Source organism: Streptomonospora halophila (genome assembly GCF_039542725.1).
Lineage (GTDB): Bacteria > Actinomycetota > Actinomycetes > Streptosporangiales > Streptosporangiaceae > Streptomonospora > Streptomonospora halophila.
The window spans coordinates 1-56,939 of the sequence record NZ_BAABIK010000002.1 but is presented as its reverse complement, the minus strand read 5'-3'; the positions used below and the strand labels follow the sequence as shown (position 1 = coordinate 56,939).

General features: G+C 73.3%; 49 protein-coding genes. 35 read left to right on the top strand and 14 right to left on the bottom strand.

Annotation, left to right across the window (positions count from 1 at the left end):
• Positions 1-109 precede the first annotated feature (109 nt).
• Together ABEA15_RS02250 and ABEA15_RS02245 are read left to right on the top strand one after the other, a co-directional pair.
• On the top strand, positions 110-1,354 hold the full coding sequence (locus ABEA15_RS02250) for a tetratricopeptide repeat protein (protein ID WP_345555243.1): 1,245 nt from the start codon (positions 110-112) through the stop codon (positions 1,352-1,354).
• Positions 1,355-1,684: 330 nt separating this feature from the next.
• On the top strand, positions 1,685-2,293 hold the full coding sequence (locus ABEA15_RS02245; RefSeq protein ID WP_345555242.1) for an alpha/beta hydrolase family protein: 609 nt from the start codon (positions 1,685-1,687) through the stop codon (positions 2,291-2,293).
• A gap of 102 nt (positions 2,294-2,395) precedes the next feature.
• On the opposite strand, the gene ABEA15_RS02240 is transcribed toward ABEA15_RS02245, so the two are convergent.
• Both ABEA15_RS02240 and ABEA15_RS02235 read right to left on the bottom strand, forming a co-directional pair.
• Positions 2,396-2,593, bottom strand: a complete 198-nt coding sequence (locus ABEA15_RS02240) for a DUF5999 family protein (protein ID WP_345555241.1) — start codon at positions 2,591-2,593, stop codon at positions 2,396-2,398.
• A gap of 232 nt (positions 2,594-2,825) precedes the next feature.
• Positions 2,826-3,563: an endonuclease V gene (locus tag ABEA15_RS02235; RefSeq protein ID WP_344144992.1), complete on the bottom strand. Its 738-nt coding sequence runs from the start codon at positions 3,561-3,563 to the stop codon at positions 2,826-2,828.
• Between the two features lie 203 nt (positions 3,564-3,766).
• Between ABEA15_RS02235 and ABEA15_RS02230 the strand changes: the two genes are divergently transcribed.
• Together ABEA15_RS02230 and ABEA15_RS02225 are read left to right on the top strand one after the other, a co-directional pair.
• Entirely contained in the window at positions 3,767-5,089 is a 1,323-nt protein-coding gene (locus ABEA15_RS02230) for an AAA family ATPase (protein WP_345555240.1), read from the top strand.
• Positions 5,034-5,657, top strand: coding sequence for an RloB family protein (locus ABEA15_RS02225; RefSeq protein WP_344144988.1), 624 nt, complete (start codon positions 5,034-5,036; stop codon positions 5,655-5,657). The genes ABEA15_RS02230 and ABEA15_RS02225 overlap by 56 nt, the downstream gene beginning before the upstream one ends.
• Positions 5,658-5,710: 53 nt before the next feature.
• Here ABEA15_RS02225 and ABEA15_RS02220 read toward each other — a convergent pair whose 3' ends face one another.
• From ABEA15_RS02220 to ABEA15_RS02205, 4 genes are all read right to left on the bottom strand, one after another.
• On the bottom strand, positions 5,711-7,135 hold the full coding sequence (locus ABEA15_RS02220) for a threonine/serine exporter family protein (protein WP_345555239.1): 1,425 nt from the start codon (positions 7,133-7,135) through the stop codon (positions 5,711-5,713).
• Between the two features lie 429 nt (positions 7,136-7,564).
• Positions 7,565-8,248 carry a response regulator gene (locus ABEA15_RS02215; protein ID WP_344144984.1) on the bottom strand — a complete coding sequence of 228 codons (684 nt, stop codon included), beginning with the start codon at positions 8,246-8,248 and terminating at the stop codon, positions 7,565-7,567.
• Between the two features lie 122 nt (positions 8,249-8,370).
• Entirely contained in the window at positions 8,371-9,654 is a 1,284-nt protein-coding gene (locus tag ABEA15_RS02210; RefSeq protein WP_345555238.1) for a sensor histidine kinase, read from the bottom strand.
• Between the two features lie 100 nt (positions 9,655-9,754).
• The gene (locus tag ABEA15_RS02205; RefSeq protein ID WP_345555237.1) at positions 9,755-10,579 is read right to left on the bottom strand and encodes a RecB family exonuclease; all 825 of its coding nucleotides are present in this window, start codon (positions 10,577-10,579) and stop codon (positions 9,755-9,757) included.
• Positions 10,580-10,728: 149 nt separating this feature from the next.
• Here ABEA15_RS02205 and ABEA15_RS02200 point away from each other — a divergent pair, with 149 nt between their 5' ends.
• On the top strand, positions 10,729-11,892 hold the full coding sequence (locus ABEA15_RS02200; RefSeq protein ID WP_345555236.1) for a site-2 protease family protein: 1,164 nt from the start codon (positions 10,729-10,731) through the stop codon (positions 11,890-11,892).
• A 36-nt stretch (positions 11,893-11,928) separates the two neighbouring features.
• Here the strand turns inward: ABEA15_RS02200 and ABEA15_RS02195 are convergent, their stop codons facing one another.
• Together ABEA15_RS02195 and ABEA15_RS02190 are read right to left on the bottom strand one after the other, a co-directional pair.
• Entirely contained in the window at positions 11,929-12,402 is a 474-nt protein-coding gene (locus tag ABEA15_RS02195) for a hypothetical protein (protein WP_345555235.1), read from the bottom strand.
• Between the two features lie 70 nt (positions 12,403-12,472).
• Positions 12,473-13,738 (bottom strand): NsdA family TPR-like regulatory protein, encoded by a 1,266-nt coding sequence (locus ABEA15_RS02190; protein WP_345555234.1) that lies wholly within the window; start codon positions 13,736-13,738, stop codon positions 12,473-12,475.
• A 163-nt stretch (positions 13,739-13,901) separates the two neighbouring features.
• Between ABEA15_RS02190 and ABEA15_RS02185 the strand changes: the two genes are divergently transcribed.
• Positions 13,902-14,279, top strand: coding sequence for a hypothetical protein (locus tag ABEA15_RS02185; RefSeq protein ID WP_344144972.1), 378 nt, complete (start codon positions 13,902-13,904; stop codon positions 14,277-14,279).
• Between the two features lie 19 nt (positions 14,280-14,298).
• Here the strand turns inward: ABEA15_RS02185 and ppgK are convergent, their stop codons facing one another.
• Positions 14,299-15,117, bottom strand: a complete 819-nt coding sequence (gene ppgK / locus ABEA15_RS02180; RefSeq protein ID WP_345555233.1) for a polyphosphate--glucose phosphotransferase — start codon at positions 15,115-15,117, stop codon at positions 14,299-14,301.
• Positions 15,118-15,321: 204 nt separating this feature from the next.
• Between ppgK and ABEA15_RS02175 the strand changes: the two genes are divergently transcribed.
• The 20 genes from ABEA15_RS02175 to ABEA15_RS02080 all read left to right on the top strand — a co-directional run bounded on the left by ABEA15_RS02175 (position 15,322) and on the right by ABEA15_RS02080 (position 40,641).
• Positions 15,322-16,281, top strand: coding sequence for a tRNA (adenine-N1)-methyltransferase (locus tag ABEA15_RS02175; protein WP_345555232.1), 960 nt, complete (start codon positions 15,322-15,324; stop codon positions 16,279-16,281).
• A 155-nt stretch (positions 16,282-16,436) separates the two neighbouring features.
• Complete coding sequence (gene arc / locus ABEA15_RS02170) at positions 16,437-18,206, top strand: proteasome ATPase (RefSeq protein WP_344144965.1); 1,770 nt, start codon at positions 16,437-16,439, stop codon at positions 18,204-18,206.
• Between the two features lie 291 nt (positions 18,207-18,497).
• Complete coding sequence (dop, locus tag ABEA15_RS02165) at positions 18,498-20,018, top strand: depupylase/deamidase Dop (RefSeq protein ID WP_345555231.1); 1,521 nt, start codon at positions 18,498-18,500, stop codon at positions 20,016-20,018.
• A gap of 198 nt (positions 20,019-20,216) precedes the next feature.
• Entirely contained in the window at positions 20,217-20,420 is a 204-nt protein-coding gene (locus tag ABEA15_RS02160) for a ubiquitin-like protein Pup (RefSeq protein WP_344144961.1), read from the top strand.
• Positions 20,421-20,668: 248 nt separating this feature from the next.
• Positions 20,669-21,517 (top strand): proteasome subunit beta, encoded by an 849-nt coding sequence (prcB, locus tag ABEA15_RS02155; RefSeq protein ID WP_345555230.1) that lies wholly within the window; start codon positions 20,669-20,671, stop codon positions 21,515-21,517.
• A gap of 46 nt (positions 21,518-21,563) precedes the next feature.
• Positions 21,564-22,334, top strand: coding sequence for a proteasome subunit alpha (gene prcA, locus ABEA15_RS02150; RefSeq protein ID WP_344145172.1), 771 nt, complete (start codon positions 21,564-21,566; stop codon positions 22,332-22,334).
• A 183-nt stretch (positions 22,335-22,517) separates the two neighbouring features.
• Positions 22,518-23,876: a Pup--protein ligase gene (gene pafA, locus ABEA15_RS02145; RefSeq protein ID WP_345555229.1), complete on the top strand. Its 1,359-nt coding sequence runs from the start codon at positions 22,518-22,520 to the stop codon at positions 23,874-23,876.
• A 134-nt stretch (positions 23,877-24,010) separates the two neighbouring features.
• On the top strand, positions 24,011-25,072 hold the full coding sequence (locus tag ABEA15_RS02140; protein ID WP_345555228.1) for an FKBP-type peptidyl-prolyl cis-trans isomerase: 1,062 nt from the start codon (positions 24,011-24,013) through the stop codon (positions 25,070-25,072).
• Between the two features lie 215 nt (positions 25,073-25,287).
• Positions 25,288-27,369: a helix-turn-helix transcriptional regulator gene (locus ABEA15_RS02135; RefSeq protein WP_345555227.1), complete on the top strand. Its 2,082-nt coding sequence runs from the start codon at positions 25,288-25,290 to the stop codon at positions 27,367-27,369.
• A gap of 222 nt (positions 27,370-27,591) precedes the next feature.
• Positions 27,592-27,780, top strand: coding sequence for a hypothetical protein (locus ABEA15_RS02130; protein ID WP_344144951.1), 189 nt, complete (start codon positions 27,592-27,594; stop codon positions 27,778-27,780).
• Positions 27,781-27,842: 62 nt separating this feature from the next.
• Positions 27,843-28,178 carry a Sec-independent protein translocase subunit TatA gene (gene tatA / locus ABEA15_RS02125; protein ID WP_345555226.1) on the top strand — a complete coding sequence of 112 codons (336 nt, stop codon included), beginning with the start codon at positions 27,843-27,845 and terminating at the stop codon, positions 28,176-28,178.
• 157 nt (positions 28,179-28,335) lie between these two features.
• The gene (gene tatC, locus ABEA15_RS02120; RefSeq protein WP_345555225.1) at positions 28,336-29,145 is read left to right on the top strand and encodes a twin-arginine translocase subunit TatC; all 810 of its coding nucleotides are present in this window, start codon (positions 28,336-28,338) and stop codon (positions 29,143-29,145) included.
• A 60-nt stretch (positions 29,146-29,205) separates the two neighbouring features.
• A complete protein-coding gene (locus tag ABEA15_RS02115) occupies positions 29,206-29,619 on the top strand; it encodes a DUF397 domain-containing protein (protein ID WP_344144944.1) in 414 nt (137 codons plus the stop codon).
• Between the two features lie 135 nt (positions 29,620-29,754).
• Positions 29,755-32,604 (top strand): DEAD/DEAH box helicase, encoded by a 2,850-nt coding sequence (locus tag ABEA15_RS02110; RefSeq protein ID WP_345555224.1) that lies wholly within the window; start codon positions 29,755-29,757, stop codon positions 32,602-32,604.
• Between the two features lie 302 nt (positions 32,605-32,906).
• Positions 32,907-34,040 (top strand): glycosyltransferase family 4 protein, encoded by a 1,134-nt coding sequence (locus ABEA15_RS02105; protein ID WP_344144940.1) that lies wholly within the window; start codon positions 32,907-32,909, stop codon positions 34,038-34,040.
• A 354-nt stretch (positions 34,041-34,394) separates the two neighbouring features.
• Complete coding sequence (locus ABEA15_RS02100; protein ID WP_345555223.1) at positions 34,395-35,567, top strand: acyl-CoA dehydrogenase family protein; 1,173 nt, start codon at positions 34,395-34,397, stop codon at positions 35,565-35,567.
• Positions 35,568-35,748: 181 nt separating this feature from the next.
• Positions 35,749-36,981, top strand: a complete 1,233-nt coding sequence (locus tag ABEA15_RS02095) for an ABC transporter ATP-binding protein (RefSeq protein ID WP_344144936.1) — start codon at positions 35,749-35,751, stop codon at positions 36,979-36,981.
• A complete protein-coding gene (locus ABEA15_RS02090; protein ID WP_345555222.1) occupies positions 36,974-38,281 on the top strand; it encodes an ABC transporter substrate-binding protein in 1,308 nt (435 codons plus the stop codon). The genes ABEA15_RS02095 and ABEA15_RS02090 overlap by 8 nt, the downstream gene beginning before the upstream one ends.
• 81 nt (positions 38,282-38,362) lie before the next feature.
• Positions 38,363-39,718, top strand: a complete 1,356-nt coding sequence (locus tag ABEA15_RS02085) for a carbohydrate ABC transporter permease (RefSeq protein ID WP_344144932.1) — start codon at positions 38,363-38,365, stop codon at positions 39,716-39,718.
• Positions 39,715-40,641, top strand: coding sequence for a carbohydrate ABC transporter permease (locus ABEA15_RS02080; protein WP_344144930.1), 927 nt, complete (start codon positions 39,715-39,717; stop codon positions 40,639-40,641). Before ABEA15_RS02085 ends, ABEA15_RS02080 begins: the two co-directional genes overlap by 4 nt.
• Positions 40,642-40,791: 150 nt before the next feature.
• Here ABEA15_RS02080 and ABEA15_RS02075 read toward each other — a convergent pair whose 3' ends face one another.
• Complete coding sequence (locus ABEA15_RS02075; protein ID WP_344148485.1) at positions 40,792-42,003, bottom strand: ABC transporter ATP-binding protein; 1,212 nt, start codon at positions 42,001-42,003, stop codon at positions 40,792-40,794.
• A gap of 834 nt (positions 42,004-42,837) precedes the next feature.
• Here ABEA15_RS02075 and lnt point away from each other — a divergent pair.
• From lnt to ABEA15_RS02055, 4 genes are all read left to right on the top strand, one after another.
• Positions 42,838-44,460: an apolipoprotein N-acyltransferase gene (lnt, locus tag ABEA15_RS02070; RefSeq protein WP_386699703.1), complete on the top strand. Its 1,623-nt coding sequence runs from the start codon at positions 42,838-42,840 to the stop codon at positions 44,458-44,460.
• A gap of 107 nt (positions 44,461-44,567) precedes the next feature.
• Positions 44,568-45,062 (top strand): FxsA family protein, encoded by a 495-nt coding sequence (locus tag ABEA15_RS02065; RefSeq protein WP_344148488.1) that lies wholly within the window; start codon positions 44,568-44,570, stop codon positions 45,060-45,062.
• A complete protein-coding gene (locus tag ABEA15_RS02060; RefSeq protein ID WP_345555221.1) occupies positions 45,059-45,550 on the top strand; it encodes a hypothetical protein in 492 nt (163 codons plus the stop codon). Before ABEA15_RS02065 ends, ABEA15_RS02060 begins: the two co-directional genes overlap by 4 nt.
• A gap of 104 nt (positions 45,551-45,654) precedes the next feature.
• The gene (locus ABEA15_RS02055; protein WP_344148596.1) at positions 45,655-46,446 is read left to right on the top strand and encodes an HAD-IIA family hydrolase; all 792 of its coding nucleotides are present in this window, start codon (positions 45,655-45,657) and stop codon (positions 46,444-46,446) included.
• Positions 46,447-46,519: 73 nt separating this feature from the next.
• On the opposite strand, the gene ABEA15_RS02050 is transcribed toward ABEA15_RS02055, so the two are convergent.
• Both ABEA15_RS02050 and ABEA15_RS02045 read right to left on the bottom strand, forming a co-directional pair.
• On the bottom strand, positions 46,520-46,903 hold the full coding sequence (locus ABEA15_RS02050) for an RNA polymerase-binding protein RbpA (protein ID WP_344148494.1): 384 nt from the start codon (positions 46,901-46,903) through the stop codon (positions 46,520-46,522).
• A 646-nt stretch (positions 46,904-47,549) separates the two neighbouring features.
• Positions 47,550-47,954 carry a nitroreductase family deazaflavin-dependent oxidoreductase gene (locus ABEA15_RS02045; protein ID WP_345555220.1) on the bottom strand — a complete coding sequence of 135 codons (405 nt, stop codon included), beginning with the start codon at positions 47,952-47,954 and terminating at the stop codon, positions 47,550-47,552.
• 289 nt (positions 47,955-48,243) lie between these two features.
• Here ABEA15_RS02045 and ABEA15_RS02040 point away from each other — a divergent pair, with 289 nt between their 5' ends.
• The gene (locus ABEA15_RS02040; protein ID WP_345555219.1) at positions 48,244-49,680 is read left to right on the top strand and encodes a S28 family serine protease; all 1,437 of its coding nucleotides are present in this window, start codon (positions 48,244-48,246) and stop codon (positions 49,678-49,680) included.
• Between the two features lie 85 nt (positions 49,681-49,765).
• Here ABEA15_RS02040 and ABEA15_RS02035 read toward each other — a convergent pair whose 3' ends face one another.
• Positions 49,766-51,172: an MFS transporter gene (locus ABEA15_RS02035; protein WP_345555218.1), complete on the bottom strand. Its 1,407-nt coding sequence runs from the start codon at positions 51,170-51,172 to the stop codon at positions 49,766-49,768.
• Positions 51,173-51,208: 36 nt separating this feature from the next.
• A complete protein-coding gene (locus ABEA15_RS02030; RefSeq protein WP_345555217.1) occupies positions 51,209-52,024 on the bottom strand; it encodes a glycerophosphodiester phosphodiesterase family protein in 816 nt (271 codons plus the stop codon).
• A 228-nt stretch (positions 52,025-52,252) separates the two neighbouring features.
• Here ABEA15_RS02030 and ABEA15_RS02025 point away from each other — a divergent pair, with 228 nt between their 5' ends.
• The 4 genes from ABEA15_RS02025 (at position 52,253) to ABEA15_RS02010 (ending at position 56,252) form a co-directional block, all read left to right on the top strand.
• Complete coding sequence (locus tag ABEA15_RS02025) at positions 52,253-52,780, top strand: Rv3235 family protein (RefSeq protein ID WP_345555216.1); 528 nt, start codon at positions 52,253-52,255, stop codon at positions 52,778-52,780.
• Between the two features lie 246 nt (positions 52,781-53,026).
• The gene (locus tag ABEA15_RS02020) at positions 53,027-54,184 is read left to right on the top strand and encodes a Gfo/Idh/MocA family protein (protein WP_344148512.1); all 1,158 of its coding nucleotides are present in this window, start codon (positions 53,027-53,029) and stop codon (positions 54,182-54,184) included.
• The gene (locus ABEA15_RS02015) at positions 54,181-55,347 is read left to right on the top strand and encodes a dihydrodipicolinate synthase family protein (RefSeq protein ID WP_345555215.1); all 1,167 of its coding nucleotides are present in this window, start codon (positions 54,181-54,183) and stop codon (positions 55,345-55,347) included. The genes ABEA15_RS02020 and ABEA15_RS02015 overlap by 4 nt, the downstream gene beginning before the upstream one ends.
• On the top strand, positions 55,347-56,252 hold the full coding sequence (locus ABEA15_RS02010; protein WP_345555214.1) for a sugar phosphate isomerase/epimerase family protein: 906 nt from the start codon (positions 55,347-55,349) through the stop codon (positions 56,250-56,252). Before ABEA15_RS02015 ends, ABEA15_RS02010 begins: the two co-directional genes overlap by 1 nt.
• Positions 56,253-56,939 lie beyond the last annotated feature (687 nt).

Sequence of the window (56,939 nt, the reverse complement as noted above, 5' to 3'; positions counted from 1 at the left end):
GCGGCCACGCCTCGTCATCGTGTCCGCGCCGACGGGCTAACCTCCCAGTGGAACCGCCGGGTCGGCCCCGCGCCGCCCGAACCGCCCCCCGTGTGGAAAGCAGCGCCAGATGACAGCGTCCGCCGGATCCTCCACCCACGACGCCGCCGGAGACGAGTCCGAGTCCAAGAGCCTGTGCGACCAGGCGCGCGACCTCGCCGAGAACGGACACCTCAACCGCGCCGCCCAGGTCTACGAACGCGTGGTCGAGGGCGGTGCGCAGCGCTATCTGCCGCTGGCCGCCCTCGGGCTGGCCGTCGTCCGCCACGACATGGGCGAGGTGGCGGCGTCGCGGTCGGCCGCGCGCACCGCCATCGGCACCGGCCACCCCGAGTTCGCCCCGCGCGCCGCCTACCACCTGGCCCTGTCCTTCGAGGCCGAGGGCGACGCCGAACAGGCGCGCGCCGCCTGGCGCGACGTCCTCGACTCGGGCAACAACCGCTACCGCCCGGCCGCCCACTACGGACTCGCGCGCCTGGCCGAGGACCGCGGCGACACCGAAACCGCCGAGGCGCACTGGGACCAGGTGCTGAGCAGCGACTCAGTCGAGATCGTGCCCGAGGCGGCGCACGACTACGCGGCGCGGCTGCTGGCCCGGGGCCTGACCGACGCCGCCGCCGACGTCGTCCACCGGGGCCTGGAGCTGGGCGAGCACACCGGACTGCGGCTGCTGCTGGGCGCCGTGCACGTGGAGTACGCGATCGGCGCGTTCGCGGCCGTCGTAACCGAGGCCGGCGCGCGCGGCGGAGAACCGCGCGAGGGCGCGGGCCCCGCGCCGGAGGCGCCGGGCGCGGCGCCCGAGGGGGCGGTGGCCCCCGAGGTCGCGGGCGGCGCCGTCGAACTGCTGGCCCGGCTGCTCGCGGTGCGCGGCGACGGCGAGGCCGCCGAGCGCGTGTGGGCCGACGGCCTGGCCCACCGCGATCCCGCCACCGCCGACGAGGTCCGCGCCCGCCTGCGCCGCGGCTTCCTGGCGCCCGACCCGGAGACCGCCGAGCAGGAGGACGGGCAGGCCCGTGAGGACGAGGTCTGGTGGGACCCCTACGTCGAGGCGGCCGCGGCCCAGCACAGCGCGCCGATGCTGACCGGCGAGCTGTTCGTCGCGCTGAACCGGATGTACACCCACCTCGCCCTGCCGCTGGCCCAGGGCGAGAACAACGCCGCCGCGCTGCGCCGCGCGCTGGAGGAGGCGGTGCGCACACCCGGCCAGTACGTCTGGGGCCGGGCCCTGCACGACGACTTCCGCGAGCGCCTCCGGCTCGCCGCGGGCTCCCGTGAGCCGGTGCTGCCGGAGGATTGGCCTGATGCGGCGGAGTGACGTGCGGCCGTCGCGGGTGGTCGGGGTCGGAGTCGGGCGGCTGTGGCGGGGGTGCATCGGTGGTGGGGGTGCGGGGGGTCTCCGGGCGCGGCCCGTGCCGCTCCCGCTGGGCGGGTGCAGCGCGCGGCGCCGCGCGGGCTCCGCGGGTCCGGTGGGGCGCACACAACGGGCGCGGGGCGGGCGTCGGCGCCGCCCGCCTGACGAGCGGCCACCCCGCCTGCCGCCCGGGTGTCGGGAGAACGCGGCGGGAGCGGGCGGCCCGCCCGGCGCCGGGGTCCGGCGGGCGCGCGGTAGAACGGTGATCGGGCGAACACGCCTAAGCTTGGAGCCATGGAGCTCGACACGCCCCGTGGGCCTGCGCTCGCCGACATCGATGTGCCGGCCGGCGGGCCGCCGCGCTATCTGCTGGCCATCACGCACGGCGCGGGAGGCGGTGTCGACGCGCCCGACATCACCGCGGTGTGCGACGCGGTGCTGAAGGCGGGCGGAGCCGTGGCGCGCATCACGCAGCCCTACCGGGTGGCCGGTCGCACGATGCCCGGCTCGGCCACCGGTCCCCAGGACGAGGCGTGGATCTCCGCGGTCCGGGCGGTGTGCGCGGACGCGCGGCTGGCCGGGCTTCCGCTCGTGCCGGCCGGGCGCAGCAACGGCGCCCGGGTCGCGTGCCGCACCGCCGCGGAGCTGGGCGCGGCGGCGGTGGTAGCGCTGGCGTTCCCCCTGCATCCGCCGGGCAAGCCGGAGCGCTCGCGCGCCCCGGAGCTGCGCGGGGCGGGGGCGCCGACCCTGGTGGTCAACGGGGACCGCGACCCCTTCGGCGTTCCCGACGCGGCCGACGCCGCGTCGCTGGTGGTGCGTGCCGGCGAGCGCCACGATCTGGCCAAGGACACCGGTGCGGTGGCCACTGCCGTCGTCGACTGGCTCGCTGAACGGCTGGGCTGAGCGTCCGGACCGGCGGCCTGCGCCGGGCCGGGTCGCGGGGACGGACGGCGGTCCCCGCTCGGTCGGCCGGATCGGACGGCTCGGTGCGTGTCGGGTTCGGCCTCAGGCGACGGCCCGGACGTCGGTCGGGCGGTGCGGGGCGACGACGCGGCCGTTGGGCAGCAGCTCGCCGGTGTCCTCGAAGATCACGACGCCGTTGCAGAGCAGGCTCCAGCCCTGCTCCGGGTGACTGGCGACGACGCGGGCCGCTTCGCGGGCGACGTCGTCGAAGGACGGGCATGCGGGTCGGTGCGGGCACATTGTGCGCCTCCGGTCTTCTCAACTGATGGCACCAGAAGCCTAGTGGCGCGAGTCACAGTGCAACTGGTTTTGTGCGTATTCGACGCCGCGAGTCGGCCGTTCGATCTGGTGTCGCGGCTTATTGGCCGGATCCGGCCACGCAGTGGTCCCGGCATGTCGGATAAAGGGGACCCGCCGCGTGTCGAGTGCCGAGGGCATCCGCCGGTCGGCCGTGCGCGCGGGGCGCCGGAGGTCAGACCCCCGCCAGGCGGTCGCGGCACAGCCGGTCCGCCTGCCGCACGGGCTCGGGCAGCCGGAAGCGGGGCGCCAGGCGCAGCGTCAGCGCGGCGGCCGAGGCGAGGTCGACGCGGTGGCCGACCGATACGTAGACCGGTTTCACACCCGTCCGGGTGCGCAGGCAGCGGCCGACGACCTCGCCGCCGTCGACCAGCGGCGACCAGGCTCCGCGCTCGGGTCCGGGCTCCTCGGCGCGGCCGACGAACGGCGTCTTGCCCACGCCCAGCACCGGGCGGTCCAGCGCGACGCCCACGTGGCAGGCGAGCCCGAACCGGCGCGGGTGCGCCAGCCCGAATCCGTCGCAGACGAGCACGTCGGGCCGCGTGCCCAGCTGCGCGACGGCCTCCAGCAGCGCGGGCGCCTCGCGGAACGCGAACAGGCCGGGCACGTAGGGAAAGCGCGGCCGCGACACGGCGGTAGCGGAGTCGACCACCTCCCACTCCGGAGCGGCCAGCACGACAGCGGCGGCGGCGAGCCGGTCGTCGTCGGCCGAGTAGGCCACGTCCAGCCCCGCGACCAGTGAGACGGCGCCGGCGTCGATCGCCTCCCGGCGCACCAGCGGCGCCGAACGCTCCTGCAGCGCCCGCGCCTCGTCCGCGCCGCAGGGCCACTCCTGCAAACCGGGCGGCCCCGGCCCGCCGGCTCCGCCCGCCTGCGGCCGCGCCCCGGTGCCTGCGCCCGCTGCGTAGTCCATCCCCCGAACTCTAGGCCGCCGGAGCCCGCGCGTCGGGCGGGGGCGCGGTTGCTGCACCGCTCCGCGGCTGCGCCGCGCGGCGAACCGAGACGGGCGCACGTTGCGTGATCTCCCTGAGGGGACAGGCGGTCTGTTCTAAGGTGGAGACCGCGCTGCGATGGGAGTGGCGTACTCGTGACCGACCGCTACGAGGGGATTCCGGGATGCTGCTCAGTTTCCGCGTAACGAACCACCGGTCGTTGCGCGACGAACAGCAGCTTCTGCTGACCCCCGAAGGCCGGCAGGGCGAGGAACCGCCCGCGCCGGAGAGTGTGGAACCGCTGCGCGTGGCCGGTATCTTCGGCGCCAACGCGTCGGGCAAGAGCAACATCGTCGACGCATTGCGGTTCATGGTGCTCCAGGTGCGCGGTTATCCGCGGCGAGGTCGCGAGGAAGAACCCGCGGAAGGCATCGAGCGCTCGCCGTTCCGCTTGGACCACGACTCGCCCGGTCGTCCCTCGACATACGTGGTCGACCTGCTCGACGACGGCGAGCGGCACACCTACGGCTTCGTCATCGATGACACCGCCGTCGTTGCGGAGTGGCTGTTCCGCTACACCGCCGACGGGCGTGAAGAGGTGGTGTTCGAGCGGGACGGGGATGAACTGTCGAACGAACCCGAGGGCGGGTTGTTCCCCGTTTCCGACGTGATCGAGATTGAGTCGAACGTCCTCCTCATGGAGGTCTTCGCGAAGTTGCAGCCGAAGTCGTTCGATTCAACGGAGATGCGTTCACTCCGCGCAGTCTCGCGGTGGTTCACCACCGGTTTGGTGATCAGGCAGCGTACTTTCGGGCTTCCCAGGAGAAGGGTGGAGGTTCCGGGGCATTGCGACCGAATTACCGAGAAGCGCCTCAGTAAGCTTCTTGTGGCGGCCGACACCGGCATCGAGGACATCCAAACGGAATCCTTCTCACGGGAGATGCGGGATGGCCGGGAGCAGGAGTTCGTCAGGTGGGTGTTTCGTCACCGGGCGTCGGGGCACGAGCACGTCCTCGGCCTGGAGGACCAGTCTGAAGGGACGCAGGCGTTGATGGATCTGGGCCTGCGCGCCTTCTCCGTGCTCGATCGCGGGCGCACCATGGTAGTGGACGAGTTGGACGCCAGCTTGCACACTCATCTTTCCGCACGCTTGATCGAGCTGTTTCGGGACCCCCGAACCAATCCTCGCGGCGCCCAGTTGATCTTCACCAGCCACGACGCCGCCCTTTTGGGTAGGATTCGCGGTGGGGAGGTTCTCGCGCGGGATCAGATCTGGTTCTCGGAAAAGAGTCCGGAGGGTGCGACCGAGTTGTATCCTCTGTCCGGTTACGAGGTCGCTGACGAGGGTGCCCGCGCCCGGAAGTACCTCGCCGGCCGCTACGGCGCCGTCCCTTTCGTTGACGACGACTTGTTTTCCGCCGCACTGGCGGCTAGGGAGGATCCCATCCCCGATGACTCCTCAGCGCCGTACCGGCGGAAGGCGCCCGGCAGGTCCAAAGGAACGTAAGGCCGTTCTCGTTCTCTGCGAAGGCGAAACCGAGGTCGCGTACCTCAAAGGCCTGCGGGAGCGCTATTCTGGTTTTCGGCTCGAGGTACGGCAGGCGAAATCGACAGACGCCCTTCGTATAGTCAAAGAGGCGACCCGGTGCGCAGCCGACGGATTCCACCAGGTCTGGGCCGTGTTCGACACCGAAGGAGAGGATGTCACTCCGGCCGAAGAATGTGCGCAGGACTTCAATCGGACAGCCAAAGATGTGTCCGTCTGTATCGCGGTTTCTCATCCTGATTTCGAGGTGTGGCTCCTGCTGCATCACCGGAAGGCCGAGGATGTGAAGAAGTGCTGCAGAACAGGCGAAGCGGCGCTGATGCTGCAGCAGGTACTGCCGGGCTGGCAGAAGGGCGAGTGGGACCGGCGGCGTCGGCGCGGCACCCGGTTCGAGGACTTCGCCGAGCGAGTCGAGGACGCCTGCCGCCGGGCCGACCGACTCGGCCGGTTCCACACGACCAACCTTCCCTCGACGAATGTCGGCATGCTGGTCCGGGCCAAGGAAGACGGCTTCCGCGCGCTTCCGTGACGTGCGCCGGTCGGACCCACGCGCGTCGGGCGGGGGCGGGGGCGGGGGCGCCGCTACACCGCTCCGCGGCTGCGGCGGGCGGCGGGTCGGCTGCGGCGGCCGGCGCCGGCGAGCCCGCCGCGCTGGAAGGCGCGGACCAGCTCGCCGCCGAAGCTGACCCCGGCACCCAGGCCCAGGCCGATGGCCACCGCCTCCGACAGGCTCAGCAGGCCCTGGACGGGCTGGCTGAGCGTGATCTCCAGCAGGCCCCGGTAGAGGATGCTGCCGGGAAGCAGCGGCGCGATCGCCGGAATGACATAGGGCAGGACCGGCCGCCGGGTGCGGCGCGCCAGGGCGTGGCCGACCACGCCGATGGCCACGGCGCCGGCCGCGGTGCCCATGATCGGCGGCGCGTCCAGCAGCCCGCGCACCCCCGCGTAGATCACCCAGATCATCACGCCCATGAGGCCAATCCACGGCAGCATCGGCGGCGGGACGGTCAGCGAGACCGCGAAGGCCATGGCGATCCCGGCCGCGCCGATCAGCACCGGCAGGCTCAGGTCGGTGCCCAGGGTCGGCAGGTCGTCCAGGGTCACGTCCACGCCCAGGCGCACGGCGGTGTAGGCCACCGCGCCGACACCCGTGATGATCGCGCCGAGGGTGAGGAAGACCTCCAGCAGCCGCGCGGACCCCGAGACGTAGCTGCCGCTGATGCCCTCCTGCAGGCTGGCCACCAGGGGCCGCCCCGGCAGCAGGGCCATGATGTTGCCGGTGATGACCGCGCCGGCCTGCAGTTCGAGCTCCAGGCTGTCGCTGGCCCACAGCAGCCCCACACCGATGGAGGAGGCCACCATCGTCGCCCCGGTCATCTGGTAGAACTCGGCCACCCCGCGCCGCGCCAAAAACGCCGAGGTGCGGTCGCCCAGCACCGTCGCCAGGAACGCCGCGGCCGCCACGGCCAGCTGGCCGCCGACCATGAGGCTGGCGCTGGAGGCGATCAGGCCGAACCCGGTCACGATGAGCCAGTTCGGGTAGGGCGAACGCGCGCGCTTGATCGCCCGCAGGCGCGCGACGGCGCCCTCAAGCTCGACCGCGCCCAGCGCCGCGTCCTGGACCAGGGCGTGCAGCTCGTTGACGCGGAAGTAGTCCAGCGTGCGCCGGCGCACCACCCGCTCCCCGGTGATCGGCGGATGGTCGCCGCCCGGGTGCGTCGACAGCGTGATCGCGGTGAAGGTGACCGATACCTCCGAGCGCGGCAGCTCGAAGGCGACCGACAGGCTCAGCATCGACTCGCTGACGACCTCGGTGCTCTCGCCGCTGGCCAGCAGCAGCTCGCCCACGCGCAGCACGAGGTCGAGGGCGCGCGGGTCGGGCAGCTCCACGGCCTCCTCGAAGAGGTCGGAGTGCATCTCCGCCTCCCGGGCGGCGCGCCAATCCCGCAGCCGGCTGAGCAGATTGTCCTCGTTCGGCGATGCGGAGAGCTGGGGGTCTTCGGCCATGACCGGTTCTCGATACCTCCTCTGTGCGCGAAAGCGGCGGCCGCAGGGGCGACCACGGGGTGAGACGCCGCATCTCGGGCGCCGGTTGGCGGCGCGGACCCCGGCTGGGCGGTGAGGTCGATCACTGCCCATCATCCCAGGTCACCGCCTCCGTCCTGAGGACGGCGCCCGTGCGGCGCGGCGCTTGCGGGCGGCCGCCGCGCGCAGCGGGTCCGCCCACGACGACCGCACCGCGACCACTACCCCGATCACCGCCGCCATGCCCGGCGGAGGCGGCGGCGCGACCGCGGGCACCGGGCGGTGCGGCGCGGCCGCACGCGCGAGAGCCCCGCCCGGGGGCCGGAGAGGGTGCGCTGCGGCGCCGCGCTTCGCCCCCGCGAAGGCGGGCGGTACCGGTCGGGGCCCGCCGGAGACACCGGAGCGGGACCGTCAGTCCTCGTCCTCGCCGGGGCGCACGATGCCGGTCTCGTAGGCGTGCACCACCGCCTGCACCCGGTCGCGCAGCCCGAGCTTGGTCAGCACGTTGCCGACGTGGGTCTTGACCGTGGTGTCGCTGACCACCAGGCGGCGCGCGATCTCGGCGTTGGACAGGCCGCGCGCCAGCAGCCGCAGCACCTCCCGCTCGCGCTCGGTGAGGTGGTCCAGCTGCGGCGCCGGGCGCTCGCGCGAGGTGGGGAGCTTGTCGGCGAAGCGGTCGAGCAGCCGGCGGGTGACGGTGGGCGCCACGATCGCCGCGCCGTCGGCCACCACCCGGATCGCGCCCGCGAGCTCGTCCGGCGGCACGTCCTTGAGCAGGAACCCGCTTGCGCCCGCGCGCAGCGCCTCGACGACGTACTCGTCCAGGTCGAAGGTCGTCAGGACCAGTACGCGCACCTGCTGGCCGCTGCCGCGGGCCCACCGGAGGATCTCGCGGGTGGCGTCGATGCCGTCCTTGCCGGGCATCCGGATGTCCATCAGCACCACGTCGGGCAGCAGCCGGCGGGTGTCGGCGAGGGCGGCGTGGCCGTCGGCCGCCTCGCCCACCACCGAGATCTCCGGCTCGGACTCCAGGATCAGCCGGAACCCGGTGCGCAGCAGCGGTTGGTCGTCGACGAGCAGGACGCGGATGGCCATGTGCCGATTCTCGGCGATCACCGGGTGCGCTCCGACCACCGCGGCCGGAAGCGGCCGCTGTACGGCCGCCGCCCGGGTGCCGCCCGGCGCGGCGTCCGGGCCCTGCGCGGGCGGCGCCGCCGTCAGCCGCGGCGTGCCAGCGGGATGCGGGCGCGCACCTCGAACCCGCCGCCGTCGCGCGGTCCCGCCTCCAGCTCTCCGCCGTAGAGCGCCACCCGCTCGCGCATGCCCACCAGGCCGTGGCCGGGCTCGTCGGAGGCCGGCGGCCGCGAGCCGGTCCCGGGCGCGCTCCCGCCCTCGTCGGCCACGGACACGTCGACCGCCCGCGTGCCGTAGCGCACCGACACGGTCGTGGGCGCGTCGCGGCCCGCGTGCTTGAGCACGTTGGTCAGCGACTCCTGCACGACGCGGTACAGGGTCAGGTCCAGTCCCGGGGCGAGCTCCACCGGGACGCCCTCGGCCACCAGCTCCACCGGCGTTCCGGTGTCGCTGATCTGGCGCACCAGCTCGCCGATCCCGCCCAGGCCCGGCTGCGGACCGCGGTCGGCGCCGCCGTCCCCGTCGGGCTCGCGCAGCACGTCCACGATCCGCCGCATCTCCGACATCGCCTGGCGACCGGTCTCCTCGATCTCCACCAGGGTCTGGCGGGCCCGCTCCGGCGAGCGCTCGATCACCCGGCGCCCGGCCGTGGCCTGCACGGTCATCACGCTCACATGGTGGGCCACTACGTCGTGCAGCTCGCGGGCGATGCGCGTGCGCTCCTCGGCCAGCACCGCGCGCGTGTGGGCGTCGCGGGCGCGCTCCAGCCGCTCGGCGCGGGCGGCGAGTTCCACCATGTGGAACGACCGCATCCGCACCAGTCGGCCCACCCACCACGAGGCCAGGATCCAGCCCAGGTAGAACGCCTGGTTGATCCACCACGGCTCGCCGCTCTCGGCGGACCCGGTGGCCGGGCTCAGCACGGTGGTCGCGACGTTGACCACCACTCCCGCGCCCACCCCGGCCAGCGAGCGCACCAGCGTCAGGTAGCGGCCCACCGAGTAGGCCGCCGCCGCGATGCCCAGGCTCGCCGCACCCCAGACCAGCACACCGGCGACGTCCCCGGCCAGCCCGCTGACCGTGAGCACGATCAGCACGGTGAAGGGCAGGTAGCGGCGCGCGAGCAGGGTCAGCGCCAGCGCGGCGCCGGCGGCGTGGCCGGCGGCGCCGTGGACCCACACGGCCGACATCTCGGGCGTTTCGCGGCTGAGGGTGACCAGTGCCGAGTTCGTGGCGGCCAGCGCCACCACCATCGCGGCGTCGGTCAGCCACGCCCACCGCCGGGCGCGCAGCGGCGCGAGCCCGCCGCCGGCGTCGTCGGCGCCGGAGGCGGTTTCGGGCGCGGGCCCGGGCGGTGCGGCGGTCACCCGCACCACGCTAGAAGCGCGCGCCCGCCCCGCGGACCTCCGCCCGGCCGATCTCGTCTCCTCCGCCGGTAGGAACGCGGGGCCGCGCACGCGCCGCGGATCAGCCCGCCCGGGCCGGCTCGGGCAGCGGGGGAGGGGTGCCGCCGAACTCCGGGCACAGCGCCTGGTGGTCGCACCAGCCGCACAGCTTGCTGGGCCGCGGGTGCCAGGAGCCCGAGCGCGCGGTGCGGTCGATGTCGTGCCAGATGCCCAGGATCTCCGACTCCGCCGCCCGCAGCTCCTGCTCGGTGGGCTCGTACCAGCGCACTCCGCCGTCGCCCAGATACATCAGTTGCAGCCGGGCGGGGACCTCGCCCAGCTCGCGCCAGAGCATCACGGCGTAGAAGAAGATCTGGAAGCGCGCCTTGTCCTCGAAGCGGGGGTGCGGGGACTTTCCGGTCTTGTAGTCGACGATGCGGATCTGGCCGGTCGGGGCGACGTCGAGGCGGTCCAGGTAGCCGCGCAGCCGCAGCCCGGACTCCAGCGTGACGTCCAGGCGCAGCTCGCGGTCGCGGGGCTCGAGCCGCTCGGGGCGCTCCATCTCGAAGTAGCGCTCCAGCAGCCGGCGGGCCTCGGCCAGCCACGCCGCGGCGTCGTCCTCGGTGGGGAACAGCGCGGCGGCGGCCTCGGCCCGGGACTCGCGCAGGCGCTCCCACTGCGGTTCCAGCAGCGAAAGCGCCGTCCGGCGGGTGCGGGTCTCGGCGGGCAGCTCGAAGAGGCGCTCCAGCACCGCGTGCACCAGTGTTCCCTTCAGTGCGGCGGCGCTGGGGCGCTCGGGCAGGCGGTCGATGGCGCGGAACCGGAACAGCAGCGGGCACTGCAGGAAGTCGGCGGCCCGCGACGGCGACAACGCAGGGATCAGGGGAGCGGCGTCGGGGGAGTCCATGCCCCAACAGTACGACGGCCCGCCTGGCGCGGCATTCGGCTTGGCGAGGCGGCCCAGTGGCCTCCGCCGTCCGGAGCGGCCGGGCGCCCCGCCGCCGCCCACGGCCCGACGGCCCTGTACGCGGCGGCCGTTTGCATAGAGTGGTGGGTGTGACCGACCACGGCAGCAGTACCCCGCCCGAGAGCCCGAGCACCCCCCGCCCCGCGCGCCGGGGGTCGGGATGGCTCATGGCCCGGCCGTTCGGCATCCCCGTCTACGTGACCCCGTCGTGGCTGATCATCGCGGTCATCATCACCGTGATCTACCAGCCGGTGGTCGAGCGCACCCTCCAGCTGGGCGCGGTGTCCTACCTGGTGGCGTTCGTCTTCGCGGTGCTGCTCTACCTGTCGGTGCTCGTGCACGAGCTCGCCCACTCCGTCACAGCCCGCATGTTCGGCCTGCCCGTCGGCCGCATCACCCTCTACATGCTCGGCGGCGTCTCCGAGATCGAGCGCGAGGCCCCCACCCCCGGGCGCGAGTTCCTGGTGGCGCTGTCGGGGCCGGTGCTGTCGCTGGTGCTGGCCGGGGGCGGGTTCGCGGCCTACTGGCTCGTCGACCCGCGCACCGTTCTGGGCGTGCTGATCTGGCAGCTGTGGGTGGCCAACCTGCTGGTGGGCGTGTTCAACCTGCTGCCCGGGCTGCCGCTGGACGGCGGGCGCCTGGTGCGCGCCGTGGTCTGGGCGATCACCCGGCGGCCCCGCGCGGGCACCGTGGTCGCGGCCTGGGGCGGCCGCGTGCTGGCGGTGCTCATCGTCGCCGTGCCGGTGCTCTACGGGCTGCGGACCGGATCGGCGCCCAACCTGTTCGGGCTGCTGTGGGCGCTGCTGCTCGCCTCGTTCATCTGGATGGGCGCGGCCTCGGCGCTGCGCGCGGCGCGCCTGCGCGAGCGGGTGCCCACGCTGCGGGCCCGTGAGCTCGGCAGGCGGGCCACCGTCGTCGGCGCCGATACCCCGCTGGCCGAGGCCCGGCGGCGCATGCGCGAGGAGGGCACGCGTGCGGTGCTGGTCGCCGACACCGCCGGCACGCCCACCTCGATCGTCAACGAGGCCGCCGCGGCCGCGGTCCCCGACGCCCGGCTGCCCTGGGTGCCGGTCTCCAGTGTGGCCGGCGGCATCACCCGCGGCGCGGTGATCAGCGCCGACCTGGAGGGCGACGACCTGCTGGAAGCGCTGCGCGCCTACTCGGCGCCGGACTACCTGCTGGTGGAGCCCGACGGCACGACCTACGGCGTGCTGCGCACCGCTGACGTGCAGGAGGCCTTCACCCGCCGCTGACGCCGGCCCCGCCCATCGGCGGCGCGTGTGCGCGCGTCAGCGCGCGGCACCTTCGGGCCAGACCACGGTGACGGGGCGGTTCAGGCTCCGGGCGTAGTCGACGATGTCGGCCGTGCCGCCCGGGCCGCGCGGGGGCCGGCCGTCCCACACGGCCACGAGCTCGTCGCAGTGCTCCACCAGGTACCGGCCCGCATCCATGTGCGCCCGGGGGGTGGACTCCACGTGCGGCAGCCGGTGCACCAGGACCGCCTCCGACAGCAGCGCGTCGTAGGCGGCCCGGTGCCAGGCGGGCAGGCCGTCGCGGTAGCGCTCGGCGGGCACCACCGCCTCCAGCGCGCCGCCCGCGTCCAACACGGCGCGCGCGAACAGTGCGTCGGCGCCGTCGGCCAGGCAGGACAGCCCGGTCAGCCGCGGAGCCAGGCCGCTCAGGTGTTCGCGCAGACCGGAGCCGACATCGCGCTCCAACGCCTCGGAGAGTCCGCGGTGGCCGGTGATCGCAAGACGCCGCATCGTCCTTCCTCTCGTGCCGGGGTGGTACCCCGCCGGCTGCGGATGCCCACGCCGGCCGGGCCGCGTGGCGCTACCCGGCCAGCGCCGCCGCCAGGTGCTCGTCCAGCTCCTTGACGCAGCGGGCCCCGGGCCCCCTGTAGGCGCGGCGGAAGCGCCGCACGCGCGAGATCAGCCGGTCGGAGCGGAAGTGCGCGCCGATCCGCAGCGACTCGGCGGCCAGTGAGAACGCCTCGTCGACGTCGCCGGCGTCGGCGTGTGCGCTCGCCAGCTCCACCATCAGCCCCGCGCCCTGCTTGGCCGAGGGGCGCACCCCGCCGAAGGCCTCGGCGAAGGCCGCGCGGGCCTCGTGCGGGCGGTGCAGCCGCACTCCGGTCAGCGCACGGTATCCGGCGACCTTGGCGGTCGTGAAGGGAAAGACCCAGGGCCAGGGCGGCCCGGTGTTGTCGCTGCGCTCGACGGCGCGCTCGGCGGTCGCGATCTGGGCGTCGGCGGCCTCGGCGTCGCCGAGCGTGGCGTGGGCCATGGCGCGGGTGCAGGCCAGCCACGCGGTCGCCGTGGGGTGGGCGTCGGTGCCCAGCAGCCGTGCGGCCTCGTCGGCCAGCTCCAGGCCGGCGGCGGCGTCCTCGGTGTCGGTCTCGAAGGCCGCCAGGCTGCCCGTCATGTAGGCGCCCAGCAGCGGGTCGCCGGCCAGCCGCGCGTTGCGCACGGCGGTGCGGTAGTAGCCGCGTGCCGAGCCGGCGTCGTCCATGTCGGCGTGCAGCCAGGCGGCGAAGCCGGCGGCCTCGCTGGCCGCAGCGGCGATGCCCGGCGCGAACGGGGTGTTGTGCGAGCGCGCCAGGGTGCGCCCGGTCAGCTCCACGTGGGCGACGGCGCCGCGGGCGAGCTCGCGCGAAGGCGCGGCGGAGTCGAGCCGGCGCTGTCCGCCGGTGATCGCGCGCAGCGTGGGCGCCGTCGCCTCGTCGGCCTGCACGCTCTGCGGCGCCGAGCGGGGCGCGAGCGCGGCCGCGGCGACGGCCTTGCCGAATTCCCGTCGTCTCGTCGGACCGGCCCCCCTCTCCGGCTCTGCGGAGTCCGCGAACCCGAGGAGGCGGACGGGGATGGCCAACCGCCCGGCGATCTCGCGGACCTGGTCGACGGTGAGCGACTGCTGACGGTTGACGACCCGCGACACCCAGCTCTGCGAGTAGCCGACCGCGCGGGCGAGCTCGCCCTGCGACCATCCGCGGGCGAGCCGCACCTGCGCCAGGACACGGGCGAGATCGCAGGTCGCCAGTGCTTCGGCGACGCCGTCGCGTTCCCAGAACTCCGTCGGCAGAGCGCTTTCTCGTCGGGGCATGAGCCTAGATTAGGGGTTCTACCTGGCATGGGTGGCTATGAGTGAAAAGAGTGCCGCTATGCGTAGGTCGCATTCCGGGTTTCGCGGACCCTCGTGCCGAGGCACAGTCAAGAGGCCAAAGTCCCTGCGGTGCAAGGGATCCGCGTAACAGTCAGGAGCGACGATGACCGTCGAGACCCCGCCGTCGGGGATACCCGTGCTGGCCGCAGGTGGCCACCGACTTGACTGCGGCGCCGACGATCCCCTGTGGTTGCGCGCGCTGTGCGGTCTCTCCGCCGAGCTGCACTCCCGCGGGCTGCAGGCCCGCATGGACGCAGCCGTCGGAGCGGTCGAGGCCGTGGGGGCGGGACCGGCGGAGGGATCGGCGCCGCGCGTCCAGCGGGCGCTGCTGCGGCCGCACCGCGGGCGCCTGTGGTGGTGGATGTGCTGGGGCGCCCAGCCCGTCGTCCCGCCGCCGCACCGCACCCCGCTCACCCCGGCGGCCCGGCCCGCCGACGCCGCACGGCGCATCGCGGGCGTGCTGGCCGCGCCGCGCGACTGAGCGCCGCGGCCGCGCGGCCTCAGCCCTGCGCGTCGGCGCCCTGCGTGCCGAGGTCCGGCACCGCCGGGCCGAACCGCTCCACCGCCAGGCAGGCGGCGCCCACGATCCCGGCGGTGTTGCGCAGCTCGGCGGGCACGATCGGCGCGTTGAGCCGCAGGAAGGGCAGGAACTTGTCGGCTATGCGGCTCACCCCGCCGCCCACCACGATCAGATCCGGCCACAGCAGCCGCTCGACCTCGTCGTAGTAGCGCTGCAGCCGCTCGCGCGCCCACTGCTCGTAGGAGAGCCCCTCGCGGTCCTGGACGCTGGAGGCGGCCCTGGTCTCGGCGTCGTGGCCGTCGATCTCCAGGTGCCCGAACTCGGTGTTGGGCACCAGGTGCCCGTCCACCAGCAGCGCCGTGCCGATCCCGGTGCCCAGGGTGGTCAGCAGCACCACGCCCCGGATGTCGCGCGCCGCGCCGTAGCGGTGCTCGCCCACCGCGGCGGCGTCGGCGTCGTTGACCACGTAGACCTGGCGCCTGGTGGCGTCGGCGAGCAGCTTCTCGGCGTCGGTGCCCACCCAGGACGCGTCGACGTTGGCGGCGCTGCGGGCCACGCCGTGCTGGATGACGGCGGGGAAGGTCACCCCCAGCGGCGCCGACCCCGCGACGTGCTCGGGGAACGCGTCGGCGATCTCGGCGACGACCCCGGCCACGGCGGCGGGCGTCGCGGGCCGGGGCGTGGCCCGCTTGATCCGGTCGACCAGGAACGTGCCCTGCCCCAGGTCGACCGGGGCCCCCTTGATCCCGCTGCCGCCGATGTCGATGCCGAGACCCACCTCGGGAGTACTGGGCGCCATCCTCATCCGTCCTTTTCGACCCGTGTGCGAGGCGGGCACGGCCCGGGTGTGCCCGCAGTCTCATTGTGGCCCCTGCGCGGCACTCCCGGGTGCGCTGCGCGCCAGGTGGGGCGGTGCGCGCGATTACGCCGCGCGGGGCGCCGGCCGCTAACGTGGGCGACTGCCCGCCCCCGATCCACCGACACCGTGAAGAGACGAGTACCTGTGACCGGCATCCACGGCCGCCGCGGCCCTTTCAGCGAGGGCGACATCGTGCAGCTCACCGATCCCAAGGGCAAGATGCACACCATCACCCTGCGGGAGGGGGCCGCCTTCCACACCCACCGCGGGCGGCTGGACCACGACGAGCTCATCGGCAGCCCCGAGGGCAGCGTCGTGCGCTCGACCTCCAACATCGCCTACGTGGCACTGCGCCCGCTGCTGGCCGACTTCACCCTGTCCATGAAGCGCGGCGCCACGATCGTCTACCCCAAGGACGCCGCCCAGATCGTCGCCCAGGCCGACATCTTCCCCGGCGCCCGGGTGGTCGAGGCCGGCGGCGGCTCCGGAGCGCTCACGTGCTGGCTGCTGCGCGCCGTGGGGGAGGAGGGGCTGGTCTGCTCCTACGAGCGCCGGGCCGACTTCGCCGACATCGCGCGCACCAACGTGGAGCGCTTCTTCGGCGGGGAGCACCCGGCCTGGCGGCTGACTGTGGGCGATCTGGCCGAGGATCTGGCGGAGACCGAGGTCGACCGGGTCGTGCTGGACATGCTGGCTCCGTGGGAGTGCCTGGACGCCGCAGCCGAGGCGCTGGTGCCCGGCGGGCTGGTGTGCGCCTACGTCGCCACCACGACCCAGATCTCGCGGGTGGTCGAGGGACTGCGCGACAACGGCTCCTTCTACGAGCCGCGCGCCTTCGAGACGCTGGTGCGCGAGTGGCACGTCGAAGGGCTGGCCGTACGCCCCGATCATCGGATGATCGGCCACACCGGGTTCCTGGTGACCGCGCGGCGCCTGGCCGACGGCGCCGAGCCGCCCCAGCGCCGCCGGCGGCCCGCCAAGGGCGCCTACGGCCAGGACTGGCAGCGTGAACAGGAGTCCCGCGGCACCGGCGAGCGGAGCGGCGGCGAAGCCGGCGGCCCCGCGTCCGAATCCGGTGGGGTGGCCGAAACGCAGGAATCCTGACATTACGTTCCCATTACGCCGCGCAGCCCCCTATCAGGGTGACCTAGGCCTTCACAACATCGAAAAGTGAGCGCTTCGACACTCGCGGCGGGCGGGAGGTTAGGAATAGTCCATGGGTAGGTAGGGTTTCGAGTAGTCGTCCTTCTTATAGGGAGGTGGCGGACGTGGCCGATCGCGACGACGAGCGTCAGACCGAACGCGACCGTGAAGTCGCGGAACTCACCGCTCAGGTCTCCTATCTGGAGAAGGAGCTCAGCGTAGTCCGGCGCAAGCTCGCCGATTCCCCCCGCCACGTGCGGCTGCTCGAGGACCGGTTGCGCGAGGCGCAGGCCAACCTGGCCGCCGCGAACGGCAAGAACGAGCGCCTCGTGGCGACCCTCAAGGAGGCTCGCGACCAGATCACGGCCTTGAAGGAGGAGGTCGACCGGCTGTCGCAGCCCCCGTCGGGATTCGGCGTCTTCCTGGAGGCGCGCGAAGACGAGACCGTCGAGATCTTCACCAACGGCCGCAAGATGCGGGTCAACGTGAGTCCCTCGGTCGAGGTCGACGAGCTCCGGCCCGGCCAGGAGGTGATGCTCAACGAGGCGTTCAACGTCGTCGAGGTCCAGTCCTTCGAGACCATCGGCGAGGTCGTGCTGCTCAAGGAGTTCCTCGAGGGCAACGACCGCGCGCTGGTGATCAGCAACCACGACGAGGAGAAGATCGTCCGCCTCGCCGAGCCGCTGCGCGACCAGCCCGTGCGCCCGGGCGACTCCCTGCTGCTGGAGCCGCGCTCGGGCTACGTCTACGAGCGCATCCCCAAGTCCGAGGTCGAGGAGCTCATCCTCGAAGAGGTCCCCGACATCGCCTACACCGACATCGGCGGCCTCGGCGGGCAGATCGAGATGATCCGCGACGCGGTCGAGCTCCCCTACCTGCACAAGAACCTGTTCTACGAGCACCAGCTGCGCCCGCCCAAGGGCGTGCTGCTCTACGGCCCGCCCGGCTGCGGAAAGACGCTCATCGCCAAGGCGGTGGCCAACTCCCTGGCCCGGCAGGTCGCCGAGAAGACCGGCCACGACGTCGGCAAGAGCTTCTTCCTCAACATCAAGGGCCCCGAGCTGCTGAACAAGTACGTGGGCGAGACCGAGCGGCACATCCGCCTGGTCTTCCAGCGCGCCCGCGAGAAGGCCAGCGAGGGCTCGCCGGTCATCGTCTTCTTCGACGAGATGGACTCCATCTTCCGCACCCGCGGGTCCGGGGTGTCCAGCGACGTCGAGAACACCATCGTCCCCCAGCTCCTCAGCGAGATCGACGGTGTCGAGGGGCTGGAGAACGTCATCGTGATCGGCGCCTCCAACCGCGAGGACATGATCGACCCGGCGATCCTGCGGCCCGGGCGCCTCGACGTGAAGATCAAGATCGAGCGCCCCGACGCCGAGGCCGCCCGCGACATCTTCTCCAAGTACATCACCGAGGACCTGCCCCTGCACGAGGAGGACCTCGCCGAGCACGGCAGCTCGGCGCGCGCCACCGTCGACGGCATGATCCAGCGGGTCGTCGAGCGGATGTACTCCGAGAGCGAGGAGAACCGCTTCCTGGAGGTCACCTACGCCAACGGCGACAAGGACGTCCTGTACTTCAAGGACTTCAACTCCGGGGCGATGATCCAGAACATCGTCGACCGCGCCAAGAAGATGGCCATCAAGGACTACATCGACAACACGGCGCGCGGCATCCGCGTCTCCCACCTCATGCAGGCCTGCGTCGACGAGTTCAGCGAGAACGAGGACCTGCCCAACACGACCAACCCCGACGACTGGGCCCGGATCTCCGGCAAGAAGGGCGAGCGGATCGTCTACATCCGCACCCTGGTCTCCGGCAAGAAGGGCGCCGACTCCGGGCGCTCGATCGACACCGTGGCCAACACCGGCCAGTACCTGTAGGACGCCTGCAGGACCGGGCCGCAGCGTCGTATCGGCACGTCGGGCCGCCCCGCGCGGGCGGCCCCGCACCGGCCGGCCCCCGCCCGGGGGCCGGCCGCGCGCGGTTCCCGACCCCCGGCACGCCGCCGGCCCGGGAAATTCCCGATCGGGCCCCGCGGGCGGCGGATCCCCGGGCACAGCCCCGTTTCCCCGATGCCGCGGTCTGCACCGAAAGGGGGGAAATCAGTGGCTCTTGCGCCACAATTCGCCGGGGCGAGTTCAAGACCCGCCCACGATGGATAACCTTCCACCATGAGTGTGCAGCGGATTATGGGCATCGAGACCGAGTACGGCATCTCCGTGCCCGGAAACCCCGGTGCCAACGCGATGGTGACCTCCACGCAGGTGGTCAACGCCTACCTGGCGGCCTCCGCAGCGCGGGCGCGCAAGGCCCGCTGGGACTTCGAGGAGGAGAACCCGCTCCGCGACGCGCGCGGTTTCGACCTCGCCCGCGAGGTCGCCGATCCCACCCAGCTCACCGACGAGGACCTCGGGCTGGCCAACGTCATCCTGACCAACGGGGCCCGCCTCTACGTCGACCACGCCCACCCCGAGTACTCCGCGCCGGAGGTCACCAACCCCCGCGACGCCGTGCTGTGGGACAAGGCCGGCGAGCGCGTGATGGCCGACGCCTGCCGCCGCGCGAGCACCATCCCCGGCGTCGAGCCCATCCAGCTCTACAAGAACAACACCGACAACAAGGGCGCCTCCTACGGCTGCCACGAGAACTACCTGATGCGCCGCTCCACGCCGTTCGGCGACATCGTCCGCCACCTCATCCCGTTCTTCGTGTCGCGCCAGGTGGTCTGCGGCGCCGGCCGCGTGGGCATCGGAGCCGACGGCCGCGACAGCGGGTTCCAGATCAGCCAGCGGGCCGACTTCTTCGAGGTGGAGGTGGGCCTGGAGACCACCCTGAAGCGGCCCATCATCAACACCCGCGACGAGCCGCACGCCGATCCCGACAAGTACCGGCGCCTGCACGTGATCGTGGGCGACGCCAACATGAGCGAGATCTCGACCTATCTCAAGCTCGGCACCACCGCTCTGGTGCTGTCCATGGTCGAGGACGGCTTCCTCAACGTGGACCTGTCGCTGGAGACACCCGTGGCCGACCTGCGGGCGTTCTCCCACGACCCGGGCCTCACCCACGCCGCGCGGCTGCGCGACGGCCGCCGGATGACCGCCGTCGAGCTGCAGCGCGAATACCTGGAACTGGCGCGCAAGTACGTCCAGGACCGCTTCGGTACCGACGTCGACGCCGACACCTCCGACATCCTGGACCGCTGGGAGTCCACCCTGGACCGCCTGGCCGGCGACCCCATGCAGCTGTCCGAGGAGCTGGACTGGGTGGCCAAGCTCAAGCTGCTGGAGAGCTACCGCACCCGCGACGGGATCGACTGGGGCCACCACCGCCTCCAGCTCGTCGACCTGCAGTACTCCGACGTCCGTCCCGACAAGGGCCTCTACAACCGCCTGGCGGCCCGGGGCCGCATGCGGCGGCTGCTGCCGGAGGACGCGGTCGAGCGCGCCGTCACCGAGCCGCCGGAGGACACCCGCGCCTACTTCCGCGGGCGCTGCCTGGCCAAGTACGCCGACTCGGTGGCCGCGGCCTCCTGGGACTCGGTCATCTTCGACCTGCCCGGCCGCGACTCGCTGCAGCGCGTACCCACGCTGGAGCCCCTGCGCGGCACCCGCGAGCACGTGGGCGACCTGCTGGACCGCTCGGCCACCGCCGCCGACCTGGTCTCGGTGCTCACCGGGGACCGCCGCTGAGCGCCCCGCAGCCCGCCCGGGCCGGGGCGGTGCCGCCCGCGGCGGGGAATCCCCGCCACCCCGCCCGCGTTCGCCCGGATGAGGGGCCGACGCCCGGGCCGGGCGGTAACACGCGCACAACGGGCGCCGCCATCGAGGTTGAGGCGCTCGCGCTTGGGCCAAGATAAGGGCGAAAGCTCCATTGAGGAGGTTGCATCCATGGCGACGAAGGACACGGGCGGCCAGAAGCACGGCAGCCGTCGCGACGAGGACGTCGAAGAGACCGAGGCCGGCGCCGAGGCGCAGGAGCGCAACGAGAAGTTGGACGAGGACGTCGACGACATCCTCGACGAGATCGACGAGGTCCTGGAGAGCAACAGCGAGGACTTCGTGCGCCAGTTCGTGCAGAAGGGCGGTCAGTGATCCGGTGCCCGGGCCGCGCCGCCCGGGCGCGGCGGTCCCCGGCCGGGAACCCGTCCCGGACCGAGGCCGCCCGAGCCGTCCGGCCGGGCCCGGCCAGCGGGCCCGGCCGGTTCGCTCTCAGCGGAGTCCCGGCACGCTGGTGCGCCGTCCTCCACGGCGGTCACTAGGGTCGTCGGTACCTGCCAACCGAACAACCTCACGCGTCCCGCCCGCCCCCACCGGGCGGGACGCCATCTGAAGGGAGCCGAGTGTCCGAAGCGTTCGACGGCGGTGGTCAGCTGCCAGCCGCGTTCATGAATCCGGGAACCTCCTCGTTCACCGAGCTGCTCGGCGTGGTCGCTCCCGACCTGCTGCCGGCCGGCCGGGAGCTGCCGCAGGGCGTCTCCGCATCGCACCTGACCCCTGAAGCCACCACGATCGTCGCCCTGACCTATCCCGGCGGCGTGGTCCTGGCCGGCGACCGCCGGGCGACCTCCGGCAACGTCATCGCCAACCGCGACATGGACAAGCTCTACCGCACCGACGAGTTCTCGGCGATGGCGATCGCCGGGGCCGCGGGCATCGGCATCGAGCTGGCCAAGCTGTTCCAGGTGGAGCTGGAGCACTACGAGAAGATGGAGGGGCGCTCGCTGTCCCTCGAAGGCAAGGCCAACCGGCTGGCCACGATGATCCGCGGCAACCTGCCCATGGCCCTGCAGGGCTTCGTGGTGGTGCCGCTGCTGGTCGGCTACGACACCGACCGCCGGCAGGGCCGCATCTTCAGCTACGACCCCGTCGGCGGACGCTACGAGGAGCACGACTACCACTCGATCGGCTCCGGATCGGTCTACGCGCGCGGAGCACTGAAGAAGCTGTTCGCCGACGACCTCGTCGAGGAGGACGCCGCCACCGTCGCGATCCAGGCGCTCTACGACGCCGCAGACGACGACTCCGCCACCGGCGGCCCCGACCTGCACCGCGGCATCTACCCGCTGGTCGACGTGATCGGCGGCGACGGCCACCGGCGCATGCCCGAGGAGGACGTCGCGCGCCTGTCGACCAGGGTAGTCCAGGAGCGCTCCGAGCGCCCCGACGGCCCCCGGGCTCCGCTGCGCTGATCCCCCGCCCCGACGATCTGTAGCAAAGGAACGATTCGCGGTGTCGATGCCGTTCTACGTCTCGCCCGAACAGAGCATGAAGGACAAGGCCGACTATGCCCGCAAGGGCATCGCGCGCGGCCGAAGCGCCGTCGTCCTGCAGTACGACGGCGGCATCCTGTTCGTGGCCGACAACATCTCCCGGACCCTGCACAAGATCAGCGAGCTCTACGACCGCATCGCCTTCGCCGCGGTGGGCCGCTACAACGAGTTCGAGAACCTGCGGCAGATGGGCGTGCGCATGGCCGACGTGCGCGGCTACGCCTACGACCGCAGCGACGTCAGCGGGCGGGTGCTGGCCAACATCTACGCCCAGACCCTGGGCACCGTCTTCAGCGAGAGCAACAAGCCCTGGGAGGTGGAGATCGTCGTCGCCGAGGTGGGCGAGGACGCCGCCGCCGACCAGATCTACCGCATCACCTTCGACGGCTCGGTCGTCGACGAGCAGGGATTCCTCGCGATGGGCGGGTCGGCCGAGCAGGTCACCACCGCCCTCAAGGAGCGCTTCGACAAGGACGCCTCGCTGGGCGACGCGCTCAACGCGGCCGTGCACGCCCTGCGCCACGAGAACGGCGAGGAGCGCGACCTGGACGCCGGAGGCCTGGAGGTGGCCGTGCTGGAGCGCGAGCGGCGCGAGCACCGCAAGTTCCGCCGCATCACCGGCGACCGGCTCACCGGGCTCATGGAGGAGGGGGCGTCGTCGGCGGGCGGTTCCGGCGGCGGCGATTCGTCCGAGGAGGAGTCGGGCAGCGGGTCCGCACAGCAGAACGGCTCCTGACCCCGGTATCGGCGGGCGCGGTCCGGCTGCCGCGGCGCCCGCACGGGGCGCCCGGCGGCGGGGCCGCCCCCGCCGGGGCTCCAGGGTTTCCGGGCGGACCCCGCTGCCGATAAATACTCTGGGAGTCGTGCAGCGCTCCGGCGCCGGCCGGGGGCGGTGACAGGACGGGATTGGTGAGACCACATGGAACGTCGGATCTTCGGTCTGGAGAACGAATACGGCGTCACCTGCACGTTCCGGGGCCAGCGGCGGCTCTCCCCCGACGAGGTGGCGCGCTACCTGTTCCGCCGGGTGGTTTCCTGGGGCCGCAGCAGCAACGTGTTCCTGCGCAACGGCGCCCGGCTCTACCTCGACGTGGGCAGCCACCCCGAGTACGCCACTCCCGAGTGCGACAGCCTCGCCGACCTGGTCGCCCACGACAAGGCGGGCGAGCGCATCCTGGAGGGCCTGCAGGTCGACGCCGAGCAGCGGCTGCACGAAGAGGGCATCGCCGGCGAGATCTACCTGTTCAAGAACAACACCGACTCCGCCGGCAACTCCTACGGCTGCCACGAGAACTACCTGGTGGGCCGGCACGGCGAGTTCGGGCGGCTCGCCGACATCCTGATCCCGTTCCTGGTCACCCGCCAGATCATCTGCGGGGCGGGCAAGGTGCTGCAGACGCCCAGGGGCGCGCTCTACTGCGTCAGCCAGCGCGCCGAGCACATCTGGGAGGGCGTCTCCTCGGCCACCACCCGCTCGCGGCCGATCATCAACACCCGCGACGAGCCGCACGCCGACGCCGAGCGCTTCCGCCGCCTGCACGTCATCGTGGGCGACTCCAACATGAGCGAGGTCACCACCCTGCTCAAGCTGGCCTCCACCGACCTGGTGCTGCGCATGGTCGAGAACGGCGTGGTCATGCGCGACTTCACGCTGGAGAACCCGATCCGCGCCATCCGGGAGGTCAGCCACGACATGACCGGGCGGCGCAAGGTGCGCCTGGCCAACGGGCGCGAGGCCAGCGCCCTGGAGATCCAGCGCGAGTACCTGGAGAAGGTGCAGAACTTCGTCGACCGCAACGGCACCGACGCCACGGGCAAGCGGGTGCTGGAGCTGTGGGCGCGCACGCTGGAGGCCGTCGAGACCCAGAACCTCGACCTGGTCGCGCGCGAGATCGACTGGGTGGCCAAGTACCTGCTGCTGGAGCGCTACCGCGCCAAGCACGGCCTGTCGCTGTCCTCGCCGCGGGTGGCCCAGCTCGACCTGACCTACCACGACATCTACCGCGAGCGCGGCCTGTTCTACCTCATGCAGCGCAAGGGCCAGATGGACCGGGTGATCGGCGACCTGCAGACGTTCGAGGCCAAGTCGGTGCCCCCGCAGACCACGCGGGCCCGGCTGCGCGGCGAGTTCATCCGCAGGGCGCAGGAGAAGCGGCGCGACTTCACCGTCGACTGGGTCCACCTCAAGCTCAACGACCAGGCCCAGCGGACGGTGCTGTGCAAGGACCCGTTCAAGGCGGTCGACGAGCGCGTCGAGAAGCTCATCGCCGGCATGTAGTCCGGCGGTGCCGGTATGGAATCGGTATGCGGTCGCGCGACTCCGGCTCTTACGCTGTTCTCACCCCGCCGGGGCATTATTGGCGTTCCGATAGTGTGACGGGGACCCGAGCCGGATATTTGAGGTAGTGACCTATGCGACTGCGTGCCGCCGCCATCGCGGCGCCTTGCTTTGCTGTGCTGCTCGCGGTGACGAGCTGCAGTGCCATCCCCGAGGATTGGCGCACCCCCGCCTTCCTGAAGTCGGGCGAGGAGGAGCTCGACGACCGGCTGCCCGAGGTGAGCGGCGAATTCGGCAAGGAGCCCAAGGTCGACTTCAGCGGCAAGGCCCCGCCGCAGGAGCAGGTCTCCGGAGTGGTCGAGAAGGGCAGCGGCGAGAACGAGCTCATCCGCGACAGCGACATCGTCCAGGCCGATGTCGTGGAGTACCAGTGGACGGCCGAAGGCAAGGCCAAGCAGACCCAGTCCACCTACGAGGCCGACGCCCCGATCCTGCTCAACCTGGGCCAGCTGAACGAGGACCTCACCGAGAGCCTCGTCAACCAGCCGGTGGGCAGCCGGGTCGTCTACGCCTTCCCGCCCCAGGACCCGGCCCAGGCCCAGCAGCAGGGCCAGCCCTCGCCCAAGCCGGGCAGCTCGGTGTCGGTCCTGGACATCCACGAGCGCTACGGCGAGTCCGAAGTGGTCTCCGGTGAGCAGACGAGCAACGGCGGCGACGGCATGCCCACCGTCAAGCAGCCCGGCCACGACGAGCCCGACATCACGATCCCCGAGGACACCGATCCTCCTGAGAAGCTGAAGACCGAGCAGCTGATCGAGGGCGACGGCCCGGAGGTCAAGGCCGGACAGCAGCTGGTCGTGCAGTACACCGGCGTGCAGTGGAAGAACGGCGAGACCTTCGACGCCACCTGGACCCGGCAGGGAGCCGAGGGCGTGCCCGCCACGTTCATCATCGGCGACGGCCAGGTCATCAAGGGCTGGGACAAGGGCCTGGTCGGCCAGAAGGTCGGCAGCCGCGTGCTGCTGGTCATCCCGCCGGACCTGGCCTACGGCGACAGCGCCGCGCAGCAGGGCGCGCCCGAGGGGACGCTGGTGTTCGTCGTCGACATCCTCGACGCGGTCAACAGCGCCCCGCCCGAGGAGCAGTCGGGCGGCGGCTCCGGAAGCGGCGGCGGTTCCGGCGGCGGGTCCTCCTAAGAACGAGCGGCGCGCGCCGCAGCGCCGCAGAGCACCGCTTTCGGGGCGTCCGGCCCGCATCGGCCGGGCGCCCCGAACGTTTCGCGCGGGGCGTGCCCGCATCCGGCCGGGCGTCCGCGCGCGGCGGGTTGTGCACGGCGCTCCGCGGACCCCTCGGGCGCGGTACCGTCGTGGCTGACAGGACCGCGGCTGCGGCGGAAGGGTAGGGGAGGTCCATGTCGCGCAAGAAGACCGAACGGCAGCTCAACCTGGTGATCTGCCTGCTGGCCACCCGGCGCTTCCTGACCGCGCGTGAGATCCGCTCCACGGTGGCCGGCTACGAGGACGCCGAGAGCGACGCCGCCTTCAAGCGGATGTTCGAGCGCGACAAGCGCGAGCTGCGCGACTCCGGCATCCCCATCGAGACCGGCGGCGGCGACCTGTGGAGCGACGACGAGGGCTACCGCATCCTGCGGTCCCACTACGAGCTCCCCGAGATCGAGCTGCTGGCCGACGAGGCCGCCGTTCTGGGCCTGGCCGCGCGGGCCTGGCGCCACGCCGCGCTGGGCGAGGCCGCGGCCAACGCGATCCTCAAGCTGCGTGCGGCCGGTGTGCCCGTCGACACCGACGCCGCGCCCGCCCTGACCCCGGTTCTGGGCACCGACGAGCCCGCGTTCCTGCCGATCTGGCAGGCGGTGCGCGACCGCCGCGCGGTCTCCTTCGACTACCGCAAGCCCGGCGACGAGGTCGCCCGGCGCCGCCGCGTGGAGCCCTGGGGCGTCGTCAACGTCCAAGGCCACTGGTACGTCGCCGGCTTCGACCGCGACCGCGCAGACCGCCGGGTGTTCCGGCTGGGCCGGATCGTCGGCGACGTCGAGATCGCCTCGTCCGGGCCGCCCGTCGAGGTGCCCGCCGACGTCGACGTCCGCTCGGTGGTGCGGCGCGGCCGCCCCAGCGAGGCCCGGGGCGTGGCGCGGGTGCGGGTGCGCGCCGACTCCGGCCACGAGCTGCGGCGCGGCGCCCAGCGCATCGCCGCCGGCGAGCACGCGGCGGGGGAGCGGCGCTGGGACCTGCTCGACCTGCCCTACACCGACGTCGCCGACCTTGTGGGAGCGGTGGCCCGGTTCGGCGACCGCGCCGTGATCGAGTCGCCCGCCGCGGCACGCGAGGCGATGGCGGCCCACCTGGCCGAGGTCGCGGCCCGCGACCCCGACCCCCGGGCGGCCGAGTCCGCCGCCGAGCCCGTGCCCGCGGCCGCCGGCCGCCGGCAGTCGGCCTCCTCCGAGCAGCTGCGCCGCCTGCTGATGCTCGTGCCCTACGCGCTCAGCCACGACGTGCGCGTGCCCGAGGTCGCCGCCCACTTCGGCCTGAGCCAGCGCCAGGTGCTCAAGGACCTGAGCCTGCTGTGGATGTGCGGTCTGCCCGGCTACACCCCCGGCGACCTGATCGACGTCGACATCGAGGCCGCCGAGGCCACCGGCGAGATCATCATCGGCAACGCCGACACCCTGGCCCAGCCGCTGCGGCTGACCGCCGACGAGGCCGCCAGCCTGGTCATCGGCGTCGACCTGCTGGGCGAGCTGCCCGGCGTCGCCGACAGCGAGGCGCTCAAGCGCGTCGGCGAGAAGCTGCGCGCCGCCGCCGCTGCCCCGCCCGGCGCGGGCGAGGCCGCGGGCGTGCACGGTGCCGGCGGCGCCGCGCCCGAGGACGGCGCTCCCGACCCGCTGGAGCGCCTGGCCGGATCGGTGGGCGTGCGCATCGAGCTGAGCGAGGAGGTGCGCGAGGTCCAGCGGCGCTGCGACGACGCGCTGCGCGCCGGCCAGCTGGTCCACCTGCGCTACCTGGCCGGCTACGCCGACGAGGTGACCGAGCGCGACGTCGACCCCATGGGCCTGGTGGTGCACGACGGCCACGCGTTCCTTGAGGGCTGGTGCCGGCTGCGCGGCGACGTGCGTCTGTTCCGCCTGGACCGCGTGCTGGATCTGACCGTGCTGCCCGAGGCGGCGCAGGTGCCCGCCCGGGCGCGGCGCCGCGACCTCAGCGAGGGCGTGCTGCAGCTGTCCGCCGACGACGCCCGCGTCACCCTGGAGCTGGAGCCGTCGGAGCGCTGGGTCACCGAGGAGTACCTGTGCTCCTCGGTGCACGAGCTCGACGGCGGCCGGGTGCGGGCGGTGCTGCGCACCCCGGCTCCGGAGTGGGTGTGCCGGCTGGCGCTGCGGTTGGGGCCGCGGGCGCGCGTGGTGGCCCCGGTCGAGCTCGCCGAGCGGGTGCGCGAACAGGCGCGGCGGGCCCTCGCCGCCTACGGCCCCGGCGGCTGACGGGCCGCCTCCGAGCATTCGGAGGCGGCGCGCCGGAGGGCGCGCTCGGGCTCTTCCGGGCCGCGGGAGGGAGGCCTAGGATGACAGCGGTCGGATTTTTCGGCGTTTTGCCGTGCCCGCGGGCGGTGTAAGCTGCGCTCCCGGTCGCCGGTCGGGCGCCTGATCCGTCCGGTTCATCCCTCGTCCATCCCCATCGTGCTGTACAAGCAGTAAGCTGGAGCCGTGTTCGTGTTCGCTGTGCTGGCCGCGCTGACCCTGGTCGGGCTGATCTGCGTGGGCGTTCTCGCCCTGAGGATGCTCGCCCAGCTGCGCCGGCTCCAGCGGCAGCTCGCGCGGACCCGCGACGATGTCGAACCGGCATACGAAAGGCTGCGCGCCCTCACCGGGCGCGGGCGGGTGGACGCCCCATGACCCCGATACAAGCGGGGCGTACCATCGATGGCGCAGGCGGCGCCGGGAAAAGAGGTTGAGACATGGGTTTCGATGCCCGCACTTTGCTCATTCTGCTGCTCATTGCGCTGGTGCTGTTCGGCGCGCGGCGGCTTCCCGACCTGGCGCGGTCCCTCGGCCGCAGTGCCCGGATCCTCAAGTCCGAGACCAAGGGCCTGACCGACGAGGAGACCGAGGACAAGGAGAAGCCGGACCAGCAGGCCCAGGCCCGCCAGGGCGACGAGTCCCGCGCCCAGGCCGAAACCGACGGCCGGCAGCAGCCGCAGCAGGACGGCCGCGCCGGCTACCCGGAGCTACCGGCGGGCCAGCAGGTCGTCAACGAGAACGGCGAGCCCATCCGCCGCAGCTACGGCGGCTAGAGTTCGAACGGCGCCCCAGCCGCCGCCGGCGGAGGCGGGTGCCGCGCGGTCGGCGCACGGTGCGCCGACCGGTGTGTGAGTCAGGTCGGGTTCTAGGAGCGTAGCGGCGATGCAGGTGGGTCGAGCAGGGCGGCGGCAGAGAGACCCCGAAGGCCGCATGCCGCTGATGGATCACCTGCGCGAGCTGCGCAACCGCCTGGTCAAGGCGATGCTGTTCATCGCGGCGGGCACCGCGGTGGGCTATGTGGTCCACGATCCCGTCTGGGCCTGGCTCAACGAGCCCTACTGCTCCCTGCCGGCCGAGGTGCGCGGCGGCGAGCAGGGCTGCGACCTCATCTTCACCGGCGTGTTCGACCCGTTCTTCGTCGCCTTCCGCGTCTGGCTGATCGTGGGGCTGGCGGTCTCCTGCCCGTTCTGGCTCTACCAGCTGTGGGCCTTCCTCGCCCCTGCGCTCAACGGCCGCGAGAAGCGCTACACCTACGTTTTCGTGCCCCTGGCCGCGATGCTGTTCGTGGCCGGTGCGACCCTCGCCTACTACATCACCGGCATCGCGATGTCCGTGCTGTTCGGCTTCGCGCCCGAAGACGTGATGCCGATGATCACGATCACCAACTACCTGGGCTACATGACCCTGATGATGGTGGTGTTCGGGCTGGGGTTCGTGACCCCGCTGCTGGTGGCCCTGCTGAACCTGATGGGCGTCGTCACCCACGAGGCGCTGGCGCGCTCCCGCCGGATGATCCTGTTCGGCATCTTCGTGCTCTCCGCGGTCGTCACCCCCGCCGAGCCGCTGTCGATGCTGGCGCTGGCCATCCCGCTCATCCTGCTCTTCGAGGCCGCCGAGCTGTTCTGCTTCGTCAACGACCGGCGCCGGCGCACGAACGACGGGCTGGCGGGGCTCGACGACGACGAGATCTCCCCGCTCGATGACGCGGAGTCCGAGGCCGACGCCGAACCGAGGCGCTAGTCTCGGATACGCCGATCCCCGACCAGCGGGGTGGATCCGACGCCGCCGAGGAGCAGTCTGATGGACGACGCCACTCCCACCCGCCGGGACCTGCCGCCCGAGGCCAAGGGCAACTCCAAGTGGCACGACACCACCCACGCCGTCTGGAAGCGCTCCTCCCTCTCGCGCGAGGACTCCTCGGCCGTGGTCGAGGTCGCCAAGTTCGACGACGGCTACCGCGCGGTGCGCGACGGCAAGCACCCCGAGAAGGGCACCCTGTTCTTCACCCCCGCCGAGTGGGAGGCGTTCGTGCTGGGTGCCAAGGACGGCGAGTTCGACATCCCCGAGGAGTACCTCACGGCTGAGGAGGCCGCCGTCCAGCGCGGCGAGGTCCCGGTGACCGCGGTGGTCGCGCCCGGTTCTCCCGGCGCCGAGCAGGACTCAGGCGGGGCCCGCGGCCGCGAGGGCCGCGACGGGGGCGCCGCGGCGAGCTGACCCGCGCCCGCTCGGGCGCACGGGCCGGGCGCCGGGGTTCTCCGCCGGGATCGGCTCCGAACCCGCCTGGCACGGGGGCGGGGCGCGCTGCGCCACGTGCGCTTCACCCGCCGCAACGCCATAGGCTTGGTGGATATGAGTACCCACGCCGCGCGGTACGCCGCCTTCCGTCGGCGCCAAGCCGAATCCAGCGCCGCCATCGAGGAGTTCCAGGGGCTCTACGGCTTCGAGTTCGACCGCTTCCAGCTGCGCGCCTGCAAGGCGCTGGAGGCGGGGGACGGGGTGCTGGTGGCGGCGCCCACCGGATCGGGCAAGACCGTCGTGGGTGAGTACGCCGTGCACCTGGCGCTGCGCGACGGCGCCAAGTGCTTCTACACCACCCCCATCAAGGCGCTGTCCAACCAGAAGTACACCGACCTGGTACGCCGCTACGGCGCCGAACGGGTCGGCCTGCTCACCGGCGACAACACGGTCAACGGCGAGGCGCCCATCGTGGTCATGACCACCGAGGTGCTGCGCAACATGCTCTACGCCGGCTCGCACACCCTCGGGGGCCTGGCGTATGTGGTCATGGACGAGGTGCACTACCTCGCCGACCGCTTCCGCGGCGCCGTGTGGGAGGAGGTCATCATCCACCTCCCCGAGTCGGTGCGGGTGGTGGCGCTGTCGGCCACCGTCAGCAACGCCGAGGAGTTCGGCGAGTGGATGCAGCAGGTGCGCGGCGAGACCACGGTCATCGTCGACGAGAAGCGCCCGGTGCCGCTGTGGCAGCACGTCATGGCCGGAAAGCGGATCCACGACCTGTTCGTGCCGGTCGACGAGGCGGCCGACGGCCAGGGCGGCGAGGACGGCCAAGGGCCGGGCCGGGGCGGCAAGCGCACCCGCAAGCGCGACCGCAAGGCCGACTCCCGCCCCGCCGAGATCATGGTCAACGGCGAGCGCATGGCGGTGAACCCGCGGCTGATCCGCCTCGCCCAGGAGGACGACCGCATCACCCAGCTCGCGCACCGCCGGCGCCATCCCCAGGCGCGGGCGCGCACCTCCGCGCGGCCGCGCGCCAAGTACGCGCCGCCGAGCCGGGTGCAGATCATCGACGAGCTCGACCGCGAGGGCCTGCTGCCCGCGATCGTGTTCGTCTTCAGCCGCGCCGGCTGCGACGACGCCGTGCGCCAGTGCATGTACTCGGGCCTGGCCCTGACCACCGAGGAGGAGGCCGCGGAGATCCGCGCCTACGCCGAGCGCCAGTGCTCCGACATCCCCGCCGCCGACCTGCGGGTTCTGGGCTACGACGAATGGCTGCGCGCCCTGGAGCACGGCGTGGCCGCCCACCACGCGGGCATGCTGCCGACGTTCAAGGAGGTCGTGGAGACCCTGTTCTCCCGCGGCCTCATCCGCGCGGTCTTCGCGACCGAGACCCTGGCGCTGGGGATCAACATGCCGGCGCGCACCGTGGTCATCGAGAAGCTCGACAAGTGGAACGGCGAGACCCACGCCGCGCTGACGGCGGGGGAGTACACCCAGCTGACCGGGCGCGCCGGGCGGCGCGGGATCGACGTCGAGGGCCACGCCGTGGTCGTCTGGCAGCCCGGCACCGACCCCGAGTCCGTCGCCGGCCTGGCCAGCACCCGCACCTACCCGCTGAACTCCAGCTTCCAGCCCTCCTACAACATGGCGGTCAACCTCGTGGGCCAGGTGGGCCGTGAGCGCAGCCGCACCATGCTGGAGGCCTCCTTCGCCCAGTTCCAGGCCGACCGGGCGGTCGTGGGCCTGAGCCGCCAGATGCGCAAGCAGGAGGAGGCCCTTGCGGGCTACGCGCAGGCGGCGACGTGCCACCTGGGCGACTTCATGGAGTACGCGGGGATGCGGCGCGAGCTCAGCGACCGCGAAAACCAAGCGGCCAAGGGCCGCAGCGCGCGCCGCCGCGAGGAGGCGGTGCGCAGTCTGGAGCGGCTGCGCGCCGGCGACATCATCCGGGTCCCCTCGGGGCGCCACACGGGCTTCGCGGTCGTGCTCGACCCGGGTCTGCGCGGCGACGTGCCCGCCCCCCTGGTTCTGACGGTCAAGCGCCAGGTCAAGCGGGTCAACGCCGCGGACTTCCCGGTTCCGGTGGAGCCGGCCGGGCGGCTGCGCATCCCGAAGAACTTCTCGGCCCGCTCGGCGCAGTCGCGCACCGACCTGGCGTCCTCGCTGCGCAACAAGCTCGACAGGACCGGCGGCGTCGACCCGGGCAAGCAGGGCCGCGGCGACGACACCGAGGACCCCGAGATCACCCGCCTGCGCAGGGAGCTGCGGCAGCACCCGTGCCACGGCTGCGACGACCGCGAGGACCACGCCCGCTGGGCCGAGCGGTACTTCCGGCTGCGCAAGGAGACCGATTCGCTGCGCAGCCGCGTCGAGGGGCGCTCGCACGTCATCGCCCGGACCTTCGACCGGGTCTGCGGCGTGCTGGACACCCTGGAGTACCTCGACGGCGACACGGTCACCGACGAGGGGTCCCGCCTGGCCAAGGTCTACTCCGAACTGGACCTGCTGGTCTCGGAGTGCCTGCGCCGAGGCCTGTGGGAGGACCTGGACCCCCAGGATCTGGCCACGTGCGTGGCCTCGCTGGTCTACGAGTCGCGTCGCAACGACGACTCGTTCCCGCGGGTGCCCGACGGCCCGCCCGCGGCGGTGCTGGAGGAGATGGAGCGGCTCTGGGGCGAGCTGCACGAGGTCGAGCGCGACAACGGCGTGGCGTTCCTGCGCCGGCCCGATCTCGGGTTCGTGTGGACCACCCACCGCTGGGCGCGCGGCGACCGGCTCGACCGCATCCTCGGCGAGGCGGACATGCCCGCCGGCGACTTCGTGCGCACCACCAAGCAGCTGGTCGACATGCTCGGCCAGATCGCCGGCGCCGCACCCGAGGACAGCGGCGTCCGCCGCAGCGCGCGCCGCGCCGTGGACCTGGTCCGCCGCGGCGTGGTCGCCTTCTCCTCGGTGGGCTGACCCGCTCCGCGGTGCGGCCGCGCCGCGCCGGGGCGGGGCCGAAGCGCCCGGCGCCCGGCGCGCGGGGTCCGACGTGTGGCCCGTCACGGTTGGCATGCCCCGTCGCGGGCGCCGGTGCGCGAGCGGCACAATGGCGGTGTCGGCCGTCAGGGGGCGGTCGGCAGGGGACGGCGCGGGGGCGCCGGTTCCTCCGGCGTGAGCGGAGCGGCACGCGTGAGCGGCGCCGCGGTTGTCCGCGGCCTGTGCGGATACTGCAGGAGCCGAGGAACTCGACGGCCATCGAGCCGTTGCCATGACGAGCTATGCGGGGGTCCACCATGGCGGCGCGCACGCTGCTGGTCACCAACGACTTTCCCGGCCGCGGGGGCGGGGCCGAGACCTTCGGGAGCCGGCTGGCCCGGCACCTGGCCGGCCGCGACGGCCTGGGCGTCGTCGTGCACACCGTCGCGGCGGGCACCGGCGGGTTCGACGACCACCAGGACTATCCGATCGAGCGCGACGCCGGCCCGCGGCTGCTGCCGACGCGGCGCACCGCGCGGCGCGTGGCGGGGCTGATGCGCGGCTACGGCTGCGACCGGGTCCTGCTGGCCGAGGCCGGGCTGGGGCTGATGGCGTCGACCGTGCGCGCGGCCGCCGACGGAGAGGTGGTGGCCGCCACCCGCGGGGCCGGCGCCTGGGGCCCGGCCGCGCGGCCGATCCTGCGCCGCATCGCCGCCGGAGCCGACGTGCTCGCCTGCCCGAACGAGGACGCCCGGATACGGGTGGAGCGGGTGCTGGCGCCCGACTCGCGGGTGCGGCTGGTGCGCCTGGCCGAGGGGGTGGACGCCGGGTTCTTCCGGCCCGGCGCGGACGGGGCGCCGCTGCGGAGCGAGCACGGGCTGGGGGAGGGCCCCGTGATCCTGTGCGCGGGCGCCCGCCTGGTGCGCGACAGCGGAGCCGACAGCCTGGTGCGGGCCATGACCTGGCTGCGGGTGCGCTTTCCCGGCGTGCGGCTGCTGGTGGCCGGAGAGGGGCCGGACCTGCGGCGGCTGCGCGAGCTGGCCGCCTGGGCGGGGGTCGAGCGGCAGGTGGCCTTCGCCGGGCCCTTCACCCGGGCCGAACTGCCCGCGCTCTACGCCGCCGCGGACGTCTTCGCGCTGCCGTGCCGGACCGATTCGGGCCGCCGCAACGCCGATGCGGGGGCGCGGCTGCTGGAGGCCGCGGCCTGCGGCCGACCGGTGGTCGCCGGCCGGGCGGCCGCGGGGGAGCGCGTGCGCCACGGCGAGACCGGCTACGTGGTCGACGGCGGCGACGCGCGCTCGGTCGCCGGGAAGCTGTCGCTGCTGCTGGCCGACCCCGACACCGCGCGCGCGATGGGCGAGCGGGGCCGCGACCGGGTGTGCCGGGAGTGGACGTGGGAGCGGATGCTGGCACGGCTGGAGCCGATCGCCGAGTGACCGTCCGGTCCGCGGAGGCCGGGACAACCGTCGGCGCAATGCGCCGGCACCGGATCGGGCGGCGGGCGCCCTGTGCCGGGGGCGGTGGAGGACCGCGGGGGCCGGGGTGGCACGCCTGAGCCGGTCGGGCCCGCGGCCGGAAGGCCCCGTCGGCATCGCTGCGGGTTGCGGGGCGCGCAGCCGGGTTCACCGCCGGGTCGCGCTCCCGCGTCTTCGTCTACCGACTCCCCGGGGGCCGCCGCCGGAGGCGGCGCGCCGGTGGCTCGCTATATAGTAGGCCTTCCTAGTAACAATTAGGATGTCCGACTAGTTCGCGGCGGCGATCCCGCCCGACGACTCCAGGGGAGCGAAGGCATGGCCCACGAGCCCGTCCTGCCCACACCCGAGGCCGCAGACCTGCTGGATCTGGTCCGCGACATCGCCGACAGGGAGCTGGCGCCCCGGGCCGCCCGCGACGAGGAGCGGGGCGCCTTCCCCCGCGACGCCTTCGGCCTGCTGGGCGACGCCGGGCTGCTGGGCCTGCCCTACCCGGCCGCCTACGGCGGCGGCGAGCAGCCCTACGAGGTCTACCTGCAGGTCGTCGAGGAGCTGGCCGCCCGCTGGCTGGCCGTGGGGCTGGGGCTGAGCGTGCACACGCTGTCCTGCTTCCCGCTGGCAGCCTACGGCACCGAGGAGCAGCGCGCCGGGCTGCTGCCCGGGATGATCGGCGGCGGGCGGCTGGGCGCCTACTGCCTGTCGGAGGCCCAGTCCGGCTCCGACGCCGCGGCCATGACCACCCGAGCCCGCCGCGAGGACGGCGGCTACACGGTCGAGGGCGCCAAGTCCTGGATCACCCACGGCGGGGTCGCCGACTTCTACACCGTCTTCGCCCGCACCAGCGAGCCCGGTTCGGGCGCCCGCGGGATCAGCTGCTTCCACGTGACCGCCGACACTCCGGGCGTTGAGGCCGACCCGCCCGAGCGCAAGATGGGCATGGCGTCCTCGCCCACCGCGGTCGTGCACTTCGACGGAGCGCGCACCGAGCAGCGCATCGGCGACGAGGGCCAGGGGTTCGCCGTCGCGCTGGCGGCATTGGACTCCGGGCGGCTGGGCATCGCCGCCTGCGCCGTCGGCCTGGCCCAGGCGGCGCTCGACCTGGCCGTGGCCCATTCCCGCGCCCGCCGCCAGTTCGACCGGCCGATCGGCGACTTCCAGGGCCTGTCGTTCATGCTCGCCGACATGGCCACCGGCGTCGAGGCGGCGCGGCAGCTCTACCTCGCCGCCGCCCGGCGGCGCGACGCGGGCCTGCCCTTCGGCACCCGGGCGGCCATGGCCAAGCTCTTCGCCACCGACACCGCCATGCGCGTCACCACCGACGCCGTCCAGGTCCTCGGCGGCTCGGGCTACACCCGCGACCTGCCCGCCGAGCGGCTGATGCGTGAAGCCAAGGTACTGCAGATCGTCGAGGGCACCAACCAGGTCCAGCGCATGGTGATCGGCCGCGACCTGGCCCGATCCGCCGACGCGTCCGCACGGCCCCCGCAGTAGCGGATACAGCTTTGTAACAGGGGGTTCCCGGCCCCTGGGCAGCCGCGACATGCCCTGATACAAGAGGGCCAGTGCTGCTGCGGCGCGGGTCACAAACCCGTGTGACGCAGACCGGCCTCACCCCGCGGTCGACGACTGCCGGCCGCGGTGTGTCCGAACGGCGCGGTACACGGAGGAGAATATGGCGCAGGTCCGACTGTCCGGCATCGGCAAGACCTATCCGGACGGGACGAGCGCGGTGGCGGGGCTCGACCTCGACATCGCGGAGGGCGAGTTCCTGGTTCTGGTGGGGCCCTCGGGCTGCGGGAAGACGACGGCGTTACGCATGGTCGCCGGGCTCGAGGAGATCACCTCGGGCACGCTGGCCATCGGCGACCGCGTCGTCAACCGCACACCCGCCCGCGACCGCGACGTGGCCATGGTGTTCCAGAGCTACGCCCTCTACCCCCACCTTTCGGTGCGCGACAACATCGCCTTCGGGCTGCAGCTGCGCAAGCTCCCCAAGCGCGAGATCAAGCAGCGGGTGGAGGCGGCCGCCGAGACGCTGGGCCTGAGCGAGCACCTCGACCGCCGCCCCCGCAACCTCTCCGGCGGACAGCGCCAGCGGGTGGCCATGGGCCGGGCGATCGTGCGCCAGCCGCAGGCCTTCCTGATGGACGAGCCGCTGAGCAACCTCGACGCCAAGCTGCGCGTGCAGATGCGGGCCGAGATCTCCCGCCTCCAGCGCGACCTGGGCGTGACCACGCTCTACGTCACCCACGACCAGGTCGAGGCGATGACCCTGGGCGACCGGGTGGCCGTGCTGAAGAAGGGCGTCCTGCAGCAGGTCGCGCCGCCCCAGGAGCTGTACAACCGCCCGGCCAACCTGTTCGTCGCCGGCTTCATCGGGTCGCCGTCGATGAACCTCTTCCAGGCCCGTCTCGAGGCCGACGGGCCGGGGGCGCGCCTGGAGCTGGGCGGGCAGCGTCTGGCCGTGCCCGCCGGCCTGCTGGACGAGCGCCCCCGCCTGCGCGACTACCTCGGCGGCGAGATCGCCGTGGGCATCCGCCCCGAGGACATGGACGACGCCGACCTCGGCGGCGCCGACGGTGGCGCGGTCCTGACCTCGACCACCGACCTCGTCGAGGCGCTCGGCGCCGAACTGCTGGTGCACTTCCGGCTGTCGGCTCCGCCGGTGGTCACCGAGGACACCAAGGAACTCGCCCGGGACGCCGGCGCCGACCAGATCGACGCCGCCGCTCCGGACAGCGACGCCATCGCCCGGTTCAGCCCCCGCTCGCAGACCGCACCCGGTGAGCCGGTGCGGGTGCGGGTGGACACCGGGCGGCTGTATTTCTTCGACCCCGCCACGGGAGACGGCATCTGGGGCGAGCCGGCTTCCACCACCCAGCCGAAGGAGGGAACACATGCGTGAGCACATGTGGAGGGGGCGCGGCGCGCTCGCGGTGACCGCGGCCGCTGCGCTGGTCGCGGCGAGCGCCTGCAGCCCCGGAGCGACGCAGTCCGGCGGCGCCGGCGACCTGGCCGGCGTGGAGCTGCTGGTGGCGGCCAAGTGGACCGGTGTGGAGCAGGAGAACTTCACCGAGGTGCTGGCCGGGTTCGAGGAGGAGACGGGAGCGACCGTCACCTACGAGTCCACCGGCGAGGACACCGGCGCCTACCTCGGCCCCAAGATCGAGGCCGGCGAGCCGCCGGACGTGGCCGTCCTGCCCCAGCCCGGCCTGGTCCGGGAGTACGCCGCCCAGGACGCCCTCGTGCCGCTGTCGGGCGACGCGGCCTCGGCGCTGGAGAAGAACTACACCGGCTACTGGCGCGATCTGGGCTCGGTCGACGGCGACGCCTACGGCGTGCTGCTCAAGGCCGCGCACAAGTCGATCATCTGGTACCGGCCCGACGCCTTCGACCAGGCGGGCGTCAGCCCGCCCGAGACCTGGGACGACCTTACCGGCACCACCGCCGGCACGCTCTCCGACGCCGGGATCACCCCCTTCGCCATGTGTGGCGCCTCGGGCTGGACGCTGACCGACTGGTTCGAGAACGTCTACCTGTCCCAGGCCGGACCCGAGAAGTACGACCAGTTGGTGGCCCACGAGATCCCCTGGACCGACGACAGCGTCGTGCAGACCCTGGAGACCCTCGCCGATGTGTGGGGCAAGGAGGACTGGATGGCCGGCGGCACCGAAGGCGCGGTGCAGACCGACTTCCCGACCTGCGTCTCGCAGGTCTTCGGCCAGGAGCAGGCCGCCATGGTCTACGAGGCCGACTTCGTGGCGGCCAGCGCCCAGGAGGCCGGTGCCACCGTCGGCGAGACCGCGCAGGCCTTCCCCTTCCCGGCCGTGGGCGAGGACGCACCGGTCGTGGTCGGCGGCGACATCGCCGTGGCCATGAGCGAGGCCGAGGGCGTCCAGCGGCTGATGGCCTACCTCGCCTCGCCGGAGGCCCAGACCACCTGGGCCGGGCTGGGCGGCTACCTCTCGGCCAACTCCCAGGTCGAGGCCGACGCCTACCCCGACGAGTTCACCCAGACCCTGGCGCAGACCATCCTGGAGGCCGGGGACGACGTCCGCTACGACCTCTCCGACCAGGTGCCCAGCCAGTTCGGCGCCACCGAGGGCAAGGGGATGTGGGCGGTCCTGCAGGACTACCTGCGCGACCCGAGCGATCCCGAGGGGGCGGCCGAAAAGCTCGAACAGGCCGCCTCGAACGCGGAGTAGCCCCATGACGACGGCGACGACAACCAGTACGCCGGCGCCGCCGCGCGAGCGGCGGCCCGGCGGGAAAGGCGGCCGCCTGCGATGACCGCCGACACCGCCGACACCGCCGGCCCCGCTCCCGCGGCGGAGCGGGCCGGCGGCCCCGCCCCCCGGGGCCGCCTCGGCCCGCCCGCCTGGCTGGCCGTGTTCTTCCTGCTGCCCGCGCTGCTGTTCCTCGGGATCTACGTCGTCTACCCGATCCTGTTCTCGGTCTACCGCAGCCTGTGGGACGCCCCGGGCACCGAGTTCGTCGGGCTCGACAACTACGCGCGCATGTTCACCCGCGCCGACACCTTCATCGCCCTGCGCAACAACGTCGTCTGGATCGCGGTCGCCCCGGCCGTGGTGACGGTGGCCGGCCTCGTCTTCGCGGTGCTGACCGAGCGCATCCGCTGGTCGACGGCCTTCAAGATCGTCGTGTTCATGCCGATGGCGATCTCCTTCCTCGCCTCCGGCGTGATCTTCCGGCTCGTCTACGAGCAGGACCCCGACCGGGGCCTGGCCAACGCGGTCATCACCACCGTCCAGGACACCGTCGCGCCGACCGGCGCCTACCCCGGCGCGGAGCCGCGCGAGGGCGTGCCGCTGGAGGAGACACCCGGGGGCGGGTACCGGCTCGCCGAGCCCGTCACCCCCGGAGACACGGTCACGATCCCGCTGGTGGGCGTGAACAGCGACGAGCTGCCCAGCGACACCGAGCACGCCGCCCGGCCGCAGGCCTCCCCGGACGGGGTCGCCGGCACGGTCTGGGTGGACTTCACCCGCGGAGGCGGCGGCCGGGAGGGGGAGATCGACTCCACCGAGACCGGTCTGCCCGCGCTGCGCGTGGAGGCCGTGCGCGACGGCGAAGCGGTCGCGACCGCCACCACGGCGGCGGACGGCACCTTCACGCTGACCGGGCTGGAGGGCGGCGACCACACCTTGCGGCTGGCCGCATCCAACTTCTCCGAGCCCTACAACGGCCTGACGTGGCTGGGGCCCACGCTCATCACGCCCTCCATCATCGCCGCCTACCTGTGGGTGTGGGCCGGGTTCGCCATGGTGCTGATCGCCGCCGGGCTCTCGGCCATCCCCCGGGAGGCGCTGGAGGCCGCCCGGGTCGACGGGGCCACCGAGTGGCAGGTGTTTCGGCGGGTGACCGTCCCGCTGCTCTCACCGGTGCTCATGGTGGTATTCGTGACCCTGATGATCTACGTCCTGAAGATCTTCGACCTGGTGTTCGTGATCGCACCGGGATCGGTGCGGGCCGACGCCAACGTGCTGGCGCTGGAGATGTGGCAGGTCTCCTTCGGCATCAACGACCAGGGACTGGGCAGTGCGCTGGCGGTCTTCCTGCTCCTGCTGGTCGTGCCCGCGATGGTCTTCCAGATCCGACGGTTCCGCCGGGAGGACTCATGAGCACACAGGTGGAGCCGGCCGGGCCGGACGCGGGGCCCGCTCCGGCCGAGCCGGGCGGCGAGGGCGCGCCGCGCCGGTCGGTGGCCGCGCGGCTGGTGGCCCGCACGGGATCGGGCGCGGTGCAGGTGGTGCTGATCCTCATCGCCCTGTTCTGGCTCGTGCCGACCCTGGGGCTGCTGTTCTCCAGCCTGCGCTCGCCCCAGGACAACGCGGCCTCGGGCTGGTGGGCGGTGCTGACCAAGCCCTCCCAGCTGACCCTGCAGAACTACGCCGAACTGCTGGACAACCCCGACTTCGTCGCGTCCTTCGGCAACACGGTGCTGATCACGGTGCCCTCCACCGTGCTCATCGTGGTGGTGGCCTCGCTGGCGGCCTACGCCTTCGCCTGGCTGGAGTTCCCCGGGCGCGACTGGCTGTTCTTGGCCGTGGTGGGCCTGCTGGTGGTGCCGCTCCAGGTGGCGCTGGTGCCCATCTCCAGCCTCTACGGCGGCACCCCGCTCTACGGGTCGATCCCGGCGGTGGTGCTGTTCCACGTGGGCTTCGGGCTGCCGTTCGGCATCTTCCTGCTGCGCAACTTCTTCGCGGCGATCCCGCGCGACCTGCTGGAGGCGGCGCGCATGGACGGCGGCAAGGAGCTGACGATCTTCCGGCGGGTGATCCTGCCGCTGGGCGGCCCGGCGATCGCCTCGCTGGGGATCTTCCAGTTCCTGTGGGTCTGGAACGACCTGCTGGTGGCGCTGGTCTTCGCCTCGGAGGCCAGCCAGCCCATGACCGTGGCGCTGCAGTCGGAGATGCGCCAGTTCGGCGCCAACATCGACGTGATCTCCGCCGGAGCGTTCCTGTCGATGGTCGTGCCGCTGCTGGTGTTCTTCGCCTTTCAGCGGTACTTCGTGCAGGGCGTGATGGCCGGCGCGGTCAAGTGACCCGCCCGCCCGCCTGAGCGGCGGCGCACAGGCCGACGGGCCCCGGAACACGCGTTCCGGGGCCCGTCGGCTGCTGCGGGCCCGCGCCGGACGCCGCCGGCGAGTGCGGCCTCCGGCGGGAGGGGAGCGGGGCCCGCCGCGGAGGGGCGGCTAGGCGGGCTGGCCGATGGCCAGGCCGCTGTCCTTGTCGAAGTAGTGCATCTGGGAGGTGTCGACCGCCAGGGTGATCGTCCCGCCGGGGCGCACCGAGCTGCGCGGGCTCACGCGGGCGGTGAACTGCGACTTGTCGCCGCTCAGCGGCAGCGCGGCCTCCTCGGCCTCGTCGCCGGCGGCGTCGGCGGCCAAAGCGGCGGCCTCCTCGTGGCGGACCGGAGGGGCGTTCACCGAGAAGATCACGTTGATCTCGGTGCCCAGCTCCTCGGTCACGTCGGCGACGGCCTCCATGGTGGCGTTGGTGCCGTTGCCGGCGATCGCGGCGTCCTCGTAGTCGGAGGGCCGGATGCCCAGGATGATCTGCTTGCCCATGTAGTCGCGCAGGCCGGGGCGGTCGTCGACGACGGCGCCGGGCACCGAGAGGGTCTGGTCGGCGAACTTCAGCAGCGCGCCCGAGCCGTCCTTCTGCAGTTCGGCGTTGACGAAGTTCATGGCGGGGGAGCCGATGAAGCCGGCGACGAACAGGTTGGCCGGGCGGTCGAACAGGTTCTTGGGGGTGTCGACCTGCTGGAGGCGGCCGTCGCGCAGCACCGCGACGCGGTCGCCCAGGGTCATGGCCTCGGTCTGGTCGTGGGTGACGTAGACCGTGGTCACGCCCAGGCGCTCGTGCAGCTGGTTCAGCGAGGCGCGCATCTGCACGCGCAGCTTGGCGTCGAGGTTGGACAGCGGCTCGTCCATCAGGAAGGCCTGCGGCTCGCGGACGATGGCGCGGCCCATGGCGACGCGCTGGCGCTGGCCGCCGGAGAGGGCGGCGGGGCGGCGCTTGAGGTAGGACTCCAGGCCGAGCATGGAGGCGGCCTCCTGCACGCGCTTCTGGATCTCCGGCTTGGGGATCTTGCGCAGCTTCAGGCCGAAGGCGAGGTTCTGCTCGACCGTCATGTGCGGGTAGAGCGCGTAGTTCTGGAAGACCATCGCGATGTCGCGGTCCTTGGGCGGGCGGTCGTTGACCACCTCGTCGCCGATGTAGAGGTCGCCGCCGGTGATCTCCTCCAAACCGGCGATCATCCGCAGGCCGGTGGACTTGCCGCAGCCCGAGGGGCCGACGAGCACCATGAACTCGCCGTCGTTGATTTCCAGGTTCAGGTTGTCGACGGCCTTGACTCCGCCGGAGTACACCTTGTCGACGCCGTCCAGGACGATCTTCGCCATGGGGTAACAGCTCCCGTGTCCGTTGCCCGCTCCGGATTCCGGGAGCGAGCTTCTCGCTATGGTGATCGCTCTGTATCGATCTGTTGGCCAATATCGAACACCAGTGATGCCGATCTGTCGATAGTTCGCGCGATTTCGATCCGATTGCGTCCAACATGTGAGACGGGGGTGGGGGGTGCCGGACGGCGGCGGGCGGGGTGAGGCGCGCGGCCCGGGCGCGGGTGCGGGGAGTCGGGAGGGCCGCCGCCCGCGCGCGCCGGTTTCCGCCCCGGTTTCCGGACGCCCGCGTGCGCGCCCCGCACCGGCGCCCACTCCCGCGCGTGCGGGAGGACGCGGGTGTGCCCGCACATGCGGCGTTCCGCGCATCGTCCCAGTACACAGCGTTGATCGAGGGTCTGTTCGGCGGTCCTCGCACCGACCGGGCGGACTGGCGTGCGGCCACCGGGTGCGTTAGCCTGGCGGCGGTTGCCCGGATCCGGTCGTTTCGCATCCTCCGCGTGCGTGAGCGGGCGGGACACCTCTCCCGACACGTCGGCGAAGCGTTGCGGCGCACGGCCCCGAGTCTGGGTAATCTACTGACCAGTCCAGCACTGGACGGACCGGTCGAGCGGTCCGGTCGTTGTCTTGCCGGACGTCGCACCACGCACCAGGTGCGGTCGGCGGCCTGATAAGGACCGGGGTTCCGCGACCGGGCGGGGGGTTGGACCCGGAGAAGGCCCGAACATCCAGTAGACAACGGTCTCCGCGCTCGCCGCCGACGAGACGGATCCGGTCCGAAGGGTGGTTTCGGGCCTTTTCCGCGTCCCCCCATTCACAGGTGAAAGCGAGCCAGGCGTGGTTACCGAGGACGCCCAGCACACGGGCGACAACGCACACGCCGCCACCGCGGCGGTTCGGCGGTCCCCTCGAAGCTCGCTGACCGGTCCCGCCCCGCGCGCCCTCGCGGCCGCGGCGGCGGGGCTGTGTCAACTCCTCGCCCTGCCGCCCTACGGGCTGTGGTGGCTCGGGCCCCTCGGCGCCGCCCTGCTCACCCTGGCCGTCATGGGCGCCCGCGCCCGCCGGGCCGCGTGGCTGGGCCTGGTCGCCGGCGCCGCGCTGATGGTGCCCCTGATCCGCTGGCAGGATGTCTTCGGGGTGGACGTCTGGCTGATCATCGCCGCCGCCGAGGCCGTCTACTTCGCGCCGATGGCGGTCGGCATCGCCTGGGTCGCCCGGCTTCCGGGGTGGCCCGTGTGGACCGCCGCCCTGTGGGTGCTGCAGGAGGCCGTGCGCGCCCGGTTCCCGCTGGGCGGGTTCCCCTGGGGCAAGCTCGCCTTCGCCCAGCCCGACACGCCCTTCTCCGGCTACGCCGCGCTGGGCTCCTCGCCGCTGACGACCTTCGCCGTGGCGCTCGTGGGCGCCCTGCTGCTGGCGGCCGCACTGCGCCTGGCGCGCCGGCCGAGGGCCCCGCTGGCCGCGACCGCGGGGCTGGCGGCCGGCGCCGTCGCGATCACCGCCGCCGGCTCGGCCCTGCCCGCGCTCACCGCGCCCGCCGTCGACCACACCGCCACCGTCGCCGTGGTGCAGGGCAACGTTCCGGGGGTCGGCCGGATGAGCGTCCTGGGCGAGCGCGCGCAGGTCCTGCGCAACCACGTCGATGCGGTGCACCGCCTGGCCGACCGGGTTCAGGCCGGCGAGGAGCCCCGGCCCGACCTGGTCGTGCTGCCGGAGAACGCCAGCGACATCGACGCCTACGCCGACCCGGCCGCCGCCGAGATGATCGGCGACGCCGCCCGCGACATCGGAGCTCCGCTGCTGTTCGGTATCACGCGGTACCGCTCGGGCGGCAGCGAACGCGAGGTGCGCAGCGTGGTCTGGGACCCCCAGGAGGGGCCGGTCGACCACTACACCAAGCGCTACCTGGTGCCCTTCGGCGAGTACATCCCCTACCGCGAGGTCTTCACCCGGTTCGTCGACCGCCTGAACCACGTCACCAGCGACGCCGTGCCCGGCACGGAACCGGGAGACCTGACCCTGGGCGGCACGACGCTGGCGACCGCGATCTGCTTCGACGTCGCCTTCGACCGGCCGGTGCGCGAATCGGTGGCCGAGGGAGGCCAGATCATCGCGGTCCCCACCAACAACGCCAACTACAACTTCACCGGCCAGTCCGAGCAGCAGTTGGCGATCACCCGCCTGCGCGCCGTCGAGCACGGGCGCCCGGCCGTCGTCGCCGCCACGAGCGGGATCAGCGCCGTGGTCACCGCCGGGGGAGAGGTGACCTACCGCTCGCCCGAGGCGCAGCCCGCGGTGCACGTGGCCGAAATGCAGGCCATGTCGGGGCTGACCCCGGCGACCCGCCTGGGTGCGCTGCCCGAGGCGGCCCTGTGCGCGCTGGCGGCCGGCGCCCTGGCCGCCGCCGGTGTCGCCGCCCGCCGCGCGAAACGCGCCCCGGACGGCGAAGCCTCCGCCGGCTAGCAGAGCCGCCCGTCCCCGAGGCGCATCACCGCGGCCCCGCAGGGAACGATGAGGGGCCGCGGGGCGTTGACGGATGAGGGAGCCCTGCCGAGCCGAGGATGGTACCCATGCCGCTGCTGATCGTCATCGCGCTGATGGCGCTGCCCTTCCTGGAGATCTGGCTGATGATCCTGGTCGGCCAGCAGATCGGCGTCGCCTGGACCATCGCGCTGCTGTTCGCGCTGAGCGCCGCCGGGGTCCTCGTGCTGCGCAGCGCCGGAACCAAGACCTTCCGCGAGGCCGATCAGGCGATGCGCACCGGCAAGCGCCCGGAGGGCGGGCTGCTGGACACGCTGATGCTGATGGTCGGCGGCATCCTGCTGCTCACCCCCGGATTCGTCACGGCCGTGCTGGGTGCCGTGATGGCGCTGCCCTTCACCCGGCCGGCGCTGCGCTGGGCGTTCACCGGCTGGGCCGAGCGCCGCATCAAGCGCATGCGCGACGCCGCCGAGGCCCAGTTCGTCGCCCAGGGCGGCCGTATCCCGCCCCAGCCCGGGCAGTCGGGCGAGCGCGCGCCCGGGGGCGGACGGATCGTCCCGGGCCGGATCGTCGAGGACGAGTGAGTCGAGCGGTCGGGACGGGAGGGCCGCCGGCGCTGTACGAACTGAGGGTCGGCGTGTTCGCCACCCCCGAGGGCGTCCGCGACTTCGTCCACCGGGCCCGCGCGCTGCTGGCCGGCCCCGCGGGCGCGGCGGCGCGGCGCTGGACCGTCTCGGTCGCCCGGGAGGCCGACCCGGCCTCGCCCTCGGGCGGCGACGACGCCGCGCTCACCGTGGCGGTCCTCTACGACGAGCTGCCGCAGCAGTGGGCCATCGAGCATCCCGGCCGCGACCCGCGCGGGCGCACCACCGCCCAGGTCCGGTTCGGCGTGGTCACCGAGGCCCCCGACGCGGTCCACGAGGCCCTCTGCGGACTGCTCTGCCCCGAGCCCCTCCACCCGGGGCCGTGCCCGGTCCCGTGGGCCGCCGACTCCCGGGCGTGCGACGACGAGCACGAGCGCGCCTACCTCGAAGGGGCCTACCGCCACCTGCTCGACGGAACGAGCGCCTGAGTCCGGCGCCGGCTGCCCCTCCCGCGCGGCGCCGTACGGGACGGCCGCAGCCGGGGCGTGGCGATAGTGTGGCGGGCGTGAACGACAAGCCGTGGAACTACCTCATGGACATGGACGGGGTGCTGGTGCGCGAGGAGCACCTCATCCCCGGGGCCGACGTGTTCGTCTCCGAGCTGCGGGAGAACGGCATCGGCTTCATGGTCCTGACGAACAACTCCATCTACACGCCACGCGACCTGCGCGCCCGGCTCAAGCGCAGCGGACTGGACATCCCCGAGGAGTCGATCTGGACCTCCGCGCTGGCCACCGCGCGCTTCCTCAAGGAGCAGCGGCCGGGCGGATCGGCCTACGTGGTGGGGGAGTCGGGCCTGACCACCGCGCTGCACGGCATCGGCTACGTGCTCACCGACCGCGATCCCGATTACGTGGTGCTGGGCGAGACCCGCACCTACAGCTTCGAGGCGATCACCCGCGCCATCCGGCTGGTCGAGAGCGGCGCGCGGTTCATCGCCACCAACCCCGACGAGAAGGGCCCCAGCCGCGAGGGGTCGCTGCCGGCCACCGGCGCGGTCGCCGCGCTCATCGAGCGCGCGACCGGGCGCGCCCCCTACTACGTGGGCAAGCCCAATCCGCTGATGATGCGTTCGGCGCTGCGCGCGCTCGGCGCCCACTCGGAGAGCACCGTGATGATCGGCGACCGGATGGACACCGACGTGCGCTCCGGCCTGGAGGCGGGTCTGCAGACGCTGCTGGTGCTGTCGGGGATCTCCGGCCGCCAGACGGCCGAGCTGTTCCCCTACCGGCCGACGAAGGTGCTGGACTCGGTGGCCGACCTCGTGGGCCGCACCCGCGACCCCTTCGGCGAGCAGAGCGCCGAGGAGGCCCAGCACGTCTGAGTGCTCCCGGGGCGGGGAGCCCTGCGCATGCGAAGGGGCGGTCGGCCCTCCCGCCTCCGCCCCTCGCGCGTGCTCAGGCGCTGCGCCGCTCCTCGGCCATCGCCTGCATGTGCTCCTGCTCTTCCCGGCGCCGCGCCCGGAGCAGTTCCAGCCGCTCGTTGAGGACCTCCTCGAGGTCCTCCATGCTCCGGCGCTCCAGGAGCATGTCCCAGTGGGTGCGCGCGGGCTTGGCCTTCTTCTCCTGCGGCTCCCGGCCGTCGACCATCAGGGCGGTGTCGCCGCAGAAGCGGCACTCCCAGTTCGTGGGAACCTCGGCCTCGGTCGCGAAGGTAATGGAGAAGCGATGACCCCGAGGGCAGTCGTAGGTGACCTCTTGGCGCGGTGCCAGGTCGGTGTTGCGGTCGTTCTCGTAGCTCGTCGCCCCGAGTCGTGTGCCGCGAAGTGCTCGCTCGGCCATCGGTTGCGTGCCTCCAGGCGCTCTTGCGGTATACATGGGTTTAACACGTCGGTCCGTGTCAAGATTCCCCGCACATCGGTCATCCAACCGTGCGACAATGGCCGGTCGGCGATGACCGGGCCGCGCCGCACGGTAGTAGGCGCAGGACACAGCCGCGCAACGTCCCGCACACGGCGGGATCGCGCTCCAGGTCCGCCGACGTCTTCTTGACACAATCTTTACCGCGCGCGCTTCACCCCGCGCGGCGGGTGCCGCGGCAGCACGGACGCCGCACCGCCGACTCACGGCGGAAACAATCCGCCCCGACCCTCGGATTCCCCGTGCCCGAGGAGATGCCGCCTACGGCCCTCACCGAAGCCGCTCCGACGCACCGCGGCGACCCTCCGAATCCGCCGCCCGCCCCGTGCCGCTGCGCCTCCTAAGCCGCCCGCGCCGGCGATCCCGGCCTGGGCCGAAAGCTGCGCGCACGCTGGGGGATGGTCCCGGCGCCGGCGCGTGGGTGCTGCTGGACTACCGCGGCAACCCGGGATGCGCTGCGGGACCGCGACCGCCTCGCGGCGGCTCCGGCGCCCGTCTCCGACGGCTGGGCCGCGCTGCTGGAGCGCTGGAACCGCCCCTGACCGGCCGGCAGACGCGAGCGCCGGACTCAGCCGACCGGTTCCAGCAGGACGACCGGGATGTCGCGGTCGGTGCGCTCCTTGTACTCGTCGTACTGCGGCCACTCCTCGGCCATCCGCGGCCACAGCCGCGCCTTCTCGGCGGGGGCGGCGGTGCGGGCCCGGGCACGGAAGCGGTCGGCTTTGACCTGCACCTCCACCTCCGGAAAGGCCTGCAGGTTCTTGTACCACTGCGGGTGGTCGGGCGCGCCGCCGTTGGAGGCGACCACCACGTAGGCCCCGCCGTCGGTGCGGTAGATCAGCGGCGTGCTGCGCTGGAGACCGGACGTGCGCCCGGTCGTCGTCAGGATGAGCGTGGTGGTGCCCTGCCACTCGTGGCCCTCTTCGCCGCCGGTCGCGCGGTAGCGCTCGACGTGCTCCCTGCCGAAAAGCAATCGTGCCTCCCCTCGCCCGCCGCCGCACCCGGCGGCGCCGTATGCGTCGCGGACCCTCCTTCTCGCGCGCCGCCGCGCTCGCCGTCACCGATTCCGGCCGGCTCGTCTTCGGCGGCCGCAGCAGCCTACCCACCTGCGGCGACGGTCTCACTCCGGCGCACCGCGCCCGATCGACGCGGTGTAGCGCCTTGACTGCGCCCGCGGCACACCCAATGATCGGTCAGTCGGCATCCGACCCGCCCCGCGCTCACCCCCGCCGGGGCGGAGACCCATCGAGGAGGTTGAACGGGTGATCCCCCGCACACCACATTCGGCGGTGTCCTGGCGCGCCGCCGCCGGAGCGCTGCTGACCGCGACCGCTCTGCTGTTCACCGCGGCGCCGGCGAGCGCCGACCCCGCACCCACCGACATCGCCGACCGGCTCGACGCCGTGCCGGGCCTGCGCATCATCGAGGAGACCGAGACTGAGCCGGGCTTCCGCTACTTCGTCCTGGGCTACGAGCAGCCCGCCGACCACGGCGACGCCGACGGCCAGACCTTCGAGCAGCGGCTGACCCTGCTGCACCGCGGGTTCGACCGGCCGACCGTGCTGCACACCAGCGGGTACAACGTCAGCGTCGGCGCCTTCCGCAGCGAACCCGCGCGCATCCTCGACGCCAACCAGATCTCCACCGAGCAGCGGTTCTTCGAGCCCTCCCGGCCCGACCCGGCCGACTGGGACGACCTGGACATCCGCCAGGCCGCCGCCGACCACCACCGCCTGGTGGAGGCGCTCAACGACGTCTACCGGCAGGAGTGGATCTCCACCGGCGCCTCCAAGGGCGGCATGACCTCGGTCTACCACCGCCGCTTCTACCCCGACGACATCGACGGCACGGTGGCCTACGTCGCACCCAACGACGTCATCGACCGCGAGGACCACGCCTACCGGAGGTTCTTCCGCACCGTGGGCGACGACCCGCAGTGCCAGGACGACCTGGAGGACCTCCAGCACGAGGCCCTGGAGCGGCGCGGCGAGCTCGTCGACCACTACACGGCCCTGGCGCAGAAGAACGACTGGACCTTCGACCGCACGCTCGGCAGCGCCGACCGCGCGTTCGAGATCCTGGTGCTGGACACCGCCTGGGCGTTCTGGCAGTACCAGCCCCACCCCGAGGCCTGCGCCGACATCCCCGCGCCCGACGCCTCCACCGACGAGATCGCGGCCTTCCTCGACGAGGTCGCCGGGTTCTCGTTCTACACCGACCAGGGCACCATGCCCTACATCCCCTACTACTTCCAGGCCGCAACCCAGCTGGGTACGCCCAGCGTGCCCACGGGCCACCTCGACGGCCTGCTGCGCTACCCCGGACTGTTCCAGGCGCGCAGCTACCTGCCCGACGAGATGGACGTGCCGCGCTTCGACCACTGGGCCATGCCCGACGTAGACCACTGGGTGAGCCACCGCTCCGAGCGGATGCTCTTCGTCGACGGCGAGTACGACCCCTGGGGGGCCGAGCACTTCCGGGCCGGCAGCGCCAGGCGCGACACCATGCGCTTCGTCGCTCCCGGCGCCAACCACGGCGCCGACATCGCCGCGCTGACCGACGCGGACCGCGCGAAGGCCACGGAGGCGCTGAAGCGATGGGCCGGCGTGGGCGACGAGGCCGCCGCCATGGCCGACCGGGTCCCCGAGCTGGACAACGCGGGCGAGCGCCGCGCGAAGATCGAGCGCGGGTTCCGCTAGGCCGCCGCGCGGCCGTCCGCGGCCGTGCGCACCGGGCGGGCGGGGGCACCGTCACCCCGCCCGCCCGGGCCCGGGCGAACGGGCCTCAGATGCGTTCGGGCACGGTGTTGCCCGCCTCGCGGATCCCCCGCGAGACCCCGAGGAAGGCCAGCACCACGAAACCGAGGACGAAGAACACCACCAGCGACAGGATCGCCAGCCGGTAGTCGCCTCCCGTGGCGTCCAGCGCGATCCCCAGCGCGAGCGACCCCAGGAACGCCGAGCCCTTGTCGCTGATCTCGTAGAGCCCGTAGTACTCGGCCTCCTTGCCGCGCGGGATCAGGTGCGAGAACAGCGACCGCGAGAGCGCCTGGGTGCCGCCCAGCACGATGGCGATGAAGAACGCCAGGGCGAAGAACTGCAGCGCCGATCCCTCGCTCAGCAGCGGCGCCACGGCCACCACGCCCGTCCACACCACCAGGCTGCCCAGGATCGTGCGCTTGGTGCCCAGCCGGCGCCCGATCGCGCCCACCACCAGCGCGCCGCCGAAGGCCACGAACTGCACCATCAGAATGGCGCCGATCTGCACGTCCTGGCCCAGGCCCAGGGCCTGGTCGGCGAAGGTCGCCGAGAAGGCGATCACGGTCTGGATGCCGTCGTTGAACAGGATGTAGGCCACCAGGAAGACCAGCGTCCTGGGGTAGGCGCGCAGGCTGCGCACGGTGTACCAGAGCTGACCGAAGCTGCTCGCGACCGCCCGCACGCCGCTCGCCCGGCCCGGCTCGGCGGGCCGCGTGCCCGTCAATACGGTGCCGCGGTGGCGGTTGCGCAGCCGGGTCAGCGGGATGATCGTGAACACCGCCCACCACACGCCCGCCGAGGCCATGGCGATCCGCACCGCGTGGCCCTGCTCCAGGCCGAGGGCGCCGTGGAACAGGTAGAGCACCAGGTGCAGGCTCAGCAGCAGCGCGCCGCCGAGGTAGCCCATCGCCCAGCCGCGCGAGGAGACGGTGTCGCGCTCGTCGGGCTCGGCCAGGTCGGGCAGGAACGAGTTGTAGACCACGACCGAGGCGCCGAGGGTGAGGTTGGCCAGCACGAACAGCCCGGCGCCCAGCATGTAGGCGGAGCCGTCGACGAAGTACAGCCCCATGGTGGCGAAGGCGCCGATGTAGGCCAGCAGGCCCATCAGCTCGCGCTTGCGGCCGGTGTAGTCGGCGATCGCGCCGATCGCCGGCAGCGCCACCAGCTGCAGCAGCACCGAGGCCGACGTGGCGTAGGGATAGAGCGCCGTGGGGTCGATCGCCAGGCCCAGCACGCCGATCCGGCCGCCGGGGCCCGCGGCCTCCTGGGCCAGCGCGGTCAGGTAGGGGCCGAAGAAGACCGAGATCACCGAGGTGAAGAAGACCGAGTTCGCCCAGTCGTAGAAGTACCAGGCGCGGCGTTCGCGGCGGAGCTCGGCGGGGTCGGCCGCGGGCGCGCCGGACGGCGGCGGGGCCGGGGGAGTGGTGGCCATGGAGGGTCCTCTTCGACAGGGGAGGAGTTGCGGCGGCTACCGGTCGCCGACCGGGCCGCCCGGCGGATCGTGCCAGGCCCCGCGCTCCATCAGCACGCGCCGCAGGCCCTCGGTGTTGTCGGTGACGATCCCGTCGACACCGGCGTCCAGCAGCCGCCGCATCAGGGCGGTGTCGTTGATCGTCCACACGTGCACCTGCATGCCGAGCCGGTGGGCGGTGGCGATCACGTCGCGGCTGACCAGCGGTACGGGCCCGTGGCTCAGCGGGATCTGCGCGCAGGCGGGGGCGCGCGGAGCCAGCGGCCGCAGCAGCGGTGACAGCGACGCCGCCCGCAGCCGCGCCACGTCCGCCGGACCGCACGAGGTGGCGACCGGCCGGTCGAACCGCCTGCGGGCGCGGTCCAGCCGCCGCTGGTCGAAGGACCCCACGCACACCCGGTCCCAGGCGCCGGTCCGGCGCAGCGCCCGCGCCAGGGGCTCGACCGCCTCGTCGCCCTTGACGTCGATGTTCAGGCGCACGTGCGGCCAGGATCCGAGCAGGTCCTCCAGCAGCGGAATGGGCTCGCGCCCGGCGACGCGCGCCCGCGACACCTCGGCGTAGTCCAGGTCGGCGATGCGCCCGGCGCGGTCGGTCGCGCGGTCCAGGGTGGGGTCGTGGAAGGCCAGCAGCACGCCGTCGGCCGTGGCGTGCACGTCGGTCTCCAGGTACCGGTAGCCCAGGTCGACGGCGTACTGGAAGGCGACGGCGGTGTTCTCCAGGGTGGCGTCGACCGCGCCCGACTCGTCCTTGCGCCAGCCGCCGCGGTGGGCGAGCGCGATGGGGACGGGCGTGTCGAGGTACCGGTGAGTCACATGGAGCAGTATGCCCGTATCCGGGGTGCCGGGGCACGCCGGAGGGATCACCGGGAGGCGGGTGGCCGATTCCGGTGCCGTGCGCGCCGGGCGCAGAAACCCGGCATTCCAGGTGGCATCGGAACCGGGCGGCGCGCTCTGAGGAAGAGGCGGACGGCGACGTCCGCTCCAGCGCCGCGGGCCGACCCGCCCGCGGACAGCCGCACTCGCCTCGGAAGGGACTCGTCCTTGGCAGTTCAGCAGCTCGACACCGCCCCCTCCCCGACCCGCTTCTCGGCCCCCTCGTCCACGCACACCCCGACCCGTCCCGCCACCGGCCCGGCCGCCGGCCCCCGGGTTCCGGCCCGCCGCGGCACGCGCGCCCGCGCGCGGCCGCGCTCCCACCGCGGCCCGGCACGGCCGGGTGCCCTGACCTATCCGTACCGCCGCAGCCCGCGGCAGCTCTCGCGCTTCGCCCAGATCCTGGCCGAGGTGCTGGCGGGCGAGCGCCCGGTCGGCCAGGTGCGGCCGCTGCTCGGGCGGCGCGCCTACGAGCTGCTGCAGCGCCGCGCCGGGGGCTATGCCTGCGCGCGCAGGCATAGCCCCCGCGTGCGCAGGGCCGTGCTGAGTGCACCCGCGCCCGACGCCGTCGAGATCAGCGCGGTGGTCGACTGCGGCGACCGGTGCCGTGTGTTCGCCCTGCGCGTGGCCTACGCCCAGCACGCCTGGCTGTGCACGCACATCGAGACCGACCTCTGCCGGTCCCCGGTGCGCTGAGCGGCGGGGAGCCCGCGACCGGCACGGATTCGCGGGCGCCCCGCGCCAACCGCCGGTAAGCGCCTTCCCGTAGGATTCGGCAGGTCAAAAGCCCGATTATCGGGGCAGGATCGGCGCATCCCCGGCCGCGCCGGTGCCGCGGCCGACGGAGAGCGGCCGGGAAAGGGCGTGAACGCTGCTCTGGCGTAGGAAAGCAGGTTAAAGTACCTTGGAAAGCGCTTTCTGAACCGAGTGATAGGACGACGCATGCAAGATCGGGTGCTGGCCGTCGCCATGAACGGCGTCACCGGCCGCATGGGCTACCGGCAGCATTTGACGCGGTCGGTGCTGGCGATCAGGAAGGCCGGCGGGGTCGAGCTGCCCGACGGCTCGCGGGTCGTGCCCGAGCCCGTCCTCGTGGGCAGGTCCGCGGACAAGCTCCGGCGCATCGCCGAGGAGCACGGCATCGAGCGGTGGAGCACCGACCTCGACTCCGTGCTCTCCGACCCCGGGATCGAGGTCTACTTCGACGCCCAGATCACCAGCGCGCGCGAGGAGGCGCTGCGCTCGGCGATCTCGGCGGGCAAGCACATCTACACCGAGAAACCCACGGCTTCCACCCTCAGTGCCGCGCTGGAGCTGGCCAAGCTCGCCCGCGACGCCGGCGTGCGCAACGGCGTCGTGCAGGACAAGCTGTTCCTGCCCGGCCTGCTCAAGCTGCGCCGGCTGCTCGACAGCGGCTTCTTCGGGCGCGTGCTGTCCATCCGCGGCGAGTTCGGATACTGGGTCTTCGAGGGCGGCTGGCAGGAGCCCCAGCGGCCCAGCTGGAACTACCGCGCCGAGGACGGCGGCGGGATCGTGCTGGACATGTTCCCGCACTGGCACTACATCCTGGAGCAGCTCTTCGCCCCGGTCCGCGCGGTCACCGCCACCACGGCCACCCACATCGCCCGCCGCTGGGCCGAGGACGGCAGTCCCTACGCCGCCACCGCCGAGGACGCCGCCTACGCCGTCTTCGAGCTGGAGGGCGGTATCACCGCCCAGATCAACTCCTCCTGGTGCGTGCGGGTCGACCGCGACGAGCTGGTGGAGTTCCAGGTCGACGGCACCGAGGGCAGCGCCGTCGCGGGGCTGCGCGACTGCCGCATCCAGCACCGCGTCGCCACGCCCCGCGCCGTCTGGGACCCCGACGCCCCCGTCGACCAGGGCGGCTACCGCGACCAGTGGGAGCGCGTCCCCGACAACGCCGAGTTCGACAACGGCTTCCGCACCCAGTGGGAGCAGTTCATCTCCCACGTGTGCGCCGGCACCCGCTTCCCCTTCGACCTGCTCTCGGGGGCGCGCGGGCTGCAGCTGGCCGAGGCGGGGCTGCGCTCCGCCGCCTCGGGCAACCGGGTCGAGCTGGAGGAGGTGGAGCTGCCGTGACCGGCCCGCCCCTGCGGCTGCCGGGTGCCGACGGCCGGCTGCACGACTTCACGCCCCGCGGCTCCGCCCCCGCACCCGCCGGCGCCGCACCGCCCCGCTCGCGGACCGCCTACGCCGCGGCCCACGTCGTCGCCGACCCCGTGGCGGGAAACGCCATCGGCGCGCCCGCCCGCCTGGACTGGGACGCCACCCTCGGCTTCCGGCACCGCCTGTGGGACCTGGGCCTGGGCGTCGCCGACGCCATGGACACCGCGCAGCGCGGCATGGGCCTGGACTGGCCCGCCACCGCCGAGCTGATCCGGCGCAGCGCCGCCGAGGCGGCCGGCCGCGGCGCCCTGCTGTGCTGCGGCGCGGGCACCGACCACCTCGAACCCGGCGCGAGCACCACCCTGGAGGAGGTCGAGGCCGCCTACACCGAGCAGCTGGAGACCGTCGAGGGCGCCGGCGCCACCCCCGTGCTGATGGCCAGCCGCCACCTCGCGGCCTGCGCCCGCGGGCCGGACGACTACGCCAAGGTCTACGGCCGGCTGCTGGAGCAGGTGCGCGGACCCGTGATCCTGCACTGGCTGGGCACCGCCTTCGACCCCGCCCTGGCCGGCTACTGGGGGCACGGCGACCCGGCCGAGGCGATCGACACGGTGGCCGGCATCATCGCCGACCACGCTGCGCGCGTCGACGGCATCAAGGTGTCGCTGCTGGACGCCGACCTGGAGGTGCGGCTGCGCGGGCGCCTGCCCGCGGGCGTGCGGCTCTACACCGGCGACGACTTCAACTACCCCGAGCTGATCGAGGGCGGCGCCGAGGGCCACTCCCACGCCCTGCTGGGCATCTTCGCGGCCATCGCACCGGCCGCGGCGGCGGCGCTGCGCGCGCTCGACGACGCCGACACCGACGGTTTCCGGGCGGCCCTGGAGCCCACCGTCCCGCTGGCCCGCCACATCTTCGCGGCGCCCACGTTCTACTACAAGACCGGGATCGCGTTCCTGAGCTGGCTCAACGGCCACCAGCCCGGATTCACGATGGTCGGCGGCCTGCACAGCGCCCGCGACCTGGTGCACCTGTCGAAGGCGCTGCGCCTGGCCGACGCCGCCGGGGTCCTCACCGACCCCGACCTGGCCGCCGCCCGGATGCGGTCCCTGCTGGAGATCTCGGGGGTGCGGTGATGGCGACCGGAGCACACAGCGGCCACGCACCGCCGACCGCGTTCGACGTCCCCTCCGGAGCGCCCGCGGGGGCCGCTCCGGAACCCGGCGACCCGCGGCTGGCCCGGCTCTCGCTCAACCAGCGGACCGTCGACCGGTGCAGCCTGCCCGAGGCCGTCGAGGCCTGCCTGCGCGCCGGCATCGGCGCCATCGGGCTCTGGCGCGAGCCCGCCGCGGCGACCGGCATCGCCGCCTCGGCCCGCCTCGTGCGCGAGGCGGGGCTGCGCGTGTCCTCCTACTGCCGCGGCGGGTTCCTCACCGGCCACGACCGCGCCGCGGCGATGGAGGACAACCGCCGCGCGATCGACGAGGCCGCCGAGCTGGGCGCGCCCTGCCTGGTGATGGTGGTCGGCGGCCTGCCCGAGGGCGACCGCGACCTCGTCGGTGCCCGCGAGCGCATGGCCGACGCGATCGCCGAGCTCGCGCCCTATGCCGCCGAGCGCGGCGTCTGCCTGGCGCTGGAGGCGCTGCACCCGATGTTCTGCGCCGACCGGGCGGTGCTGTCGACCCTGGGCCAGGCGCTCGACATCGCCGAGCGCTTCCCCGTGGGCGAGGTCGGGGTCGTGGTGGACACCTACCACGTGTGGTGGGACCCCCGCGTCTACCAGGACATCGCCCGGGCCGCGGAGCGCATCGCGAGCTTCCAGGTCTGCGACTGGGTGCTGCCGCTGCCCGCCGACCCGCTGCTGGGCCGGGGCATGGTGGGCGACGGGCACGCCGATATCCCGGCCCTGCACCGGGCCGTGGACGCCGCGGGCTACACCGGCGACATCGAGGTGGAGATCTTCAACGCCGACGTGTGGGCCGCCGACCCCGACGCCGTGCTGGCCACCCTGGCCCGCCGGCACGTCCGCTACCTGGCCTGAGCGGACCCCCGAGCCCTGCGCGGGCGGACGAACCGGCCCTGAGTCCGCCCGCGCAGGCCCTTCGTCCGCGACGGGGCGGCCGCACCGCCGCCGGATCGCGGCCGCGGCGTCCTCGCCGCCTGCGGCGCCGGCGGGCCCGCACGCCTGCTTCGCCGGGCAGGCCCGGGCCAGGGCATCGTCGCCGCGGCCGCGACGCGCATGAAGGCCGCGACGGTGAGCGCGACGCGTGTGCGATGCGGCCGGTCCCAAGCGCTGCTGCTCCCGCCGGTCGTCGGGATGGTGCCCGGGCGTCCACGCTGCCGAGCGTTCGTCGATCGGCGCCGGCAGGAGGGCGGACACGGCGACGCCGACGGCACCCCGTCCACCGGGGCCGCGGCGGCGAGCGCGGCCGCGGCGGGCGGCGTGTTCCACGTGGCGGCCGTGCGGGCGGCGATGAGGGCCGGGGAACCGGCGTACCGGAACGGCGTCGCGCGCCCCGGCATGCGCGCACCGCGGCACCGCCGCCTCTCGGCGCGAACGGACACGGCAACGGTAGGGCCGGGCCGCGCGCGACGACGCGGGCGCGGTCGTCCACCGCTGCACGGTCGTCCTCGACGCCGCCGGCGCATGGGCGCCCGACCCGCCGGAGGCGCGCTAGATCGTTGATGGGAGTTTCCCGAACCGGCTGCGGGCATGGCGAAGGGCGCC

What these genes read in the sequence shown, in the direction of transcription:
- ABEA15_RS02250 (WP_345555243.1), top strand. Translation starts at nt 110, where the DNA reads ATGACAGCGTCCGCCGGATCCTCCACCCACGACGCCGCCGGAGACGAG.
- ABEA15_RS02245 (WP_345555242.1), top strand. Translation starts at nt 1,685, where the DNA reads ATGGAGCTCGACACGCCCCGTGGGCCTGCGCTCGCCGACATCGATGTG.
- ABEA15_RS02240 (WP_345555241.1), bottom strand. Translation starts at nt 2,593, where the DNA reads ATGTGCCCGCACCGACCCGCATGCCCGTCCTTCGACGACGTCGCCCGC.
- ABEA15_RS02235 (WP_344144992.1), bottom strand. Translation starts at nt 3,563, where the DNA reads ATGGACTACGCAGCGGGCGCAGGCACCGGGGCGCGGCCGCAGGCGGGC.
- ABEA15_RS02230 (WP_345555240.1), top strand. Translation starts at nt 3,767, where the DNA reads ATGCTGCTCAGTTTCCGCGTAACGAACCACCGGTCGTTGCGCGACGAA.
- ABEA15_RS02225 (WP_344144988.1), top strand. Translation starts at nt 5,034, where the DNA reads ATGACTCCTCAGCGCCGTACCGGCGGAAGGCGCCCGGCAGGTCCAAAG.
- ABEA15_RS02220 (WP_345555239.1), bottom strand. Translation starts at nt 7,135, where the DNA reads ATGGCCGAAGACCCCCAGCTCTCCGCATCGCCGAACGAGGACAATCTG.
- ABEA15_RS02215 (WP_344144984.1), bottom strand. Translation starts at nt 8,248, where the DNA reads ATGGCCATCCGCGTCCTGCTCGTCGACGACCAACCGCTGCTGCGCACC.
- ABEA15_RS02205 (WP_345555237.1), bottom strand. Translation starts at nt 10,579, where the DNA reads ATGGACTCCCCCGACGCCGCTCCCCTGATCCCTGCGTTGTCGCCGTCG.
- ABEA15_RS02195 (WP_345555235.1), bottom strand. Translation starts at nt 12,402, where the DNA reads ATGCGGCGTCTTGCGATCACCGGCCACCGCGGACTCTCCGAGGCGTTG.
- ABEA15_RS02190 (WP_345555234.1), bottom strand. Translation starts at nt 13,738, where the DNA reads ATGCCCCGACGAGAAAGCGCTCTGCCGACGGAGTTCTGGGAACGCGAC.
- ABEA15_RS02185 (WP_344144972.1), top strand. Translation starts at nt 13,902, where the DNA reads ATGACCGTCGAGACCCCGCCGTCGGGGATACCCGTGCTGGCCGCAGGT.
- ppgK (WP_345555233.1), bottom strand. Translation starts at nt 15,117, where the DNA reads ATGGCGCCCAGTACTCCCGAGGTGGGTCTCGGCATCGACATCGGCGGC.
- dop (WP_345555231.1), top strand. Translation starts at nt 18,498, where the DNA reads ATGAGTGTGCAGCGGATTATGGGCATCGAGACCGAGTACGGCATCTCC.
- ABEA15_RS02160 (WP_344144961.1), top strand. Translation starts at nt 20,217, where the DNA reads ATGGCGACGAAGGACACGGGCGGCCAGAAGCACGGCAGCCGTCGCGAC.
- prcA (WP_344145172.1), top strand. Translation starts at nt 21,564, where the DNA reads ATGCCGTTCTACGTCTCGCCCGAACAGAGCATGAAGGACAAGGCCGAC.
- pafA (WP_345555229.1), top strand. Translation starts at nt 22,518, where the DNA reads ATGGAACGTCGGATCTTCGGTCTGGAGAACGAATACGGCGTCACCTGC.
- ABEA15_RS02140 (WP_345555228.1), top strand. Translation starts at nt 24,011, where the DNA reads ATGCGACTGCGTGCCGCCGCCATCGCGGCGCCTTGCTTTGCTGTGCTG.
- ABEA15_RS02135 (WP_345555227.1), top strand. Translation starts at nt 25,288, where the DNA reads ATGTCGCGCAAGAAGACCGAACGGCAGCTCAACCTGGTGATCTGCCTG.
- tatA (WP_345555226.1), top strand. Translation starts at nt 27,843, where the DNA reads ATGGGTTTCGATGCCCGCACTTTGCTCATTCTGCTGCTCATTGCGCTG.
- tatC (WP_345555225.1), top strand. Translation starts at nt 28,336, where the DNA reads ATGCCGCTGATGGATCACCTGCGCGAGCTGCGCAACCGCCTGGTCAAG.
- ABEA15_RS02115 (WP_344144944.1), top strand. Translation starts at nt 29,206, where the DNA reads ATGGACGACGCCACTCCCACCCGCCGGGACCTGCCGCCCGAGGCCAAG.
- ABEA15_RS02110 (WP_345555224.1), top strand. Translation starts at nt 29,755, where the DNA reads ATGAGTACCCACGCCGCGCGGTACGCCGCCTTCCGTCGGCGCCAAGCC.
- ABEA15_RS02105 (WP_344144940.1), top strand. Translation starts at nt 32,907, where the DNA reads ATGCGGGGGTCCACCATGGCGGCGCGCACGCTGCTGGTCACCAACGAC.
- ABEA15_RS02100 (WP_345555223.1), top strand. Translation starts at nt 34,395, where the DNA reads ATGGCCCACGAGCCCGTCCTGCCCACACCCGAGGCCGCAGACCTGCTG.
- ABEA15_RS02095 (WP_344144936.1), top strand. Translation starts at nt 35,749, where the DNA reads ATGGCGCAGGTCCGACTGTCCGGCATCGGCAAGACCTATCCGGACGGG.
- ABEA15_RS02090 (WP_345555222.1), top strand. Translation starts at nt 36,974, where the DNA reads ATGCGTGAGCACATGTGGAGGGGGCGCGGCGCGCTCGCGGTGACCGCG.
- ABEA15_RS02085 (WP_344144932.1), top strand. Translation starts at nt 38,363, where the DNA reads ATGACCGCCGACACCGCCGACACCGCCGGCCCCGCTCCCGCGGCGGAG.
- ABEA15_RS02080 (WP_344144930.1), top strand. Translation starts at nt 39,715, where the DNA reads ATGAGCACACAGGTGGAGCCGGCCGGGCCGGACGCGGGGCCCGCTCCG.
- ABEA15_RS02075 (WP_344148485.1), bottom strand. Translation starts at nt 42,003, where the DNA reads ATGGCGAAGATCGTCCTGGACGGCGTCGACAAGGTGTACTCCGGCGGA.
- ABEA15_RS02065 (WP_344148488.1), top strand. Translation starts at nt 44,568, where the DNA reads ATGCCGCTGCTGATCGTCATCGCGCTGATGGCGCTGCCCTTCCTGGAG.
- ABEA15_RS02055 (WP_344148596.1), top strand. Translation starts at nt 45,655, where the DNA reads ATGGACATGGACGGGGTGCTGGTGCGCGAGGAGCACCTCATCCCCGGG.
- ABEA15_RS02050 (WP_344148494.1), bottom strand. Translation starts at nt 46,903, where the DNA reads ATGGCCGAGCGAGCACTTCGCGGCACACGACTCGGGGCGACGAGCTAC.
- ABEA15_RS02035 (WP_345555218.1), bottom strand. Translation starts at nt 51,172, where the DNA reads ATGGCCACCACTCCCCCGGCCCCGCCGCCGTCCGGCGCGCCCGCGGCC.
- ABEA15_RS02020 (WP_344148512.1), top strand. Translation starts at nt 53,027, where the DNA reads ATGCAAGATCGGGTGCTGGCCGTCGCCATGAACGGCGTCACCGGCCGC.
- ABEA15_RS02010 (WP_345555214.1), top strand. Translation starts at nt 55,347, where the DNA reads ATGGCGACCGGAGCACACAGCGGCCACGCACCGCCGACCGCGTTCGAC.